This is a genomic window from Acidovorax sp. 56, assembly GCF_002749705.1.
Classification (GTDB): Bacteria; Pseudomonadota; Gammaproteobacteria; order Burkholderiales; family Burkholderiaceae_C; genus Acidovorax.
This window is the reverse complement of record NZ_PEEV01000001.1, coordinates 1395003-1450432: the sequence shown is the minus strand read 5'-3', so window position 1 is coordinate 1450432 and position 55430 is coordinate 1395003. Positions and strand designations below refer to the sequence as shown.

Genomic DNA, 55430 nt, shown 5'->3' with positions numbered 1-55430 from the left:
ATCAACGACATGCCCGGCGTAGCCGAAAGCGCCCTGGTCGGCGTGCCCCACCCCGACTTTGGCGAAGTGGGCGTGGCCGTGGTCATTGCCAAGCCCGGCGCCAAGCTGGATGCCGACGCCATCGTGGCCCAGCTCAAGTCGCAGCTGGCCAACTTTAAGATTCCCAAGAAGTGCTTTGTGGTGGCGGAACTGCCGCGCAATACGATGGGGAAGGTGCAGAAGAATCTGCTGCGGGATCAGTACAAGGGGTTGTTTGCTTGAATGCAAGGTCGGCATCCGGTCCCGCTTTGGCGGGGCTTGATCAGCGCAAACATCGGAATGCATCCATCCGCGAAATTTTAGGTTTGCCTAAAAGGTGGGGAGATGCATACGTTTGGCAAAAATTTCGTGTCGAAGTGCGTTATCAGACTTCTTTTGATTTTATTGTTGTCGTCTAAATCTAGTTAGACGTCACAGATGCTCCGTGCCCAAATCAGCTTCTTTCTCCCGCTTGCAGCCGCTGCGGTGATGCTGGCGTGGACCGCTGGAACCGCTCGGCCTTGGCTCTACACGTCCATTGCTGTTCTTTCGATCGCGCTTTCCGCTGCTCTCCTTTACGGCGCAATCGCGGTACTCACGCCCGGTGACGGGTTACTGCATGCATCTGCCTTGGTGGTTGCGTACGTCATGCCCGTGGCGTTCTTGGCCGCTGTACTCTGGCTTGTGCGCGGACGTGTGTCCTTGGCATCTCGCATCGGGTCTGCAGTCCTCTTGTCAGCCGCCCTCAGTTGGGTCGCGCCTATGTTTTTGCTGGTCGGCACGTGCATCGCACAAGGAAACTGTCTATGAGCGCGATGACGTCTAACAGGTCGCTGCAGCGGACGGCTTCGCCGGTCGCTGAGCTTATTCGTTAGCCAGCACATGAAAGCTCTGCCCCTGCCATGGTTTTGAATGAGTTTCTTGATTGGATGTGCGTTAACGTCAGGAAAGAAGATGAGAACGATACGTCATGCACGTATTCGTTCACTTGTCTCAAGTATCGCGAACTTGAGGCTGGACGGTCAGAGGCTGCTGGCGCTGTCACTGGGCAGCTCAGCATTCGCAAGTCTGATGGCAAGTTGAAGCTCCTCGTTCCCATGCCTGGTGATCACGAACAACGCGTAGTGGCCCGAGCCGCCCAAGTGATCATTCGCCATTGGCGCAATGGCGAGTACCCAAACAGCACAGCGCACATTGCAGGCTGAATCGGGCATGAGCGAATGACTGGGGTCAGGTCTTGCCTTTTGCCATATTTCCCAAGAGCGAATAATCCCGAGGGCTGTGGTCTGGCCTCAAGGCTGTTCAGTTGACCGATTTTCCGTTGTCGCCTTCCGTCAAAGATGACGGTAGAAAGCTGAGCGCATCGCCAGATGCGGTGTGCTATATACCGCTGTTGGCACTGTGAAATTGGTCTATTCCAGCCCCGTCAGATCTCAGTAATGAATCGCCGCATCCTAGCCATCCCCCTCGCAATCGCCTTGGTCGCGATCATTGGTGCATCCCTTGCTCCTGTCTTTCTGACTCCTCCAACGACTCCATGCACCTACCTCAGCACCCCGGTGCGCTTCCTCAAAATGGACAGCCGCCCAGTGCAAGTAGGCCGAGGCACTCGGCAGTTCACTGGCCAGTTTCCAGTGGTGGAATACAGCTATGTCGTTTCCGGCAAGAGCTACACCAGCACCCGAATGTTTTGCAGAGACAGCGAGAGCTTCAAGGTGGAATGGTCCAAGGTCGACCGCTTCTTTCACGATGCTGAAAACGGTGCCGAAGTGGTGGCGTGGTTTGCACCCTCATTACCCGAGTCGGCGTGCATCTCCATCGATGCGGAGTTCGATTACTCCTTGGTGTCGCACACTTCTTCTCAATGCCGAGCCAAGTGAGGCCTCTCTTGGCTGGTGGATGCAAGAGGTGATTGCTATTTAATTGATAGCTGCTTGCGCTTTATCTATAAGCGCTAGATCCATATTTCTATAAAACTGTTTGCGCAACGCCCGGCGCTGCCATCGCGCTTGCCTAGTCAACCCGCCATGGCTGCAGCCGTGGTGGTGGCATTGGCACTGTTCGCCCCTTGCTGCGGCGCGCAAAAAATGCAGCCCGCCCCAGCCTCCGCAGCCGCAGGTGCAGCCACCCCTTCCCCATGGTTGCAGCAATGCTCCAGCCATCCGGCCACCAGTCGGTACACCGACAAATTGGTACGGGCCGTGGGCGCGCACAGGTAGTAGCCCAGCGGGCTGTCAAAGCGGTCTTTCAGCGGCTCTACCAGCGTGCCTGCCTGCAGTTCGTCCTCCACCAAACAGGTGGGCACGATGCCCACGCCAAAGCCTGAGACGGCGGCGCGGATGATGAGTGAGTAGAGGTTGAAGCCCGGGCCGAAGCGGCTGGCGCTGGTGTCCAGGCCGTGGGCTTCCATCCAGTCTTGCCAGGCCAGGGGCACTTCGATGTGTTGCAGCAGCGTGGCGCGCATCAGGTCTTGCGGGGTGTGCAAGGGCAGGGTGTCGCGCAGTTGGGGGCTGCAGACGATGCTGGTTTCCTTGCCAATCAGGTAGCGCGCATTGGCGCTGGGCCAGTTGCCGTAGCCGTACTGGATGGCGGCGTCAAACTCGTGCGGCGTCGCAAAGTCGTGCGCGTGCTGGTAGCGCACAAAGTTCAGCGACACCTGTGGCAGCGTGCGCTTGAAGTGACCCAGGCGCGGAAACAGCCATTGCGCCGCAAACGTGGGCGGCACCGACAGGTTGAGTGAGCCGCCATCGCCCCCGTAGGACATGAGCTGTGCCGTGGCCGATTCGAGCGCGGCCATGGCGGGGCGGGTGGCGTTGAGGTAGGTGGCGCCCGCCTCGGTCAGCTCCAGCCCGGTGGCTTTGCGGATGAACAGCTTCTGGCCCAGGTAGTCCTCCAGCGCGGCAATGTGGCGGCTGATGGCGCTTTGCGTCACGCACAGCTCGCGCGCGGCCATGGTGAAGGCCTGGTGCTTGGCGGCGGAGTGAAAGGCGTTCAGCTCCGAAATAGTGGGGCAGAGGCGGCGCATAGGGTTATCCCTTGGTATGAGTGCTGCTCATGGGTGGGTGAGATTTTAGGCGTTGCGGCCAAGGGCAATTGGCCTGATAAATGCATCCTGTGACATATCGATGTCATGGATTTACCTCTGAGAGATGGTGCGCTGCACCAACTTGAGGCCGTGACATTCACCCCTGACGCCCGTGGCCTGCACTTTGCAAGCCATGAGTATTTCGGAAGTCCTCCATCACGCTTCTGCCACCTTCTTGACCTTGCTCATGACCACTTTGTTGATTGAAAACAGCCGCGTTCTGGATGTGCATGCCCTGACCTTGCGCACTGGCTTGTCCGTTTTGGTGCAGGACGGGCGCATTGCCGCCGTGGGGGCTGACTTGGTGGCCCCCGAAGGCGCCACGGTGCTGGACGCCCGCGGCATGACGCTCATGCCCGGCCTGATCGACTGCCACGTGCATGTGGTGGCGTCTTCGTTCAACCTGGGTGCCGTGGCCAAGATGCCCAATGTGTTCACCATGATGCGCTCGCTGCCCATCATGAAGGGCATGCTGGAGCGGGGCTTTACCACCGTGCGTGATGCGGGCGGCGCCGACTGGTCGCTGGCCGAGGCGGTGCGCACGGGGCTGGTGCAGGGGCCGCGCATCTTCCCTGCGGGCAAGGCGCTGTCGCAAACCGGCGGGCATGCGGATTTCCGCCAGCGCAACGACGACCTGGATGTGTGTTCGTGCGCCTACAAGCTGGGCAACATCGGCCGCGTGGTCGATGGCGTGGATGCTTGCCGCCTGGCGGTGCGTGAAGAAATCCTGAAGGGCGCCACGCAGATCAAGGTGATGGCTTCGGGCGGCGTGGCATCGCCCAACGACCCGATTGGCAACCTGGGCTACTCCGAAGCCGAGTTGCGCGCCATTGTGGAAGAGGCCTCCAACGCCAACACCTATGTGATGGCCCATGCCTACACACCGCGCGCCATTGCCCGCGCCGTGCGCTGCGGCGTGCGCACCATTGAACACGGCAACCTGGTGGATGCGCCCACGGCAGAGTTCATGGCCGAGATGGGCGCTTTCATGGTGCCCACGCTCATCACCTACGAGGGCCTGGCCAATGAGGGCGAGCGTTATGGCCTGCCTGCGGTGTCGATTGCCAAGATCGACTCGGTACGTGGGCAAGGCAAGCAGGCCATCGAGATTCTGGCCAAGGCGGGCGTGAAGATGGGCCTGGGCAGCGACTTGCTGGCCGAAACGCACTACCTGCAGTCTGACGAGCTGCGCCTGCGCGCCGAGATTCTGGGCAATGGCCCGGTGCTGCAGCAGGCCACGCTGATTGGCGCAGAGATCCTGGGCCAGCAAGGCCAGTTGGGCGAAGTGACGCCCGGTGCCGTGGCTGACCTGCTGCTGGTCGATGGCGACCCGCTGGCCGACATCGCCTGCCTGCTGGGCCAGGGCGAGCACATCCGCGCCATCGTCAAGGACGGCGCTTTCGTCAAGAACACCCTCTGAATTCCAACCCTGACCTGACCGGAGATCACCATGCAACGTAGAAATTTCGTCAAGCTCGGCGGCGCAGCAGCAGCTCTGCAGCTCCTTCCCTCCATCGGTTTCAGCCAGCAGGGCGATGTGTTCCGCATCGGCTCGCTCACGCCCATCACCGGCGCAGGCAGCCCTTACGGCCCTGGCATGCAGCAGGCCATCCGCATGGCGGTGGACGAGGTCAACGCCGCTGGCGGCGCAGGTGGCCGCAAGCTCGAACTCTTTACCGAAGACGACCAGACCAAGCCCGACGCCGCCGTGCTGGCCGCCAAGAAGCTGATCGAGGTGAACAAGGTGCAGGCGGTGCTGGGCACCTGGGCCTCGGGCGTGACGCTGGCGGTGATGCCGCTGACCGACGCGGCAGGCATCATCCAGATGAACGTGTCGGGTGCGCCCGCCATTTCCACGCTGGACACCAAGGACCTGGTATGGCGCTTTCAGGCCACCAACGACCGCTTTGGCGCGGCCTTTGCCGAGATTTGCACCAAGCGCGGCTTCAAGCGCCCGGCCACGATGGCGTTCAACAACGCATCCGGCCTGGGCAACGTGGAAGGCTTCACCAAGGCCTGGGAGAAACGCGGCGGCAAGGTGGCGGCCCATGTCACCTACGAACCCAGCCGCCCCAGCTACCGCAGCGAGCTGCAGAAGATTCTGGCGGCCAAGCCCGATGTGATCGTGATGGGCTCGTACCTGCCCGACACCACCATCATCCTGCGCGAGTGGTTCCAGTCCGGCGCCGATACCAAGTGGATCATCCCCGGCTGGGCGGCCAACCCCGACCTGGTGAAGGCCCTGGGCGCAGATGTGTGCGAGGGCATCATTTCGGTGGACACGGTGTCCAACGAAAAGAGCGCTTCGTATGCCCAGTTTGACGCGGCCTTCACCAAGGCCACGGGCAAGGCGGCCTCCACCAACATCTACGCCGCCATGGCGTACGACATGGTGATCTCGCTGGCGCTGGCCATGGAGGCCGCTGGCCCCAAGGCCACGGTAGAGCAGATCAACGCCAAGATGCGCGATGTCTCCAACGCGCCCGGCACCGCCGTGTTCACCTTCGCCGAAGGCAAGGCCCAACTGGCCAAGAAGGCCAAGGTGAACTATGAGGGCGCATCGAGCAAGCTGGACTTTGACAAGGCGGGTGATGTGACGCCGGACTTTGGCGTGTTCATCATCGAAAAGGGCCAATTGGTGCGGCGCGACGTGGTGTCCATCACGATGTGACGGACCGCGCCCGGTGCGCCTGCCAGGTGCAGGCCCCGGGCATTTTTTTGCGGCGCACAGCGCAGATGTGCATGGGATGACGGAATGACGCAATGACCTGGATCGACTTTGTAAACCTGCTGATCAATGGATTGATCGAAGGCCTGGTGGTGGCACTGCCTGCCCTGGCCATGACCCTGGTGATGGGCGTTAACCGCTTTCCCAACGCAGCCACGGGCGACATGCTCACCACCGGCGCCTACGCTGCCGTGGCGGTGCAATTGCTGGGGGGCTGGCCGCTGTGGGCGGCGGCGCTCATCAGCATGGTGGTCACGGCCGTGGTGTCGGCGGGCTCGTACACGCTGATCTTTCGCAAGCTGGCCGGGCGGCCCATGGTGTCGTCCATGCTCGCGGCCATTGGCCTCGGGTTTTTGCTGCGCAGCCTGATCGGTTTTTTTGCCGGGCATGACCAGCGCACGTTTGACCTGCCCCTGGTGCGCGCCTGGAACTTTGGTGGCATTCGCGTGTTGCCCACCGACCTGGCCATTGCGGCGGTGGCCGCCGTTTGCCTGCTGGTGGTGTTTGTGCTGATCTACCGCACCAGCTTTGGCCGCCAGCTGCGCGCCGTGGCCGACAGTGCGGACCTGGCGCGCGCCAGCGGCATCCGTGCCAATGGGTTGATGCTGAGCCTGTGGCTGTTGGTGGGCGCGTTGTCATCACTGGGCGGCGTACTGCTGGGCATGAAGGCCGTGGTCAGCCCCGAGATGGGGTGGGAGAGCCTGATCCCCGCGTTTGCCGCCATGGTGCTGGGCGGCATTGGCAGCCCGGTGGGCGCGGTGCTGGGTGCGCTGCTGCTGTGTGTGGCGCAAGAGCTGGCGGTGCCACTGATGGGGCCGTCGTACAAGCTGGTGCTGTCGTTTGTGGTGTTGGCCCTGGTGCTGCTGGTGCGCCCGGCGGGCATCATGGGCCGCGTGCAGCTGGTGCGGTAAGGAGTTCGACCGATGATTGCTTACCTCTGTGCCATTGGCATCGTTGCGCTGATCTACTGCCTGCTGGCGCTGGGCCTGAACCTGCAGTTCGGCCTGACCCGGCTGGTCAACTTTGGCGTCGTGGCGTTCTTTGCCGTGGGCGCCTACACCTCGGGCCTGCTGGCGCTGCAAGGCGTGCCGCTGGTGCTGTGTTTTGTGGCGGCGGCTGTGCTCTCGGGCTTGCTGGCGCTGCCCATTGGCCTGCTGTCGCTGCGACTGCGCGATGACTACCTGGCCATCGTGACGCTCGGCTTTTCGGAGGCGGTGCGCATCTCCATCCAGCAAGAGAGCTGGCTGACCAAGGGCGTGCAGGGCTTGCCCGGCTTGCCCAAGCTGTTTGCGTCCTGGGGCAGTGGTGTGTCGGACATGGCAATTTTTGCCACGCTGCTGGCGGTGGTTGCTGTGGTGGCCTGGGGCACGGTGCGCCTGGCGGCCAGCCCGTTTGGGCGGCTGCTCAAGGCCATTGGCGACGATGAGCCCGCGTTGTCGGCCCTGGGCAAGGACCCGGCCTGGTTCAAGGTGCAGGTGTTCATGCTGGGGGCGGCGCTGGCTGGCGTGGCGGGGGCGTTCTATGCGCACTTCATCACCTTCATCACGCCAGAGCAGTTCATCCCGCTCATCACGTTTTATGTGTGGATGGGACTGGTGATGGGCGGCTCGGGCACAGTGCGCGGTGCGGTGTTTGGTTCGCTGCTGCTCATGGTGTTTCTGGAGGGATCGCGCTTTGCCAAGGACTGGGTGCCGGGCGTGTCAGAAGTCGGTATGGCCAGCCTGCGTTTGGCTGCGGTGGGCCTGGCGCTGATTTTGGTCACCCTGTACAAGCCAAACGGCCTGTTTGGAGGCAAAAACCAATGACCGCAACAACGATGCTGAAGGTGGAGGCCGTCACGCGGCAGTTTGGCGGCTTCAAGGCGGTGGACGGTGTGTCGCTGCAACTGGGGGCGGGCGAGATTCTGGGCATTGCAGGCACCAACGGTGCGGGCAAAAGCACACTGTTTGCGGCCATTGCCGGGCAGCAGCCAGCGGATGCGGGGCAGATCGAGTTTGAGGGGCATGACATTACCCGTATGCCCCCCTACCGCCGCGCGCGGCTGGGGCTGGTGCGCACCTTCCAGATTCCGCGCGAGTTCAAGAGCCTCACGGTGCACGAGAACCTGATGGCGGCTGCCGCCAACCCGCAAGGGGAGCGGCTGGTGAATGCCTTCTTCCAGACGCGCAGCCTGCGCGAGCACGAGGCGCAGCTGTCTGCCAAGGCGGACCGCATCCTGCAGTTTTTGAACCTCGCGCGGGTGCGCGATGTGACGGCGGGGGGCCTCTCGGGCGGGCAGAAGAAGCTGGTGGAGCTGGGCCGGGTGCTGATGCTGGACCCGCGTTGCATCTTGCTGGACGAGCCGTTTGCCGGGGTGAACCCGGTGCTGATCGAAGAAATTTGCGACCGCGTGCGCGAGCTGAACGGGCAGGGCATCGCTTTCATCGTGATCGAGCACCACCTGCAGGCGCTCAAGTCACTGTCGCACCGCATGATCGTGATGGATCGGGGCGCGATTCTGGCCGAGGGCGACCCGCACACGGTGCTGGACGACCCGCGCGTGCAGGAAGCCTATATGGGAGGGGTGGTATGAGCGGCGCAGACAACTTGCTGCAGATCGCGCAATTGCGCGGCGGGTATTCCGAGGTGGACATCATCCACGGCATTGACCTGGCCGTGGCGCCGGGCGAGATCGTGACCATTGCGGGCACCAACGGTGCGGGCAAATCCACGTTGGTAAAGGCGCTGCTGGGCCTGTTGCCACGGGTGGCGGGCACCATCCACCTGGGCGGACGCGACATCACGGCCTTGTCGGCCGAAGACCGCTTTGACGCAGGGCTGGCCTACGTGCCGCAGGTGGCCAATGTGTTCCCGTCGCTCACCGTGCGCGAGAACCTGTTGGTGGTGCGCGGCGTGGCAAACATCAAGCGCCGCATGGACGAGGTGCTGGCCGACTTTCCGGCGCTGGTGGAACGTTTGCCTCAGCCCGCCAGCAACCTCTCGGGCGGCGAGCGCCAGCAGCTCGCCTTTGCGCGGGCCCTTATGCCATCGCCGCGCATCATGGTGCTGGACGAACCCACGGCAGCGCTGGCGCCCTCGCTGGTCGGCAAGGTGTTTGACATGGTGCAAAAGCTGCCCGCCGCAGGCGTGGCGGTGCTGATGGTGGAGCAGCGCGCGCGCCAGGCGCTGCAGATCAGCCAGCAGGGCTACATCCTGGACCAGGGGCGGTGCGTGTTGCAGGGCCCCGCACAGGGGCTGCTGGCCGATGAGCGCATGGCGCAGTTGTATTTGGGCAATCACTGAGCCGCCCGCAATCCAGTCGGCCATGAAAAAACCCCGCTAAGGCGTTGTGCCTTAGCGGTGGGGTGCTATTTATTTGATAGCTTGTAGCGCTTGATGGGTAAGCGCTAGCACCTGTTTTTATGCTTAACGCAGCACCAGCACAGGGATGTGCGAGTGTGTCAGCACATGCTGCGTTTCGCTGCCCAGCAGCAGGCGCTTGAGGCCCTTGCGGCCGTGCGATGCCATGACGATCAGGTCGCACTTGTGCTTTTTGGCGGCAGCAATCACGGCCTCGGCCACCAGGTCGGACTTGGCGGTCACGGCTTTCACGGTCACGCCCTGGGCTTCGCCTTGGGTTTTGACGGCGTCCACCATGGCCTGGGCGGCGTCACCCCACTGGCCTTCAATGCGCTTGACGTCGCCAGCATCCACCGGCATGCCACCTTCAAAGTAACTGCGTGGGTAGCGTGGGACGACCTTGAGAGCCACCACGGAGGCGCCCGTCAGTGCGGCGAGGGACAGGCCGCTTTCCACGGCCTTGTCGGACAAGGGCGAACCGTCAGTTGCGATCAGGATGCGTTTGTACATGATGGGCTCCTCAAAGTGATGGAACAAGCTTAGGATGCATCATCTTTTGTGACTTGATCCAGGTCAATAGACATGTCACGTTGCCCGGATAGGCTTGAACCATGTCAATGTTTCGCTCTGGCGCGCCTGAATCACCGGTGACGCCTGCTGCCGCTGTGCCTCTTGCCGAGGCTGCGGTTGCGCCTACACCGCCGGCTTCGCCGTCCCTGCTCGACGATCCGCAGGAATGGGCGGGCTTTGGCCGCCCCTGCACGGCAGCCGGTGCCGCACTGGACGTGCCAGCGGGCAGTGACCCGGCCAGCACGGCGTGGGATTCGCATGTGGTGCTGGACGGCATGCACTGCGCAGCGTGCGCCCTCACGATTGAAGATGCATTGAAGTCTGTGCCCGGTGTGTTGCAGGCGGACGTGAGTGCGGCCACCCGGCGTGCCCGGGTGGTGTGGCAGCCGGGCAGGGTGCTGCCATCGCAGTGGATGGGCGCGGTGCAGGCCGCAGGCTACAGGGCCATGCCTGCCATGGATGCGTTTGTGCGTGGGCAGCGCCAGGTGGAAAACCGCCGAGCGCTGTGGCGCTGGCTGGTGGCGGGCTTTTGCATGATGCAGGTGATGATGTATGCGTGGCCTGCCTACGTGGCGCAGCCGGGTGATCTGTCGCAAGAGATGGAGACGCTGCTGCGCTGGGCATCGTGGGTGATTTCGCTGCCCGTCATCTTTTTTGCCTGCGGGCCTTTCTTTACCAGCGCGTTGCGCGATGTGCGCCAGCGGCGGGTGAGCATGGATTTGCCGGTGGCCTTGGGCATGGGCATCACCTTTGCGGTGAGCACGGCGGGCACGTTTGACCCCAACGGCATTTTTGGGCGCGAGGTGTACTTTGACTCGCTCACCATGTTTGTCTTCTTCCTGCTGACGGGGCGCTGGCTGGAGCTGCGGCTGCGCGATCGCACGGCGGGAGCCTTGGAGGCGGTGTTCAACCGCTTGCCAGACAGCGTAGAGCGGCTGGGCGCTGATGGCGCATTCACCCGCGTGGCGGTGCGCCGCTTGGTGGTGGGCGACACGGTGCGGGTGCTGCCGGGCGAGGCTTTTCCGGCCGATGGCTCCATCACGCTGGGCAGCACGCAGGCCGATGAGGCGCTGCTGACGGGGGAATCGACCCCGGTGGATCGGCCCTTGGGCAGCACGGTGACGGCCGGCAGCTACAACCTGCAGGCGCCTGTGGAGGCGCGCGTGGAGTGTGTGGGGGCTCAAACCCGGTTTGCACAAATCGTGGCGCTGATGGAAAGCGCATCGTTGCAAAAGCCCCGCCTGGCCCAGCTTGCGGATCGCATTGCCCGGCCCTTTTTGGTGGCAGTGCTGCTGGCGGCCTTTTTGGCGGCGGCCTGGTGGTGGCCCAAAGACCCAGGCCATGCATTGATGGTGGCCGTGGCGGTGCTCATCGTGACTTGCCCTTGTGCGCTGTCGCTCGCCACCCCAGTGGCCATGCTGACGGCAGCGGGCACGTTGGCGCGGCAAGGGGTGTTGGTACGCAACCTGCAAGGGCTGGAGGCGCTGGCGCAGATCGATACCGTGGTGTTTGACAAGACAGGCACCCTGACGCGCGATGCGATGGCGCTGCAAGAGGTGCGCTTGGCGGCTTCGGCGCTGGACAAGGTGGCGGCCCTGTCGCTGGCCGCAGCGTTGGCGCGGCAATCGCTGCACCCCGCATCGCGTGCGCTGGTGGCGGCGGCCGCTGCTGACGATGGGCGCTGGTTGGTCACTGACTTGCAGGAGCAGGCAGGCTTGGGCTTGAGTGCCGATGTGTTTGACCGCACTGCGCAGCAGCCGCTGGGGCGTGTGCGCCTGGGGTCGGCTGTGCATGCCGGGGTGGCTGATGGGGCGGCCGATGCTGTGGGGGCAGCGCTTGCCGGGCCCCTGGATTCAACGGCTTTGTGGGTGGTGCTGGCGCAGGAAGGCGCACAGTCTGGCCAGGAATCATCCCTGGAACTGGCCCGCTTTGGGTTGGTCGAGGATGTGCGCGGCGAAGCGGCTGCCGTGGTGCAAGCGCTGGCCAAGGCGGGCTTGGCGGTGCAGATGCTGTCTGGCGACCGCCCTGGGGCGGTGCAGCGCGTGGCAGCACAGGCGGGCATTGAGCAAGCCCGTGGTGCGTGCACCCCCCAAGACAAGTTGCAAGCGTTGCAAGCGCTGCAAGCCCAAGGCCACCATGTGGCCATGGTGGGCGATGGGCTCAATGACGGCCCGGTGATGGCGGGCGCCCATGTGTCGTTTGCCTTTGGCCGATCGGTGCCGCTGGCGCGTTCGCGGGCGGATTTTGTGGTGCTGGGCGACAGCTTGGCGCTGGTGCCACAGGCAGTGCTGTTGGCGCGCAAGACGCTTTCTATCGTGCGCCAAAACCTGTGGTGGGCGGCTGGCTACAACGCGCTGTGCGTGCCGTTGGCTGTGGTGGGCTGGATGCCCGCGTGGCTGGCGGGGCTGGGCATGGCGCTCAGCTCGCTGTTGGTGGTGCTGAACGCGGCCCGCTTGTCCAGAGGCTTGCCCGCCGTTCTGTCGGCAGAGCAGGGCGGCCCTTCTTCTTTTACGGTTGCGGGTGTTTTGCCAGCAGCCTCTTCATTCAATGCTGTGGAGCCCGCCTGATGGACATCCTTTATTTGCTGATTCCTTTGTCTGTGGTGCTTGTGCTCATGATCCTGGCGGGCCTGTGGTGGGCGGTGTACCGGGGGCAGTTTGAGAGCGTGGAGCAAGAGGGGGAGCGCATTCTCCGGGACGGTTGACTTTCGTCAATAACCGCAATGCCAGTCTGGTTAAAACTTGTATCGCAATACAAAGAGGTGTCCGATGGATTTTCCAAAAACAAATGCTGCGCACTACAACGACACTGTCGTGCGGCAGTTCTCTATCATGGCCGTGGTCTGGGGGGTGGTCGGCATGCTGGTGGGCGTCATCATCGCCGCCCAGTTGGCTTGGCCTGAACTCAACCTCGGTATTCCGTGGCTCAGCTACGGTCGCTTGCGTCCGCTGCACACCAATGCAGTGATCTTCGCGTTTGGCGGCTGCGCGCTGTTTGCTACCAGCTACTACGTGGTGCAGCGCACCAGCCAGGTTCGGTTGTTTGCCCCCGCTCTGGCCTCGTTCACGTTCTGGGGCTGGCAACTGGTCATCCTGGCGGCGGCGATCAGCCTGCCGTTGGGCTACACGTCCGGCAAGGAATATGCAGAACTGGAATGGCCCATTGACATCCTGATCACGCTGGTCTGGGTGTCCTACGCCATCGTGTTCTTCGGCACGGTGGGCACCCGCAAGGTCAAGCACATCTATGTGGCCAACTGGTTCTTTGGTGCTTTCATTCTGGCTGTAGCCTTGCTGCACCTGGTGAACAGTGCCGCGGTGCCTGCAGGCTTCATGAAGAGCTACTCGGCCTATGCTGGCGTGCAAGATGCCATGGTGCAATGGTGGTACGGCCACAATGCGGTGGGCTTCTTCCTGACGGCAGGCTTCCTGGGCATGATGTATTACTTCATCCCCAAGCAAGCAGGTCGCCCTGTGTACTCGTATCGCCTGTCGATCGTGCACTTCTGGGCTCTGATCTTCACTTACATGTGGGCGGGCCCTCACCATCTGCACTACACCGCGCTGCCTGACTGGACGCAATCCGTCGGTATGGTGTTCTCCCTGATCCTGCTGGCCCCCAGCTGGGGCGGCATGATCAACGGCGTGATGACGCTGTCTGGCGCATGGCACAAGCTGCGCGACGATCCTATCTTGCGCTTCCTGATCGTGTCCTTGTCGTTCTACGGCATGTCCACATTCGAAGGTCCGATGATGTCCATCAAGACCGTCAACGCCCTGAGCCACTACACCGACTGGACCGTGGGCCACGTGCACTCGGGTGCCTTGGGCTGGGTGGGTTTGATCTCCATGGGCTCGCTGTACTACCTGGTGCCCCGTCTGTTTGGCCGTGAAAAGATGCACTCCATCAAGGCCATTGAACTGCACTTCTGGATGGCCACCATTGGCATCGTGCTGTACATCGCAGCGATGTGGATTGCCGGTGTGATGCAGGGCCTGATGTGGCGCGCCGTGAACCCTGATGGCACGCTGACCTATACCTTCGTTGAAAGCGTGAAGGCCACTTACCCCTTCTATGTGATCCGTGTAGCCGGTGGTCTGCTGTACCTGGGCGGCATGCTGGTGATGGCCTGGAACGTGTGGGCCACTGCAATCTCTGGCCGCTCGGTCAAGGTGGCGATTCCCGCCGTGAACGCAGCCCACGCTTGAGCCTTAAGGAGCCAATATGTCTCAAAACAATAAGCAAGCTTCTGCCGGTTTCAGCCACGAGAAGATTGAAACCAACAACTTCCTGATGATCGTGCTGATTCTGCTGGTGATCGCCATTGGCGGTCTGGTGGAAATCGTGCCCCTGTTCTTCCAGAAGTCCACCACTGAGGCTGTCAAGGGTGTAGAGCCCTACACCGCTGTGCAGCTCATGGGCCGCGATGTGTACATCCGCGAAGGTTGCTACAACTGCCACTCGCAGATGATCCGTCCCTTCCGTGCAGAAACTCTGCGCTATGGCCACTACTCGGTCGCTGGCGAGTTTGTGTACGACCACCCTTTCCAGTGGGGTAGCAAGCGCACAGGCCCTGATCTGCACCGCGTGGGCGGCAAGTACAGCGATGAATGGCATCGCATCCACTTGAACAACCCGCGTGATGTGGTGCCCGAGTCGAACATGCCTGCCTACCCTTGGCTGGAGAAGACCACCATTGATCCCACGGATGTCGCGCCCCGCATGAAGGCCTTGCGCACGGTGGGTGTGCCTTACACCGACGCGCAGATCACTGCCGCAGCGGATGAGGTCAAGGGCAAGACCGAGCTGGATGCGCTGATTGCCTACCTGCAAGTCATGGGCCGCGCGCTCAAGTAAAGGAGAGCAGCAATGGACATCACCACCATGCGCATCGTGGCCACACTGGCCTCGATGGTCTGCTTCATCGGCATCTGGGTGTGGGCCTACATGGGCCGCAATCGCGCCCAGTTCGACGAGGCCGCTCGCTTGCCGTTTGAGCAAGAATGAACTCCACCAGAATGAGAAAAACCCATGAGTGACTTCACCAGCAATTTCTGGTCGGTCTTTGTGACCGCGCTGACTTTGATCGGCATCTTTGGCTGCGCCTTGCTGCTTTGGATGGCCGGCCGCAAAAAGGTCGTGGCAACGGCCGACAACACCACAGGCCACGTCTGGGACGAAGACCTGGTTGAAATGAACAACCCCCTGCCACGCTGGTGGGTGTGGATGTTTGTTATCACCATCATCTTTGGCTTGGGCTACCTGGCGGCTTACCCAGGCCTGGGCACCTCGGCTGGCAAGCTGGGCTGGACCCAGAAGGGCGAGTACGAGGCTGAAGTGGCAAAGGCCAACAAGGAGCTGGAGCCTTTGTATGCACGCTTTGCCGCCATGACACCTGAAAGCATTGCGGTTGACCCGCAAGCCAAGGCGATTGGTGAGCGCTTGTTCATGAACAACTGCGCGCAATGCCACGGCTCAGATGCCCGCGGCAGCAAGGGTTTCCCGAATCTGGCGGATGGCGACTGGCTGCACGGCGGCACCCCAGACAAGATTCTGGAAACCTTGCAAAAGGGCCGTATTGGCAACATGCCTCCCATGGCTGCAGCAGTGGGCACGCCTGAAGATGTGCGCAACCTGTCGCACTACGTGTTGAGCCTGTCGGGCAGCCCCCATGATTCCTTGCGCGCCTCTTTGGGCAAGTCCAAGTTCACGGCATGTGCCGCCTGCCACGGCATGGACGGCAAAGGCAACCAGGCCCTGGGTGCCCCTAACCTGACCGATGACATCTGGCTGCATGGCTGGGGTGAGGCGGCTATCACTGCCATGATCAATAACGGCAAGGTCAACCAAATGCCTGCGCAGGCAGAAAAGTTGACGGAGGCCCAGATCAAGGTGCTGGCCTCGTATGTTTGGGGTTTGTCAAACAACAAGGCTCAGTAAGCTGGGTACGGGGCGGTATCGGGTGATACCGCCCTTTGTTGTTTGGGTTGAGAAGTTTTGAAGAATTAAAGAGCGCCACCATGAAGCAACCCAGCGAGTCTCCTCGCAAGGTCATTCCCATCGCTCCCGTTGCGGCTGATGCTTCCGATGCCTCCAGCAGCCAGGTTGAGATCGTCTCCCTGTATGAGGCGCAGAAGAAGATTTACCCGCGCTCGATCAGCGGCTTGTTTGCCCGGTGGCGCTGGGCCATGGTGTTCCTTACCCAGTTGGTGTTTTATGGCCTGCCCTGGCTGGAGTGGGGGCAGCGCCAAATGGTGCTGTTCGATCTGGGCGCGCGCCGCTTTTACATTTTTGGTCTGGTCCTGTACCCGCAGGATTTCATCTATCTCACGGGGCTGCTGATCATCTCAGCACTGTCTCTGTTCTTGTTCACTGCCGTGGCAGGGCGCTTGTGGTGTGGGTTTGCGTGTCCACAAACGGTGTACACCGAAATCTTCATGTGGATTGAGCACAAGATCGAAGGTGATCGCAGTGCCCGATTGCGCCTGGATGGCGGTCCATGGACCTTTGAGAAGGTTCGCAAAAAGTTTTTCAAGCAAGCCGTTTGGATTGCAGTAGCCCTGTGGACGGGGTTCACTTTCGTTGGCTACTTTGTGCCGATCCGCGAGCTGGGTGCTGAGCTGATCGCGTTGCAGGGCAGCTGGCAGATTTTCTGGGTGCTGTTTTACGGTTTTGCCACCTATGGCAATGCGGGCTTCATGCGTGAGCAAGTGTGCAAGTACATGTGTCCTTATGCACGCTTTCAGAGCGCCATGTTTGACAAGGACACGCTCATCGTCAGCTACGACGTAGCGCGTGGTGAGCCGCGTGGGCCCCGCAGCAAGACCGTGGATCACAAGGCCAAGGGCCTTGGGGATTGCATCGACTGCACGCTGTGTGTGCAGGTGTGCCCTGTGGGTATTGATATTCGCAAAGGGCTGCAGTACGAGTGCATTGGCTGCGGGTTGTGCGTGGATGCGTGCAACACCGTCATGGACAAGGTGAAGTACCCCCGTGGCTTGATTCGGTTTACTACCCAGAACGGCGTCGTGAAGCGTTGGTCGCAGTCCCAGATCCTGCGGCGTGTGTTGCGGCCCCGTGTGCTGATTTACAGCGCCGTGCTGGTGGCCTTGTGTGTGGCCATGCTTGCCAGCCTGATGACCAGAACGCCTTTGAAGGTCGACGTTGTACGGGATCGCGCCGCCTTGTCTCGCATCGTTGCGGGCGGTAAGCTGGAGAACATCTACCGTATCCAGATCATGAATGCGACGGAGTCGCCTCAGCGCTACCACGTAGCAGCCAAGGGGCTGGAAGGCTTGGAGGTTGTATCGGAGTCTGCTGTGGACATTGAGCCTGCGCAGTCACGTTGGGTGGCGGTGCGCTTGCAGGTGCCCTATGGGTCCGCAACGCCGGGTTCGCATCCTGTGACGTTTGAGATTGGGGCGGAAGGTGGTGGCGCCCATGTATCGGAAAAAACGGTCTTTTTGGTTCCTCGGTAAGCAGCCTCTGGTCTCGCTGTCTTACCCGTTTTGATGGAGTTTGCTATGTCTTCGATTTCCTCTTCAGCACCCGCACCCGTTCAGGCGGCCCCTTGGTGGAAGTTTGGCCATGTTTGGCTGGTGCTCTCTGGCCCCGCTATCGTCGTGGTAGCAGGCTTCGTCACCTTGTGGATTGCAGTGTCCAGCCCTGACCCCGTGGTGGCCGAAGACTACTACCAGCAAGGCATTGATATCAACAAGAGGCTGGAGAACCCGCAGCCTGGCATGGCACCTGCGCTCAAGGGCCGCAACCATGCCGTGACACCGCTCAAAGACCAGCCCCGCTAGTTGCGGGGCCAGGGCCTCCATGACGGTGCGGTAGGCCCAGGCATCGATGCCTTCTCAAAACCATACGGAGACACCACGATGTGGACACAGCGTTTGATGTGGATTGCTTGGCCGGCCTTTTTGGTCGCGGGGGCTTTGGAGGTGTTGGTGTTTGCCATGGTGGACCCCCAAGACCTGCACTGGTTTGGGCAGCCGCTGGCATTGTCTCGGCTGGGGGTGTACACGCTGGCCTTCTTTGCCTTCTGGGTGCTGACCATGGCGTCCGGCGCTTTGACCACGCTGCTGGCCATGTCACCGTTTGAACTCAACCGCTGTCCTGTGCCTGACCAAGATCGACCTGACGATTGCCGCAAGACACCGTCTTGCCCATGAGGCCGGATGGCATGCCTCCGTTAGTCGGCATGCCTCAAGACCCAACCGATCAGTGGCAGGCTTGTTGGTTGTTCACGATGCGGCGCAGTGCGTCGGTATCCAAAATTCGCACGTGGCGTTGTCGAACTTCGACGGTTCCATCCTCTACGAATTTGGAGAAGGTGCGGCTCACGGTTTCCAATTTGAGGCCCAGGTAGCTGCCAATTTCTTCCCGGGTCATGCGCAGCACCAACTCCGATTGAGAGAAGCCGCGGGCATGCAGGCGCTGTACCAGGTTGAGCAGGAAGGCAGCCAAACGCTCTTCAGCCCGCATGCTGCCCAAAAGGAGCATCACGCCGTGTTCGCGCACGATTTCGCGGCTCATGATTTTGTGCACATGGTGCTGCAGTGCAGTTACTTCGCGTGAGAGTTCTTCAATGCGATCAAACGGCATCACACAGACTTCGGCGTCTTCCAATGCCACGGCGTCGCAGGTATGGTGATCATTCACAATGCCATCGAGGCCGATGATCTCACCGGCCATTTGAAAGCCCGTGACTTGATCGCGACCATCTTCAGTGGCTACGCAGGTCTTGAAGAAACCCGTGCGAATGGCGTACAGCGAGGTGAAGGCTTCGCCATTGCGAAAGAGTGTGCCACCGCGCTTGACTTTGCGGCGCACGGCCACCACCTCGTCGATGCGCTGCAGCTGTTCGTCATTGAGGCCAACGGGCATGCATAGCTCGCGGAGGTTGCAGTTGGAGCAAGCGACTTTGATGGTGAGCGGATTCATGGCACAGAAACCTGGTTGATGTTCGGGCATATCGTGCACGACGAGGGAGGCCGGTATGCCTCGGTCTGCGAGTAGTAGCAGATGATATGCATCAAATTGTCGCTCTTGTGGAGATGACTTCACTTGATGCAGGTCAAGGACGCAAGAGGAGGGGTGCGGCACAGTAAGCTAGTACGCAAGGATATCCCCATGACCGCAGTTACCCCAGAACTCCTGACCCGCTTTGACGTGCCAGGTCCTCGATACACCTCCTACCCCACGGCAGACCGTTTCGTGGAGGCATTTGGCCAAGAGGAATATTCCTTGGCATTGGCGCAGAGGCATCTGGGGACAGGTGCCAAGGCAATGCCATTGTCACTGTACGTGCACATTCCATTTTGCGAGTCGCTATGCTACTACTGCGCTTGCAACAAGATCATCACCAAACACCATGACCGCGCCGATGTCTATTTGCGCTACCTGAGCCGTGAGATTGATCTGCACACGGCCCAGTGCGGTGCAGGGCAGGTGGTCAGTCAGCTGCATTTGGGGGGGGGGACTCCGACGTTTCTCTCGGATGAGGGCTTGCGCGAACTCATGTCTATGCTTAAGCGCAGCTTCACGCTGGCGCCTGGAGGGGAGTATTCGATCGAGGTGGACCCGCGGACCGTGGATGCCGAGCGCTTGGCCTTGCTGGCTGAGTTGGGTTTTAACCGGCTGAGCTTTGGTGTGCAAGACTTTGACACTGAGGTGCAAAAAGCCGTGCACCGGGTCCAGCCCGCTGAGCAGGTCTTTGCTTTGGTGGAGTCCGCCCGGTCCATTGGGTTTGATTCCATCAATGTGGATTTGATTTACGGCTTGCCACGCCAGACCCCTGAGTCATTTGACCGTACGCTGTCCCAGATTGCTCAGCTCCGCCCGGATAGGATTGCGCTGTACGCTTATGCCCATTTGCCAGACCGCTTCAAGCCCCAGCGCCGCATCATCTCCGCTGAACTGCCCACAGGGGGCGCGAAGGTGGCCATGTTGTCGCGTTCGCTCGATGCCTTTTTGGAGGCAGGCTACGTGTACGTTGGCATGGACCATTTTGCGCTGCCCACCGATGCCCTGGCCATCGCCAAGCGGCAAGGGCGCTTGCACCGCAATTTCCAGGGGTACAGCACGCAGCCTGACTGCGACCTGATTGGCTTGGGCGTATCGGCCATTGGGCGCATTGGCGCCACCTATAGCCAAAATGCCAAAACTCTGGATGAGTACTACGACCACCTCGACCAGGGGCGTCTGCCCGTGGTCCGTGGCTTGGCACTGAATCGGGACGATCTGGTGCGCCGTGCTGCCATCATGGCCTTGATGTGCCAAGGCGAGTTGCTTATTGAGCCCATGGAGCAAGCTTGGCTGATTGACTTCCGCCGCTACTTTGCTGCTGAGTTGGATCAGCTCCAGGACATGCAGACCCAAGGCCTGGTAGAGATCGGTGACGAGGGTGTGCGTGTGACGGCTATGGGGTGGTTCTTTGTGCGTGGCATTGCCATGGTGTTTGATCGCTACCTGCAAGCTGATCGCACGCGGGCCAAGTTCTCTCGCATCATCTGACCCTCGATATGACTGGTGCTGTGGCCTGGACGGCGTTGGTGATGGGGCTCCTGGGTGGGACCCACTGCGTTGCCATGTGTTCGGCACCTTGCGGTGCGGTGGTGGGGGCGGGCGCTTCAGCGGCAGAAACTCGTCCTGCAGAGCAGCCTGTGCACTGGATGCCGCGCAGCGCAGCACCTTCTTTTCTGCGCCAGTTGGCTTTTCACAGCGGCCGTGTGCTGGGCTACTCGCTGCTGGGGGCCTTGTCGGCCTGGGCGATGGACAGCCTGGCCTGGGTCACCCAGCAATCCATGGCGCTGCGGCCCGTGTGGACGCTCATGCACGTTGCTGTGCTGGGTTGGGGGCTGATGATGATGGTTCAGCTGCGCCAGCCTGCCTGGGTGGAGCAGGCCGGTCGCTCGGTGTGGGCGCGTGTCAGTCCCTTGGTGGGCACCCCTGCCGGGGTGGCGTCGGCCGGTGTGTTGTGGGCTCTGATGCCCTGTGGGCTGCTTTACTCTGCGCTGTTGGTGGCCGCACTCAGTGGCGGCCCTGTGCAAGGGGCATTGTCGATGGCGCTCTTCGCTGTGGGCAGCGGCCTGTGGTTGGTCGGTGGCCCGCTGGCATGGCATTGGGGGCGTAAGCACCTCCAAGCGTTGCGGGGTGATTGGGGGGCTCGTATCAGTGGCGCCCTATTGTGCGGCGTTGCGGTGTGGGCGCTGTGGATGGACTTGGTGTACAAGCCTTCACTGTGGTGCCGTTGAGCCAGGCGCTTGGCCTTGCTTGCTAAGAACCTGTTCAAAGAGTCGGCCGACTGCTTTGGCTTGCATGGCCCGCGATCAGTCGGTCGCTTTTTGACAATTTCACTACACTCTGCCAGCTTTTACATCTTGCTGGAGCTGCCGATCCACCTTTGCTAGGCAGCCATTTTTCTGCCTCTGGCGAACGGCGCGCTGAGAGGGCCCCGCTGGGCACATGGTTTTGCGGCTTTGGTGTCTGATTTCGACCTCTTTTCCAGAAAAGCACTGCTGGAAATAGGGGGTAAACGCCTTGCTCAGGCGGCCATCAGAACTGGTGATAATGGGCTTAACAATTGTCGCGGCATTGTTACATTTCCCCACTGTCACCTATTGCGCTGTGAATACCTCAGTTCTTATCGATATCAGCCAGTTGCGAATTGGCATGTATATCCAGCTGGATTTGAGTTGGATGCAGCATCCGTTTCCCGTCAGCAATTTCAGGGTGGGTTCCGCGGAGCAGATCGCAACCCTGCGCGAGTTGGGACTCACCCAAATCAAGGTGCTGCCCAAGAAAAGCGATCCAGAGTTTCGCCATGGCGTGATTCCGCCAGAACCCGAAACCCCGTCAGCATGCCCAGAGCCCGCATCGCCGGAGCCCGTTGTTGCCGATCAACCCTCTGCCTCATTGACCGCCGGGGCCGAGAATGCCCTGGCGTTGCGGCGCAGGCTGCTGCTGGCAGCCCAAAATGCTTCTTTGTTGGCCTGCGATCAGCGCTTTCGCTTGGCCACTCGCCAGTACATGGCGATGGAGAAACTGGTCAGTGACCAGCCCCAGGCTGCGCAAGCTGAGGGGACATCGCTGGTTTCAGAGTGTGTGGATGAGTTGCTCGAAAGCAGCGACTCGGTCATTCGCCTGCTCTCAGAAGGCGTTGGCGAGCCCGGCGCACTGCATCCCGTGAATGTCATGGTGCTCAGCCTTTTGCTGGGCAAAGCGCTGGGCATGAAAAGCGCCGAGTTGCATGACCTGGGTGTCGCCGCGTTGCTGCACGACATCGGAAAAATGGGCATGCCGCTGCAGCTGGCCCATGTCTCTTCTTCCATGACCCTCGCTGAACGCTCGCGCTACGAGGGGCATGTGGCCGCCTCGGTGGCGTTGGCTACGCGCATGGGTTGGGGCAAACCGGTGCTGGCCACCATCGCGCAGCACCATGAAATGGTCGATGGTTCGGGCTTTCCTTTGCGTCGTGGCGCGGCAGAGTTGAGTCGATCCAGCCAAGTGGTGGCGCTGGTCAATCACTATGACCGCATGTGCAGCCCCATCGGAGGAGGGGGCCTTACGCCCCACGAAACCTTGTCTGTGATCTTTGCACAGCACAAGGCGCGGTTTGATTCGGTGGTGCTGGGTGCCTTCATCCGCATGATGGGGGTGTACCCCCCAGGCTCCATCGTCCAGTTGGTCAACGACCGTTATGCCATCGTGGCATCGGTCAACTCTTCGCGGCCTCTGCGTCCTCGGGTGATCGTGCACGACTCGCGCATTCCCAAGGACGAAGCCCCGATCCTGGATTTGGAGACGGTGCCAGAACTGGGCATCCGGCGCAGCCTGAAACCTTCGCAGTTGCCTCGCGATGCGCTGGACTACCTTTCCCCGCGCAAGCGCATCTGCTACTTTTTTGAGCGTGCAGTCAGCCCAGACTCCGTCGAAGCAGAGGTTCAGGCGTTGTGACATACCCACTGCCGCAGCCTTGGCTGGATGCGATGCTGGAGGCTGTCTGCCTGGTGGATGAGAAGTCTCTGGCAGTTCTGGCAGCCAATGGGGCCGCAGCCAAGCTGTTGGGGCGTACCGTTCAGGAGCTGGTGGGGCAATCTGTGCTGGGTTTCGTTGCCACCCCGCAAGACCATGTATTTTGGGCACAGCCTGTGGATGCCATCGCGGACGGCATCCACTCTGAAACCAGTGTGCTGCATGCCAATGGCGCGCTGATTGCGGTGGAGCGGCAGTTGCGCCGCGTGCCATTGCCGGGGGGCGGCACGGCATTTTTGCTGGCGATGATGGACCGCAGCCAACAGCAAGCGACCGAGTTGGAGCTAGAGACTTTGCTGTCGGAGTTGAGGGCGACGCTGGACTCTGCGGCAGACGGGATGCTGGTATGTGCCATGGATGGCAGCATTCGGGCTTTCAACCAGCGTTTGGTCAAACTGTGGCGTATCCCGCCAGACATGTTGACCTGCCGTGATGACCCGGCCGTTTTTGCCCACATGGCAGATCAGGTGCGCGACCTGCAGGGCTACTCCGAGCGAATGGCGGCCATCATGGCCGACCCGATGCAAGAAAGCACCGATATTCTGGAGCTGAGCGCTGGCACGGTACTGGAGCGCCGGTCTGTCCCGCAGCTCAGCCGCGGCTTGCCTGTTGGGCGGGTCTATTCATTCCGTGACATCACGCGCCAGACAGAAGCCCAAGCCAGTCTTCGGTTGGCAGCCAGGGTGTTCGAGTCGAGTCTGGACGCTATCTTCATTGCCGATCGCCAGCATCGGATCTTGCGGATGAACCCGGGTTGCGAAAAACTCATGGGCTCTGCCGCCCCCTTTCATGAGGGGCAGTTGGCCGCCTCGCTGTTCAGGCCTCTGGAGGATGCACTGCTGATGGAGCGGGTGGGCGAGGGCTGGAAGACGTCGGGGTTTTGGGAGGGGGAGCTGTGGCTGCCGCGCCAGATGGGGAGCGACTGCGCTGTGCAGTTGTCCTGGGTGGCCCTGCACGACGAGAGCGGGCAAGTCATGCAGAGCATTGGCTTCATGCGCGATCTCACGGTGCAGCACGCCGCACAGAAACGCATTGAGGAACTCGCCTACAGCGATGTGTTGACGGGGTTGCCCAACCGCTTGTTGCTGGCGCAGCGCGCGGATGCGGCCATTGCCGCGGCGCAGCAACAAGGCGGCAGTTTTGCCATCTTGTTTTTGGACCTGGACCGCTTCAAGATCATCAATGACTCGCTGGGGCACCCGTTTGGCGATCGGGTCCTGCAGTTGGTGGCCGAACGTTTGCAAACCTGCCTTCGGCAAACAGACATGCTGTGCCGACTGGGGGGGGACGAGTTTGTCATCTACCTGCATAGCGGCGATGCCACCGTTGCAGAAGCGGTGTCGCGCCGCATTCTGGACGAGATGCTGCGCCCCTTTGGGCTGGATGGCATGGGGTTTTCTATCCAGTGCAGCATTGGCATTGCGTTGTTCCCGCACGATGGGCTTTCGCTGGACGACCTCATCAAGCAGGCCGACACGGCGATGTACCGCGTCAAGGAACGTGGCCGGGGCAGCTACGGCTTTTACCAGCCGCAGATGAATGCCAACCTGCTCTCCCGCATGAAGCTGGAGCATGCCATGCGCCAGGCCTTGGGCCTGAACCACATGTCGGTGCACTACCAGCCGCAGGTCAGCCTGACCACGGGGGCCATCACGGGAGCCGAGGCGCTGATCCGTTGGACGGATCCAGAAATGGGCCCTGTGTCACCGGGGGCGTTCATTCCGCTGGCTGAAGAATCTGGCTACATCGTCACGCTGGGGGCCTGGGTGATGGAGCAGGCGATACGGGAGGCTGCGGGCTGGATGCAGTCCGGAAACCCCATTGTTGTCTCGGTGAATGTGTCGGCATTGGAGTTTCTGCAGCCCGATTTCGTGAGCCGGCTGGTCTCTTTGCTGGCCGCCCACGGATTGCCACCGACCTTGCTGGAGCTGGAGCTGACGGAGAGCATTTTGCTGCAGGACGCGCAGGAGATGGCGCAGCGCCTGGGAGTGCTTGCCAAGCTGGGGGTCAGCCTGGCCATCGATGACTTTGGGACGGGCTACTCCAGCCTGGGCTATCTGAAGAAACTCCCCATCCACAAGCTCAAGGTGGACCAGTCTTTTGTGCGCGGCTTGCCCGACGATGATGGTGACCATGCCATCGTGAGTGCCGTGATCAGCATGGGACACGCGCTACGCATCGCTGTGGTGGCCGAAGGTGTTGAGACCGTGGCCCAGAAAGCCATGCTGCAGCAAATGCAGTGTGACCACTTCCAGGGGTTCCTGTGCGCGCCAGGGCTGCCTGCACAAGACTTTCGGCTGTTGCTGGCCGACCCCGGCAAGGTGGCGCAGCGCATGCAAGAGCAGGGCGTTGCGGCAGCGGCCTGATGCTTGTTGGGCGGCGTTGAAGTTGCCCACAACGCAGTGCCCTGGCGCGGTTCAAGACGCCAGCACACCTTTCCAGAACATATAGGCCGCCAGTGCAAAAAGCAGACTGGCAAACACGCGCTTGAGCTTTTTCACGGGCAAGTTGTGGGCTGCTTTCGCGCCCAATGGGGCGGTCAGCACGCTGCAGGTGGCAATCACGCCCAGTGCTGGCAGCCACACATAGCCCAGCGAGCCTGCAGGTAAATCGGCCACTGACTGGCCGCCCAGCACATAGCCAATCACGTTGGCCAAGGCAATCGGAAAGCCCAGCGCAGCGCTGGTGGCCACCGCGTTGTGGATGGGCACGTTGCACCAGGTCATGAACGGCACACTGACAAAGCCGCCGCCTGCGCCAACCAAGCCCGACAAAAATCCAATCACCCCGCCTGCACCCATCTGGCCCGCCGTGCCAGGCATTTGCCGTGTGGGGGCAGGTTTCTTGTCCAGAAACATCTGCGTGGCAGAAAAGCTGACGAACAGGCCAAAGAAGATGGCCAGAAAAGAGCCTTTGAGTAGCGCAAAGACCCCCAGGCTGGCGATTAAGCTGCCCAGCACAATGCCCGGCGCCAGCTTGGTCACGATGTCCCAGCGCACGGCTGCGCGCTTGTGGTGCGCACGCACGCTGGAAATGGAGGTAAACACAATGGTGGCCATCGATGTGGCAATGGCCATCTTCACGGCCAAATCTGGGCCCACCTGCTTGGTGCCCAGGATGTAGGTCAGAAATGGCACCAGCAGCATGCCGCCGCCAATGCCCAGCAGCCCGGCCAGAAAGCCGGTGCACAAACCCAGAACGCCCAACTCAACAATCAGCAGAGGATCCAGCATAAGGGAGGGGTACCGTAGGTGTTGGAGTGGGGCCCGAGCTGCTGCTCGGCAGCGCTTCGCACAGAGAGGGCCAAGCGTAAGAAGAAGGTGTCTGCGAATGCCACCGGACCGGCATCCTGAACCGGGGGTTCAGGGGGGCGAGGGCAGCCTGACGTTGGGTTCATCTGACGCGAGACGATCACGCTCACCAGGCAATTACCAAGCCCGAGCTTAGGGAGCATTGGTTCAAGGAAATATAAAGCCCGACAGCACCGCAGACCTCGCCATTGTAGGCCTTTGGCCTGGAGGTTGCAGGCAAAGCGGTGATGTATTTGGGGAGGGGTTGCTACGCTTGGGTCAAACGCGGTGGCCGATGTGCGCGCGCTCTGGTATGGCGGCTACGGGGCCCGCCATCTGGCCCGTGCAAATATGCCTAAAAGCCGAAACACACCGTGGGCAGCCTGCCCGGGGTGGCCGCAGCCAGCACCGTCAAAGCAGCTGGCCGTCTTGCTCCAGCGCCTGGTCCAGGCGGCCCAGCAAGCTTTGCAGGCGCTGGTTTTCTTCATCGCTGGGGGCTGAGGCCGCCAGGGTGGGGGCAGGGGTGTGCACTGGCTGTGCTGCTGCCTTGGCCGCCGCTGCATCGCGGTCGGCGATTTCAAAAGCGAGGTTCAGCGCAGCCAGCACGGCGATGCGCTCGCGGGCGCGGACTTTGCCGGCATCGCGGATGCGGGTCATGGCGGTGTCGACCCGCTCCACGGCATCCAACAGGCGCGATTCTTGCCCCTCGGGGCAGGCCAGCAGGTAACTTTGCTGCAGGATCTGCACCTCGATTTGCTTCATTCGATTTCCTTGGTGGGGGCGGGCGCGACGGGCGCGGTGTTGGCAGGCAGGCGCTCCAGCAAGGCATCGATTCTGCCGCGCGCTGCGTTCAGGCGGGATTTGAGTGAATCGCGCTCCTGGGTCAGGGCGCTGACTTGATCGGCCAGCAAGGCATTGGTGCGTTGCAACTCGGCGTGGCGTACCAAAAGGCGCTCAACACGCTCGGCGATCTGATCGGTGGTGGAGGGTTCTGCCATACAGCTCTCGATTGTAGGGTCGTCTGTTCCAGGCGGGGGATGCAGAGGCCCTAAAATCCGCGAGTTGGTGCTCGCTGCTTGGTTCACAGGCTGCAGTTCAACGGGAAGCAGGAAGGCGACCACCACGGTGGCATGCCCGGCCTGCGCTGCCCCCGCAACGGTCAGCGGACGGATCGCTTGATCCTCTCTCCATTCACACACGCCACTGGGGGCCTTGAACAAGCCCCTGGGAAGGCCTTGGAGAGTGTTCCGCCAGCCCGGATACCGGCCAACACGGTGGTTGTGCGCGACCCATGGTGTCGCTGCGCAGCCGTATCACCCACACGCTGGCGGGGAGGCCGGCACGGGTTGTTTGTTGATTGAGTTCCCCCACGATGAAGTACCCCACCCCCCACGCCCGCAAGCAGGCGCTGTTGTCGCTGCGCCCTGGCCTGATGGCCCTGGCCGCCACTGGGCTTTGCGCCTTGTCGGTGCCTGCCCATGCCCAAACCACAGGTACCACGGTGCTGGCGCAAAACCTGCGCGCACCTTCTTTGTCTGAAACCGTGGTGGCCGCCACGCGCACTGAGCAGCCGCTGTCCGATTTGGTGGCCGATGTGTCCATCGTGGACCGCGACAGCATTGAGCGCAGTGGCGCCACCGGCCTGGGCGATTTGCTGGCCCGCCTGCCAGGGGTGGAAATGTCGCGCAATGGCGGCCCTGGCACGCAGACCAGCCTGTTTCTGCGCGGTGCCGAATCACGTTTTACCGCGGTGTACATCGACGGGGTGCGCATGGATTCCCAGGCCACCGGTGGCGCCGCGTGGGAGGCCATTCCGCTCGGGCTCATTGACCGCATCGAAGTGCTGCGTGGACCTGCGGGCGCGGTGTACGGCTCTGACGCTCTGGGCGGTGTGGTCCAGATCTTTACCAAGCGCGGTGAAAAGGGCTTCGCGCCGTTCGTTTCTGTGGGCGTGGGCAACCGGGGCACCACCAAGCTCGAAGCCGGTGTGAGCGGCGCCAGTGGCACGGTCGATTACGCCCTGGGCCTGCTGCGCGATGAGAGCGACGGTTTCAACGCCCGCCCCATCGCCGGCCAGAACCCTGACAAGGATGGCTACCGCAATACCGCTGGCAATGCCCGCGTGGGCGTGCAGCTCAATGCAGTGCACCGCCTGGAAGGCACGCTGATGGTGGGCGACACCAACAGCGGCTACGACAGCGGCCTTGGCAATGACGACCGCAACCTGCACACCATGCACGCGCTGGGGCTGAACTGGCAGGCGCAGTGGAGCAGCGCTTACAAGACCAAGTTCAGCGTGACCGATTCGCGCGACGAATACGAAACCAAGCCCTCGGTGTACCGGTCGGACACGCGCCTGCGCGGCTACCTGTTCCAGAACGAATGGCGCCAGGGCGCCCACCAGCTCACGGCCGCGCTGGAGCGCCGTGAAGACCACCTGGAGAACAACCCCATCGACCGCGATCGCTCGCAAAACGGGGTGGCACTGGGCTATGGCTACAACGCGGGCGGGCACACGGTGCAGGTCAACGTGCGCCACGACGAGGACAGCGAGTTTGGTGGCAAGGGCACGGGCAGCGTGGCCTATGGTTACGCCATCACGCCGCAGTGGCGCGCCACGGCCTCGGTGGGCACCGCTTTCCGTGCGCCCACGCTGTACCAGCGCTTCAGCCAGTACGGCGTTGCCTCGCTGCGCCCTGAAACCGCACGCAACGCCGAGCTCGGCCTGCGCTATGCCCAGGGCAGCAGCACCTTCTCGGCCGTGGCGTTTCGCAACCGGGTGAGTGACCTGATTTCGTTTGCAGGTACAGGGCCATGCGCCTCCACGTTTGGCTGCTACGCCAACACCGCCCGTGCCGAATACAAGGGCGTGACGCTGGCCGCATCGCACCGCGTGGGCCCCGTGCAATTGCGCGGCTCGCTCGACCTGCAGCGCCCGCGTGACCTGGACACCGGCAAGCAACTGGCCCGCCGCGCCAAGCACCACGGCACCTTCGGGGCCGATACCGTGGTGGCTGGATGGACGCTGGGGGCAGAAGTGCAGGCCTCGGGCCGCCGCTACGACACCATTGCCAACACCAACGTGCTGGGCGGCTACACCCTCGTCAACTTGTACGCCAGCACCCGCATTGCGCGCGACTACACCCTGCTGGCCCGCGTGGACAACGTGGCCGACAAGGACTACCAGCTGGCCCGCACCTACGCCACCCCAGGCCGCACGCTGTTTGTGGGCCTGAAGTGGGCTCCGCAGTGACCCCATCGGCCCCCTTGCAGGCCATGGTGCAAGCCGCCGCCCGCTGCCCCGCCTTGTTGATTGCCGCCCCGGCCTCGGGGCAGGGCAAGACCACGGCGGTGGCGGCGCTGGCGCGGCTGCACACGCGCCGGGGCTTGCGCGTGCAGGTGTTCAAGTGCGGGCCGGATTTTCTGGACCCGCATTGGCACCAGCTCGCCAGCGGCCAGCCGGTGCACCAGCTGGACCTGTGGATGAACGGCGAGGCCGATTGCCGCCAGCGCCTGCATGCAGCGGCGCAAAGCAACGACCTCATCCTCATCGAGGGCGTAATGGGCCTGTTCGACGGCACACCCAGCGCGGCCGATCTGGCCCAGCACTTTGGCGTGCCCGTGCTGGCCGTGGTCGATGCATCGGCCATGGCGGGCACCTTTGGCGCGCTGGCCTTTGGCCTGCAACATTACCGCGCAGACATGCCCTGGGCCGGCGTGCTGGCCAACCGTGTGGGCAGCGAGCGGCATGCGCAGATGCTGCGCGATGGCCTGCGTGACAGCGCCGACTGGATGGGCGCGCTGATGCGCGTGAGCCATGGCGAAGAGCCTGCTGGCGCCAGCAAAAAAGGCGCGGCCTTGCTGCCCGAGCGCCACCTGGGCCTGGTGGCTGCGCACGAGCTGGCCGACAGCGCCCAGCGCCTGGACGCTGCGGCCGACGCACTGGCCGCCACCCCGCTGGGCCAGATGGCCGCGCAAGACTTGCAGCGCTGGGCGGTGGATTTCCCCGCACCGGACGATCTCCGGCCTGTGCCACCCTTGCTGGCGGGCCGCACCGTGGCCGTGGGGCGCGATGCGGCGTTTTGCTTTACCTATGCCGCCAACCTGCAAACGCTGGAGCAACTGGGCGCGCGCGTGGTGTGCTTCTCGCCGCTGGACGACGCCGCCTTGCCCGAATGCGACGCCCTATGGCTGCCCGGTGGCTACCCCGAGCTGCACACCGACCGCATCGCCGCCAACACCGGCATGAAGGCCAGCCTGATGGCCCATGTGCTGCAGCGCAAGCCCCTGTGGGCCGAGTGCGGCGGCATGATGGCGCTGTTTGAATCCATCACCCACACCGACGGAACCACGCACTCCGCTTGGGGCCTGCTGCCCGGACATGTCCGCATGCAAAAGCGCCTGGCTGCGCTGGGCCCGCAGCAACTGGTGGTGGATGGGCACACGCTGCGTGGGCACACCTTCCACTACTCCACCGCGCAAAGCGATGCGCCGGTGGTGTCGCGCACCTCGCGGCCCGATGAGCCGGTGGCGGCCGATGCGGGCGAGGCGCTGTACCGCCTGGGCAGCATCCACGCCAGCTACTTCCACGCGTGGTTCCCGTCCAGCCCCGTCGCTGTGGCGCACCTGCTGGGTGGAGTGACTGCGTGAGCCAATCCATGCCAAACAGCCGCTCCGAGCTGATCCTCGGCGGCCAGAAAAGCGGCAAGTCCCGCCGCGCCGAGCTGCTGGCGCGCGACTGGCTGGCCCAGTCGCCCGCACACAACGCCATGCTGATCGCCACCGCCCAGCCGTGGGACGGCGAGATGCGCGAGCGCATTGCCCGCCACCAGCGCGACCGGGCCGAGCGCGTGCCCGGCCTGCAAACGCTGGAAGAACCCCGCGACCTGGCAGCCGCCCTGGCAACGCACAGCACCGCGCACACGCTGGTGGTGGTGGACTGCCTTACGCTGTGGCTGACCAACTGGCTCATGCCCGCTGGCGACGAAGCTCTGGATTTGAAGCGAAAACAGGCTCTAACGCTTGAATGGAAAGCGCAAGCAGCTCATTTTTTGATAGCAATTGAAAAAGCCCCCGGCCCCGTGGTGCTGGTGGGCAATGAGATCGGCCTGGGCGTGATCCCCATGGGCCGCGAAGTGCGGGCCTTTGTGGATGCGCTGGGCGTGCTCAACCAGCAAGTAGCGCAGGTGTGCGAACGCGTCACGCTGATGGCGGCAGGCTTGCCGCTGACCTTGAAAGAACCTTTGCGATGAAACCCCCCCCCGTGCGCCGCATTCTGATGGTGCTGGCCATCGTGCTGTTGTTGCTGGTGCTCATGGTGTCGCTGGCTCGGGCACAAGGCGCTGTGGCCAGTGCATCGCCTGCCGCCACTGGCGTGCGCGTGACGGACGACCGGGGCCGCATCGTGGTCTTGGCCCAGGCGCCGCAGCGCATCGTCAGCCTGCTGCCTTCGCTCACCGAAACCATCTGCGCGCTCGACCAATGCCACCGTCTGGTGGGCGTGGACCGCTATTCCAACTACCCCGCCAGCGTGCAAAAGCTGCCCAAGGTGGGCGGTGGGCTGGACCCCAACATCGAGGCCATCGTGGCCCTGCGCCCCGATGTGGTGGTGATGTCCGTCTCGTCCCGCGCGGGCGAGCGGCTGGAGGCGCTGGGCGTCAAGGTCGTCACGCTGGAGCCCAAAACCCATGCCGACGTGCAGCGCGTGCTGGGCACCATGGCCCGCCTGCTGGGCCAGCCCGACGATGCCGCGCGCAAGGTGTGGCGCGTGATCGATGCCGCTGTGTCTGCCGCCGCCCAGAGCCTGGCGCCCGAGGCCCGCAACACCCGCGTGTACTTTGAAGTGAGCCGTGGCCCCTACGGTGCGGGCGAGTCGTCGTTCATTGGTGAGACGCTCACGCGCCTGGGCGTGAAGAACATCGTGCCCGCCTCGCTGGGGCCCTTTCCGCGCCTGAACCCCGAGTTTGTGGTGCGCGCCAACCCCGACCTCATCATGATGGGCAACCGCAGCATGCAGAACATGGTGCCGTACCCAGGGTGGGACACCATCAAGGCCGTGCGCGAGCAGCGCCTGTGCGTGTATGGGCCCGACGATTCGGACACCGTGGTGCGCCCCGGCCCCCGCATGGCTGAGGCCGCCCGGCTGATGGCCCAGTGCATCAACGACAAAATGGCCCGCAAACCCCAGGCGGCCAACTCCCCTGCCACCCGGCCATGAGCGATTCCACTCTGCCTCCCGCCGCCGCCCGCAGCACTGCGCCCCATGCGGGCGTGACCCCATCGCACCAACGGGCTGTGTGGCTGCTGCTGGTGCTGGCCGCGCTGTCGGTGCTGCTCACCGGCCTGGGTGCCAGCGTGGGCAGCACCGGGTTTGACAGCGTGCTGCGCCTGGCCGACGACCCCCTGGCTGCCCGCATCGTGTGGGACATTCGCCTGCCGCGCAGCCTGGGCGCGTGGCTGGCAGGTGCGCTGCTGGGCCTGGCGGGCGCCGTGGCGCAGGGGCTGTTTCGCAACCCATTGGCCGACCCGTTCTTGCTGGGCAGTGCCTCGGGCGCATCGCTGGGCGTGGCATTGGCCATGGCGCTGTTTGGCGTGGCGCCTGCCACCGTGTGGCTGGCCAAGCTGGGCCTCACGGGGGCGGCCTTTGTGGGCGCTGTGCTGGCCGTGCTGCTCACGCTGCAGCTGGCGCGTGGCGTGCAGCACACCCTGCGCCTGCTGCTGGCCGGGGTGATCGTGGGCGTGGTGCTGGGTGCTGTCAAAGACCTCATCACGCTGGCCGCGCCCGACATCATTCCGTCCATGCAGGGCTTTAACCTGGGCAGTGCGGGCTTCATCGGCTGGGCGTCTTGCGTGCTGATGGCCGCAGCTTGGTGTGTGTGCGCCGCAGCGGCCTGGGTGTTCAGCCGCGCACTCGATGGGTTGAGCCTGGGCGAGGCCACGGCCACCAGCCTGGGCCTGCCGCTGGCCCCTATGCGCCTGGCGCTGGTGGCAGTGCTGGCCCTGGCCACCGGCACCGCCGTGGCGCAGACGGGGCTCATCGCCTTTGTGGGGCTGGCTGCGCCGCACCTGGTGCGCTCCATGGCCAAGGTCACCCACGCCTGGCTGGTGCTGCTGGCCAGTCTGATGGGCGGCGTGCTGCTGATGGGCGCCGATGTGCTGGCCCGCTGGGTGATTGCCCCGCAAGAGCTGCCTGTGGGCGTGCTCACGGCCGTGCTGGGTGGTGGTTACCTGCTGTGGCTGATGCACCGGCGCACCGGACAAGGGGGTGTGCTGTGACCACATTGCATGCTCCTGAAATAATAGCTATCCACGCTCACCAGATGGGCGCTAGCGTGGGTAAATGCCCCATATTGCAAGACATTCACCTGCCGCTGCTGGCCGGGTGCTGGACGAGCATCGTCGGCCCCAACGGCGCAGGCAAATCCACCTTGCTGCGCGCACTGGCGGGGCTGATGCCGCACACCGGCACGGTGCACCTGCTGGGCCGCGCGCTGGCCGACTGGCCCCGGCGCGACAAGGCGCGGGCGCTGTCGTGGCTGGGGCAGAACGAAGCCGCAGCCGACGACCTCACCGTGTACGACGTGGCCATGCTGGGCCGCCTGCCGCACCAGCCCTGGCTGGCCCCGCCCAGCGCGGCCGACCACGCAGCGGTAGAGCAAGCCCTGCGCGCCACCCACGCGTGGGACTGGCGCCAGCGCACGCTGGGGGGCTTGTCGGGCGGCGAGCGCCAGCGTGTGCTGCTGGCCCGTGCCTTGGCTGTGCAGGCCCAGGTGCTGCTGATGGACGAACCCCTGGCCAACCTCGACCCCCCGCACCAGGCCGACTGGCTGCTGCTGGTGCGCGCGCTGGTGGCCGAAGGCAAGACCGTGGTCAGCGTGCTGCACGAGGTATCGATGGCGCTGCAGGCCGACCATGTGGCCGTGCTGGCGCGTGGCCGCGTGGTGCACCACGGCGCAGCGGCCGACCCTGCCACCCACCGCGCCGTAGAGCGCGTGTTTGACCACCGCATTGCCATCCACAGCGTGGCCGGGCAGTGGATGGCGCTGCCGCAGTTGCACGCCACGCCCGCGCGGCCTCCTAACCAACTGAACAAGAACCCAACCGATGCAAATTGAAGCCGCCCCCACCGAAAAGCGCTACGAAAAACCCGAGGGCGAACGCCGTGGCCTCGTCATCGTCAACACCGGCGACGGCAAGGGCAAAAGCACGGCCGCCTTTGGCCTGGCCCTGCGCGCCCACGGCCGGGGCAAGGCCGTCAAGATCTACCAGTTCATGAAAGTGCCCACGGCCCGCTTTGGCGAGCACCGCATGTTCGAGCAGATCGGCATCCCCATCGAAGGCCTGGGCGACGGCTTCAGCTGGAAGAGTCAGGACCTGGAGCACTCTGCCCAACTCGCCCGCGATGGCTGGGAAAAAGCCCGCGCCACCATCATGGCGGGCGAGCATTTTCTGATCGTTCTGGACGAAATCACCTACCCGCTGATTTACGGCTGGCTGCCGCTGGAAGGCGTGCTGCAAACCCTGCGCGACCGGCCCAAGGACGTGCACGTGGTGCTCACGGGCCGTCGTTGCCCTGAAGAGATCATCGAGGTGGCCGACACGGTGACCGAAATGAAGCTCATCAAACACGCGTTCAAGGCCGGGGTGCCTGCGCAGCGCGGCATTGAAGACTGAGCGCTCTGCTTGCACCCATGTCCGCAACAGAGCCCACCACGCCCACCGTTCCAGCCCAGCCCTACACCGAGGCCGAGCGCCGTGCGGTGTACCGCGCCATTGACGAGCGGCGCGACATGCGCCACTTTGCGGGCGGTGCGGTGGCGCCCGAGGTGCTGCAACGGCTGCTGCGGGCGGCACACCACGCGCCCAGCGTGGGCTTCATGCAGCCGTGGCGCTTCATCCGCATCACACGCCCTGCGCTGCGCCAGCAATTGCACGAGGTGGTAGAGGCCGAACGCCTGCTCACCGCCGATGCGCTGGGTGTGCGGCGCGAGGAGTTCATGCGGCTCAAAGTACAAGGGGTGCTCGACGCTGCCGAGCTGTTGGTGGTGGCCCTGGCCGATGGGCGCGAGGCCCACATCTTTGGCCGTCGCACGCTGCCGCGCATGGACTTGGCGTCTGCCGCCTGCGCCATCCAGAACCTGTGGCTGGCCGCCCGCGCCGAAGGGCTGGGCATGGGCTGGGTGTCGATTTTTGACCCGGCTGCCGTGGCCGCCCTGGTGGGCATGCCAGCAGGGGCCGAGCCCATTGCGCTGCTGTGCCTGGGGCCGGTGCATGGCTTTTACGAAGAGCCCATGCTGCAGCAAGAGCGCTGGGCACAGCGTGCACCGCTGGCCAGCGTGGTGTTTGACGATGCGTGGGGCGTTGCGTCGTCCGTGGTTTCGCCAGAATAGGACGGGCCCTTGTAGCCCAGCCCTGTCTCGGGGCTGGGTAGCGGTGGCGCTCAGAGTTGGTAGAACGCCTTGATGTAGTCCCAGGCTTCCTGCGGGTCGTCGGTGTAGTGGAAGAGCTTGAGGTCTTGCGCCGAGATGGTGCCTTCTTCGACCAGCGCCTCGAAGTTGATGAGCTTCTTCCAGAACGCGGTGCCGCACAGCACGATGGGCACAGGCTTGGCCTTGCCGGTTTGCACCAGCGTCATCACTTCAAACAGCTCGTCCAGCGTGCCAAAGCCGCCGGGGAAGGCGACCAGGGCCTTGGCGCGCATCATGAAGTGCATCTTGCGCAGCGCGAAGTAGTGGAACTTGAAGCACAGCGAGGGCGTGATGTAGGGGTTGCCGCTTTGCTCGTGGGGCAGGGCAATGTTCAGGCCCACGTTCAGCGCGCCTTCGTCGTGCGCGCCGCGGTTGGCGGCTTCCATGATGCCGGGGCCGCCGCCGGTGCAGATGTACAGGCGCTCGGACTCGGGCTTGCCATTGCTGTATTGGGCGACCAGGCGCGAGAACTGGCGGGCCAGGTCGTAGTGCTGGGCATTGCGCACGGCCTGCTTGGCGCGGGCAATCAGCGCGGTGTCGCCATTGGCCTGGGCATCGGCCAGTTGTTTTTGCGCGGCTTCGGGGTCGACAAAGCGGGCGCTGCCAAACACCACCACGGTGTTTTCAATGCCCTGGTCGGCCTGGCCCAGGTCGGGCTTGAGCATTTCAAGCTGAAAGCGGATGCCGCGTGTTTCGCGGCGGAAGAGGAACTCAGGATCGGCAAAAGCCATGCGGTATGCGTCAGAGTGCAGTGGGTTGCCGTTGGTGGCGTGTGTGTGCAGATCAGCCCAGGCATCGGCCAGGCGGCGTTCGTTGAGTTGGGTGTTGGCTTCCATGGTCTGTGTCGTCAAGGTGATCGGTCTTGCGGGCGCGGCCGCATGCAGTAGGGAGTATGAGAAGGTTTGAGTTAAATGGGGCTCTAGCGCACAAATATCAAGCGCGAGAAGCTATAAAAAATGTAGCGCTTTGCATGCCCAGCACCGTGAGCAACAGTGAGCCCAGCAGGTGCACTGTCGTGGTGCCCAGGGCCAGCAGGTAGCGCTGTTGTTGCAGCATGCCGACCACCTCAGCAGAGAAGCTGGAAAAAGTGGTGAGCGCCCCTAAAAAGCCAGTGACCAAGGCCAGGCGCCAGGCTGGGTCCAGTTGGGGCAGGGCCTGGAACACCGCCACGCACACACCGATGAGGTAGCCGCCGACCAGATTGGCGGCCAGCGTGCCCCAGGGAATCAACCCCCCCGGGTTCAGCCACAACCCCAGGCCCCAACGGGCCAGGGCCCCCAGGCAGGCACCCACGCAGATCGAGAAAACTTGCAACATGCCGCGACTGTAGCAGCGCGGCATGTCACCCATTGCATGCGCCTGAGGCGTTCTTGCGTACTGCCTCAGCGCACGGACATCTGCTGCGGAAGCCAGGTCACGATGCCGGGGAAAACGTAGATCAAGGTCACAGCGCCGCACATGAGCAAGAACATGGGAAGTGCTACCTTGGCGATCCACGGCAGCTGGCGGCCCGTCATGCCTTGCAGCACAAACAGGTTGAAGCCAACGGGCGGTGTGATCTGTGCCATTTCGACCACCAACACGATGAAGATGCCGAACCAGATGGTGTCGATGCCCGCCGCTTGCACGGTGGGCATCAGCACGCCCATGGTCAGCACGACCATCGAGATGCCGTCCAGGAAGCACCCCAGGATGATGTAGAAAATGGCCAGAGCCACGATGAGCTGGGCTTGGTTCAGCCCCAGCGATGCAATCCACTCGGCCAAGTGGCGGGGCAGTCCGATGTAGCCCATGGCCAGGGTCAGGAAGGCGGCCCCCGCCAGGATGAGCGCAATCATGCAGTACAGGCGCGTGGCGCCCATCAGCGATTCCTTGAATGTGCCCCAGCTCATCGAGCCCTGCACCGCAGACAGCACCAGCGAGCCGACTACCCCTACGGCGGCCGCCTCGGTGGCCGTGGCAAAGCCGGTGTAGATGCTGCCCAGCACAGCGGCAATCAGCAGCACCACCGGGATCAGGCTGCGCGACTCAGAGAGTTTTTGCATGAAGGTCATGCGCACATCGGCAGCGGGTACCTGCTCGGGGTGGCGCAGCGCCCACACGATGATGTAGCCTGAGAACAGCGCCGCCAGCAGGATGCCCGGCAGCACGCCTGCGATGAACAACTGCGAGATCGACACCTCGGCCGATACGCCGTACACGATCATGATGATGGAGGGAGGTATCAACAGCCCCAGCGTGCTGGCCCCCGCCAGCGTGCCCACCACCATGTGCTCGGGGTAGCCACGGCGTGTCAGCTCAGGCAGCGTCATCTTGCCGATGGTTGCGCAGGTGGCGGCGCTAGAGCCCGACACGGCCGCAAAGATGGTGCAGCCCACCACGTTGGTGTGCAGCAGGCGGCCCGGTAGGGCCTGCACCCAGGGGGCCAGGCCCTTGAACATGTCTTGCGACAGGCGGGTGCGAAACAGAATTTCCCCCATCCAGATGAACAAGGGCAGGGCTGTGAGCGTCCAACTGGAGGCGCTGCCCCAGATGGTGACGGCCATGGCATCGCCCGCAGGGCGGGCGGAGAAGAGCTGCATGCCAATCCAGGCAACGCCTGACAAGGTCAGCCCGATCCATACGCCGCTGCCCAAAATCAGAAACAACGAGAGCACCAGCAGGCCGGTAATGGCGATATCACTCATGGTGTGTCCCGGGGTTATTCGTTGCGCAGGGCTTCGCCAGACGAGGTGTCTGCGCGTCGGCCCAAAATTTCCAGCACCAGCTCATCCAAGAAGGCGATGGCCAGAACCACGGTGCCCAGGCCCATGGCGATCTGCGGAATCCACAGGGGCGTGGCGTCGCTGCCGGTAGAGATGTCGTTGAACTCGTACGACTGCCAGGCGAGCTTGCAGCTGTACACCGCAAACAGCATGGCCAGCAGTGTGGCAATGGCCAAAGCCCAGACTTCAAACGCCTTCTTGGCCTTGCCTTTGAGGACGTTGAGCAGCAGCGTGACGCGGATGTGTTCGCCGCGCTTGAGTGTGTGCGCCAGGGCCAGAAAGCCCGCGGCAGCCATCAGGTAGCCCGCATAGGCGTCGGTGCCTGGCACATGGAAGTGCATTTGCCGGCTGATGATGGACAGCAAGACCATGCCCAGCAAGCCCACCATGAAAAGCGCCGCCAGGGCGGCGGCGCTGTTGTAGATGAAATCCAGTAAGCGGCGCATGGTGCAGACTTATTTGCGGTACGCGTCCACCAGGGCCTTGCCATCCGGCCCGGCTTTTTCCAGCCATTCCTTGAGCATGGCATCGCCCACCTTGGCCATGTCGGCTTTCAGAGCGGCGGGGGGCGCTTCAATGCTCATGCCGTTGGCCTTGAGCTTGGCAATGGTGTCGGTGTTGACTTTGGCGCTTTGGGCCCAGCCACGGGTTTCGGCGTCCGCTGCGGCCTTGAGCAGTGCGTCCTGCGATGCCTTGTCCAGCGCATCAAAGGCCTTCTTGTTCACCATCACCGCGTTCTTGGGGAGCCAGGCCTGCGTGTCGTAGTAGTACTTGAGGCTTTCGTACAGCTTGCTGTCCACGCCAGTGGCACCAGAGGTCATGGTGGCTTCCACCACGCCGGTGGCCAGGGCTTGCGACAGCTCGGCTTGCTGCACCGTGACGGGTTGAGCGCCCACCAGCTCAGCAATGCGCGCTGTGGCAGGGCTGTAGGCACGCCACTTGATGCCCTTGAGGTCTGCCGCACTGGCCAGCGGCTTCTTGGTGAAGATGCCCTGGGGTGGCCATGGCACCGAGTACAGCAGCTTCATGCCTTGCTCACCCAGTTTCTTGTCGAGGAAGGGCTTTTGCGCGTTGTAGAGCTTCTTGGAGGCGTCGTAGCTGTCGGCCAGGAAGGGCAGGCCATCGGCGCCAAAAAGTTGCCATTCGTTTTGGAAGTTGGCCAGCAGGATTTCGCCCATCTGCGCTTGTCCGCCTTGCACGGCACGCTTAATTTCGGGGGCCTTGAACAGTGCCGCGTTGGCATGCAGCGTGATCTTGAACTTGCCCCCGGTGGCCTTGTCCACATCGCTGACCAGCTGGGCCAGATTTTCTGTGTGGAAATTGGTGGCGGGGTAAGCCGTCGCGAGATCCCACTTGGTCTGAGCAAAGGCCGTGGTGGCCGACATGCCGCAAGCCAGGGCCAGGCCCAGCGTGGTGATAGAAAAGGTTCGACGCTTCATGGGAGATCTCCGCGAGGTTGAGGTCAATGAAAAGTGACGTGCCACTGTATCGGATGCCTGTGGTGGCGTGCTAGGTGTTTGCCTGAACGTCAACAAAATGGCATCAAATTATTGTCAACGTGCCTACAATGAAACGGCATGCACATCTTGTGCCAGATGAAGTTTGAGAGGGTTTTCATGCCAGCCAAGCCAGCCGCCGTTGCCAAATCCAAGACGCCGCAAGCCCTCAAGACCCAGCGCAGGGCAGAGTCTGGCCCCATTGTTTCGTCGGCCCATCTGGTGTCGGCCCGCAGTGCCGAGATGAGCGAGTTTGAGTTTGGGCTGATCGTCTCGGGCAACGCCTTTCACCGCTGGGTGGTGCATTGCATGGCGGCCGCTGGCCTCAAGGACCTTACGCCGCTGGATGTGTTGGTGCTGCACCACGTCACGCACCGCGCGCGCGACAAGCGCCTGGCAGACATCTGTTTCATCATGAATGTGGAAGACACGCACTTGGTGAATTACGCCCTCAAAAAGCTGCAAGGCCTGGGCGTGGTGGCCTCGCACAAAAGCGGTAAAGAAGTGACCTATGCTGCCACCGACCTGGGGCGATCGCATGTGCAGCGCTACCGCGATATCCGCGAGTCGTGCCTGATCGATGCGCTCAAGGCCGACGACGCACTGAACAAAGACATTGGGGAGCTGGCCCGATTGCTGCGTGTGCTCTCGGGCATGTACGACCAGGCCGCACGCTCGGCCGCGTCTTTGTGAGATAGGGCCGAAGCAAGGCAGGTTCGATTTTGATTCGTTAATTGGGAGCTATGGGATGCAACGACGTGAGATGCTGGGTACGGTGATGGGTGCCCTGGGGGCTGTGGGTGTGATGGGCGTGGGTGTGGGGGATGCGAGGGCTGCGACCCAGTGGAAGCTGGCCACGGGCTACAAGCCAGAGACGCTGCACACGCAGAACATTGAGCAGTTTGCGCGCGATGTGGAGAAAGCCACGGCAGGGGATTTGAAGATTGCGGTGCACCCCAACAACAGCCTGGTCAAGCTGCCAGAAATCCTGGGTGCGGTGCAGTCGGGCAAGGCCGAGGCGGGTGAGATGCTGATGTCGGCCATGGTCAAGGATGTGCCGTTGGCGGGGGCTGACTCGGTGCCTTTCATCGTGTCCTCCTACAAAGACGCCCATCGCCTGTGGCAGTACCAATCCCCCTTGCTTGAAAAGCACCTGATCGATGAAAAGGGCGTGGTGCCGCTGTATGCCGTGCCTTGGCCTCCGCAGGGGCTGTTTACTGTGAAGCCTGTGCGCACCAAGGCAGATTTTCAGGGCCTGAAAATGCGCACCTACAACGCCACCACGGTGCGCATTGCCGAGCTGTTGGGTGCGCAAGCGGTGGATGTGCCCACGGCAGACATCCCCAAGGCCCTGGCGTCCGGGCAGATTGACTCCATGATCACCTCGTCGCTCACGGGCGTGGAAAGCCAGATCTGGACGCACACCAAGTACTACTACGAGCTCAACGCCTGGATTCCGAAGAACCTGGTGTTTGTGCAGAAGAAGGCGCTGGATGCTCTGTCGCCCGCCACGCGCAAGGCCGTGCTGGAGGCCGCAAAGGCCGCCGAAGAGCGCGGCTGGGCCTTGAGCGAGGCGGCACTGCGGGCGTCGGTGAACGAGCTGCGCAGCCACGGCATGACGATTGACCGCATCTCGCCCGAGCTGAGCAAAGACATCAACCGCTTTGGTGAAAAATTTTCGCGCGAGTGGGTGCGCACCGTGGGCAACGACGCCACGCGCTTGTTTGTTCCCTTCTACACACAGGCACCCTGAGCATGTCGTCTTCTGCACCCTTGATGCCTTTGCGCTGGCAGTTCTGGATCGACCGTGGCGGCACCTTCACCGACGTGGTGGGCCGACGCCCCAACCCGGATGGATCGTTCACGCTGGTCACGCACAAGCTGCTGTCCGAGAACCCCGAGCAATACAAGGACGCCGCTGTGGCGGGCATTCGCCACCTGCTGGGTTTGAAGCCCGGCGAGGCGGTGACGCCCGAGCTGGTGGAGTGCGTGAAGATGGGCACCACCGTGGCCACCAACGCGCTCTTGGAGCGCAAGGGCGAGCCCACGCTGCTCATCACCACCAAGGGCTTCAAGGATGCGCTGCGCATCGCCTACCAGAACCGCCCCCGTTTGTTTGACCGGCGCATCGTGCTGCCCGAGTTGTTGTACGAGCGCGTGATCGAGGCGCAGGAGCGCATGGGTGCTCAGGGCGAAGTGATCGAGCCGCTGGACGAAGCCCACCTGAAGGAACGCCTGTGGGCCGCCTACGACGCGGGCCTGCGCAGCGCGGCCATCGTGTTCATGCACGGCTACCGCTACGCCGCACACGAAGAGGCTGCAGCCCGCATCGCGCGCGAAATCGGCTTTACGCAGGTGAGCGCATCGCACGCCACCAGCCCCATGATGAAGCTGGTGAGCCGGGGTGACACCACGGTGGTGGATGCGTACCTGTCGCCCATCCTGCGCCGCTATGTGGACCAGGTGGCGAGCGAGATGCCGGGCGTGAAGCTGTTCTTCATGCAATCGTCGGGTGGCCTCACCGATGCGCAGGTGTTCCAGGGCAAGGACGCGATCCTCTCGGGCCCTGCAGGCGGCATCGTCGGCATGGCCCGCACCGCCGGGCTCGCGGGCCATGACAAGGTCATCGGCTTCGACATGGGGGGCACCAGCACCGACGTGAGTCACTACGCAGGCGAGTTCGAGCGCGAGTTCGAGACCCAGGTGGCGGGCGTGCGCATGCGCGCCCCAATGATGAGCATCCACACCGTCGCGGCCGGTGGCGGCTCCATCCTCGGTTTTGACGGCGCACGCTTCCGCGTCGGCCCCGAAAGCGCGGGCGCCAACCCCGGCCCCGCCAGCTACCGCCGGGGCGGCCCGCTGGCCGTGACGGATGCGAACGTGATGGTGGGCAAGATCCAGCCCGCGCATTTCCCACAGGTGTTTGGCCACGGCGCCAATGAGGCGCTGGACGGCGATGCCGTGGCGCAGAAGTTTGACGGCCTTGCCACGCAGACCGGGCGCAAGGCCGAGGATGTGGCCCACGGCTTTATCCAGATCGCTGTGCAGCAGATGGCCAACGCCATCAAGAAGATCAGCGTGGCACGCGGCTACGACGTGACGCGCTACACGCTGCAGTGCTTTGGCGGCGCGGGCGGCCAGCATGCTTGTTTGGTGGCCGATGCCCTGGGCATGACACGCGTGTTTGTGCACCCGCTGGCGGGTGTGCTTAGTGCCTACGGCATGGGCCTGGCCGACCAGAACGTGATCCGCGAACAGGCCGTGGAAACCAAGCTCGTACCCGAGGCGCTGGCAGGCATTGAGGCCACGCTGGAGCAACTGGCCACCACCGCCCGCACCGAGCTGGAGCGCCAGCAGTCGGGCAGTGGCACGGCTGTGGTGCACCGGCGGGTGCATGTGCGGTATGAGGGCAGTGACTCGGCACTCATCGTGCCGCTGGGTTCCTTGGCCGAGATCACGGCAGCGTTTGAACAGGCGTACCGCCAGCGTTTCGCCTTTTTGATGCAAGGCAAGGGGCTGGTGGTAGAGGCTGTGTCGGTCGAGGCCGTGGTGCCCGGCGACGCGCCCGTGGAGCCGCGCCACGCACTGCAGCCCGCGCGCGAGGTGCCGCGCCGCAGCGCCGTGCGCATGTACACCGGTGGCGTGGATGGCATTGCAGCCTGGCACGACGCCGCCCTGGTGGTGCGCGAGGATTTGCACCCTGGCGACGTGATCCCCGGCCCGGCCATCATTGCCGAGAAGAACGCCACCACCATCGTGGAGCCCGGCTGGGAGGCCGCGCTGACCGACCTGGACCACCTGCTGCTAACGCGCCGCGTGGCGCGCGCCGTGCAGCATGCCGTGGGCACCACGGTGGACCCGGTGCTGCTGGAGGTGTTTAACAACCTGTTCATGAACATTGCCGAGCAGATGGGGCTGCAGCTGCAGAACACGGCGTACTCGGTGAACATCAAGGAGCGCCTGGACTTCAGCTGCGCGCTGTTCGATGCCCAGGGCAATCTGATTGCCAACGCTCCGCACATGCCCGTGCACCTGGGCTCGATGGGTGAGAGCATCAAGACCGTGATCCGCGAGAACACCGGCAAGATGCAGCCGGGCGATGTGTTCGTGCTCAACGACCCGTACCACGGTGGCACGCACCTGCCAGACATCACGGTGATCACGCCGGTCTACCTTGCCGACGAGGCCGCGCCCACGTTCTATGTGGGCAGCCGAGGGCACCATGCGGATGTGGGGGGAGTTACGCCGGGATCCATGCCTCCGTTCTCCACGCGCATCGAGGAAGAGGGCGTGCAGATCAACAACGTGAAGCTGGTCGAGCGCGGCGTGCTGCGCGAGGCGGAGATGATTGCGCTGCTGCAAAGCGGCGAGTACCCGAGCCGCAACCCCCAGCAGAACATGGCCGACCTGCGGGCGCAGATCGCCGCCAACGAAAAAGGCCAGCAGGAGCTGCGCCGCATGGTGGCCGAGTTTGGCCTCGATGTGGTGCAGGCTTACATGCGCCATGTGCAGGACAACGCCGAAGAGTCCGTGCGCCGCGTCATCACGCGCCTGAAGGATGGTGCGTTCACGCTGCCGCTGGACAACGGCGCGCAGATCAGCGTGGCCGTGAAGGTGGATGCAGCGAGCCGCAGCGCCACCATCGATTTCACCGGCACCAGCGCGCAGCAGACGAACAACTTCAACGCGCCCACGGCGGTGTGCATGGCGGCGGTGCTGTATGTGTTCCGCACGCTGGTTCATGATGACATTCCTCTCAATGCCGGGTGCCTCAAGCCGCTCAACGTGATCATTCCGCCGGGCAGCATGCTCAACCCCAACCCGCCAGCCTCGGTGGTGGCGGGCAATGTGGAGACTTCGACCTGCATCACCAATGCGCTGTATGGCGCCTTGGGCCTGATGGCGGCGGGGCAGTGCACCATGAACAACTTCACGTTTGGCAGCACGCGCTACCAGTACTACGAGACCATCTCGGGCGGCAGCGGCGCGGGTGGCGTGTGGGATGCCAGCGGGCAGCTCACTGGCGGTTTTGCAGGCACCAGCGTCGTGCAATGCCACATGACCAACTCGCGCCTGACGGACCCCGAGGTGCTGGAGTTCCGCTTCCCGGTGCGGCTGGAGGGCTACGAGATCCGCAAGGGCTCGGGCGGCGCCGGGCAGTACAAGGGCGGCGATGGTGGCATTCGCCGTGTGCGCTTTTTGGAACCTATGACGGCCAGCATTCTGTCCAACGGCCGCCACCATGGCGCGTTTGGCATGGCGGGCGGCCAGCCGGGGGCTGTGGGCATCAACAAGGTGGTGCGCAGCGATGGCCGGGTGGAGCTGCTCGACCACATCGGCCAGGTGCAGATGCAGCCGGGCGATGTGTTTGAAGTCCACACGCCGGGTGGCGGCGGCTTTGGCACGCCTCGGTGATTTTGGAGCGGCTCACACAACGCCCCTGGCGTCGTTGTCCCGTCTGGTCGTACCCTTGTACTGCCTGCGACGGAACGCCTAGCCAGGGCCGCTTCGCTGGGTTGTGTTAGCCGCTCTTGATGAAAATGGCTGCTAGCGCTTGCCAATAAAGCGCTAGAAGCTATTGAATTGATAGCAATTGCCCGAGGGCCTCGGCCTCAAGCGCTTTTCTTGGGGCTGCCAGGCGGGGCGCTCAGGCTGGGGGGCACGTTCTTGCCAGCCTGGCGCGCCCTGAACAGGGCCGCACGCATCAGGAAGATGGTGGTCACCGGCACGGTGATGGCCACAAACACGGCGATCAGGATGGCGTGCAGGGCCAGCTCGCCATCGTCCACCGAGAAGTACAGCACCGTGCCGTGCACGATGCACCAGCAGCCCATGGTGGCAATGATGGAGGGCGTGTGCACGCGCTCAAAAAACGTGGGCAGCCGCAGCAGCCCCAGCGAGCCCAGCAAGGCCAGCCCCGCGCCCAGCAGCACCAGCGCGGCCACCAGCACCTCCAGCCACAGCGGCAGGGCGTGGGCGTTCATTCGATCACCTCGCCGCGCAGCAGAAACTTGGCCATGGCCATGGCGCCCACAAAGCTCAACACCGCCAGCAGCAGGGCGGCCTCAAAGTAGTTTTTGCTGCTGTAGTGCAGGCCCAGCACCAGCATCAGCAGCATGCCGTTCAGCGCCATGCAATCGAGCGCCAGCACCCGGTCTTGCGCCGAGGGGCCTTTGAGCACGCGGGCCAGTGCGCAGCCCATGGCCAGCACCAGCATGATGAGGGCCACTGGCAGGGCCCATTGCAGCACGGGGTTCATTCAAAAATCTCCATCAGGGGGCGTTCGTAGCGCTGTTGGATGTGGGCGGTGATGGCAGCGGCGTCGTCCAGCTCCAGCACATGCAGCAGCAGGGCACTGCGGTCCAGCGCCAGCTCGGCCCAGGCGGTGCCAGGGGTGATGCACACGATCATGGCCAGGGCGGCCAGGGCGTTGGGGTCGCGCAGCTCCAGTGGAATGCGCACAAACCCGGCCGGGTGGCGACGCCGCCCGGGCGCCAGCAGCAGCCGGGCGACGGCCAGGTTGGATTGCACGGTGTCGGCCATCACCGTGAGCATGAGCCGCAGCACGGCCCCAGGGCGGCGAATGCGCACGGGCGTGGGCCGCAGGCCTGCGGTAAGCACCGGGATGGCCAGCGCCAGCAGGCCGCCCAGTAACACATGCCCGGCGCTGAGCGAGCGGTTGAGCAGCAACCACATGCCCAGCAGCGCCAGGGACAGCAGTGGGGCAGGGAGCAGTTTGTGGAGCCAGTGCTTCATGGCTGGCCCCCTGGCACTGAACCTTGGCGCCCAGCGCTGGCCGGTGCGGCTTTTTGGGCAGGGGCCGGGTTGGGCTTGGGCTGGGCCGACATGACGGCCTGGATGTAGCCCGCCGGGGTGTGCAGGGCGTCGGCCGTGGCCTGGGTGTAGCGCAGCACGGCACCCGCCTGCCAGGCCAGTGCACCGCACACCACCAGCAGCGCGGCCACGGGCAGGCCCTCCAGCACCAGCAGCTTGGGGGCGGCGCGGTCATGGGCGGCCCAGAAGTGCAGGATGCCGACCCGTGTCAGCGCCACCAGCGCTAGCAGGCCCGAGCCCACCATCAACGCCACGATGACCCAGGTGAGCGCCCCCGCCGTTGTGGGTAAGCCTGCCCCCAGCCCCAGGGGGTTCAGCAGCGCATGGATCATGGCGAATTTGCCCACGAACCCGGGCAGGGGGGGCAGGCCCGCAATGACGAGCGTGCAGGCGATGAACGCCAGCCCCAAGAACGCGGCCGCTGCGGGAATTACCTCGCCGATCAGGGCTTCCTCCTTGTCGTCCAGGTTCAGCCCCTCACTGGGCACAAGGTCGGCCGAGAGGAAGGGGGCATCGTCCGTGCGCTCGTAGGGGGCGAGGCTGTAGCCGTCGTTGCGCCAGCGGTCGATCAGGTCGGTCAGCAAGAACAGGGCACTCACGGCCAGGGTGGAGCTGAGCAGGTAGTACAACAAGCCGCCGGTGAGCGGGCTTTGGCCCAGGCCCACCGCCGCCAGCAGCGTGCCCGATGACACGATGGCGCTGAAGCCCGCCAGGTGCCCCAGGCGCTGTGAGCCCAGCATGCCGATGGCGGCAAACACCAGCGTGACCATGCCGCCGCCCACCAGCCAGGCGCTGCCAAACTGGGCCGAGGCCCCTGCGTCCGGGCTGAACAGCAGGGTCCACAGCCGCAAGATCACGTACACCCCCACTTTGGTCATGAGCGCAAACAGAGCGCCCACCGGGGCCGTGGCGGCACTGTAGGCGGGCACCAGCCAGAAATTGAGCGGCCACACGGCGGCCTTGATAAGGAAGGCCACGCCCAGGATGGCGCAGGCTGCGTGCAGCAGGCCACGGTCGCTGTCGGCCACACCGGCCATGCTGCGCGCCAGGTCGGCCATGTTGAGCGTGCCGGTGATGCCGTAGAGCATGGACACGCCAATCAGGAACAGCGACGACGCGGCCAGGTTGATGGCGATGTAGTGCAGGCCGGAGGCCACGCGCGGGCGCCCCGAGCCGTGCAGCAGCAGCCCGTAGGAGGCGGCCAGCATGATCTCGAAGAACACAAACAGGTTGAACAGATCGGCCGTGAGGAAGGCCCCGGCCAGTCCCATGAGCTGGAACTGAAACAGCGGGTGAAAGTGCACCCCGGCCCGGTGCCAGCGGGCACTGGCGTACAGCGCCGCAGCCAGGCCCACGGTGCTGCACAGCACCAGCATCATGGCCGAGAGCCTGTCGAGCGCCAGCACGATGCCAAAGGGCGCGGGCCAGTTGCCGGGCAGGTAGATGCCCAGGGTGCCTGGCATGCCGGGTTGCTTGGCTTGTGACAGCAGCAAGATGGCAATCACCAGCCCCAGCAGGGTGGAGCCCACGTTCAACAGGATCTTGGTGCGCTGCTGCTCTTCGCGCAGCAGCAGCATGAGCCCGGCGGTGAGCAGGGGCAGCACGATGGGGGCGAGGATGAGGTGCGGCATCCACTGCGCCGCCACCCAGGTGGTGATGGTGTTCATGGCAGCTCCTGGTGCGAGTCTTGCCAGTCAGGCGCGTCCTTAGCGTGGGCGCCGTCCACATGGTCGGTGCCTGCCATGCCGCGCGATGCCAGCAGCACCACCAGGAACAGCGCCGTCATGGCAAAGCCGATGACGATGGCGGTGAGGGTGAGAGCCTGGGGCATGGGGTCGGCATAGTGGGCCAGGTCTTGCGGCAGGCCGGGTTGCAGCACGGGTTCCTTGTCGATCGACAGGCCTAGGCGGCCCATGCTGAAGATGAACAGATTGACGGCATACGACAGCAGCGACAGGCCCATGATGACCTGGAAGGTGCGCGGGCGCAGCAGCAGCCACACGCCGGAGCCGGTGAGCACGCCGATGGCCAAGGCCAGAACCATTTCCATCAGCGGTCTCCTTGGTGGGTTGTGGGGGATGGGGTGGGGGGCTGCGCGGCATCGTCGTCGGCTGCGCGGGCATGAAAGCGGTGGCTGCGCACCGACTGGTGGGCAATGGCCGTGAGGATCAGCAAGGTGGAGCCGACGACCAGGGTGAACACGCCGATGTCGAAAAACAGGGCGCTGGCGATGTGCAGCTCACCCACCACCGGCAGGTGCAAATGCGCTGTGTGGCTGGTGAGGAAGGGGTAGCCAAACCACAGCGAACCCAGGCCGGTGGCCAGCGCAGCCAGCATGCCCAGACCGATCCAGCGGCGCGGGTACAGGGGCAAGTGCGCCTCGACCCAGGTGGTGCCCGAGACGATGTATTGCAGCAGCAGTGCCACCGAGAACACCAGCCCCGCCACAAAGCCGCCGCCGGGCTCGTTGTGCCCGCGCATGAAGAGGTACACGGCCACCATGGTGGCAAATGGCAGCAGCAGCCGCACCAGCACGGCGGGCACGGTGAGGTAGCCGATGGCGGTGTCCACCGTCTGGCGTGGGTTGGCCAGGTCGGTGGCCACGTCTGGGGGCAGTGCGCGTTGCTGCGGGGGCAGGTCCATCACCTCGCGCGCAGGGCGAAAGCGCCGCAGCAGCGCATACACCGTGAGGGCCACGATGCCCAGCACCACAATCTCGCCAAAGGTGTCAAAGCCCCGGAAGTCCACCAGCATCACGTTGACCACGTTGGTGCCGCCGCCTTCGGTCAGCGCGCGTTCCAGGAAGAAGGTCGAGGTGCTTTCGGGGAAGGGGCGGCTCATCATGGCCAGCGAAAGCACGGCCATGCCGCCCCCGGCGATCACTGCCACGCTCAGGTCGCGCCAGCGGCGCAGCTGGGTGCGGCGCTCTTGCGCCAGGGTGGGCACGCGCAGGCTCTCGTCCCGCTTGGGCAGCCAGCGCAGGCCCAGCAGGATGAGGATGGTGGTCACCACCTCCACCACGATCTGGGTGAGGGCGAGGTCGGGCGCAGAGAACCACAGGAAGGTAATGCACACGCACAGCCCTGCAGCGCCCAGCAGCGTGAGTGCGGCCAGGCGGTGGTATTTGGCCTGCCAGGCGGCCGCCAGGGCGCACACCCCGCCGATGGCCCACAGCAGGGCAAAAATGGGCGACAGGGGCAGGCCCGCACGCTCGCCAATGTGCAAGCCGCGCAGCCACAGGGGCCAGGTGCTGGCCACCAGGGCGGCCAACACCAGCCACAGCATTTGCCATTGCAGCCGGCGCGTGCCCAGCAGGCGCTTGCCTGCGCGGCCCGCCATGCTGGCGCGGGCCAGGGCGGCTTCAAACAGGCGTTGGCCGTTCAGGCGGTGCATCAGCGGTGGTGCGTCGATGGTGCCGCGCGTGCGCTGTTGGCGCAGCAGCAGGTACAGCGCGATGCCCCCGCCCAGGGCCACCAGGCTCATGATGAGCGGCATGTTGACCCCGTGCCAGATGGCCAGGCTGTACTCGGGCAGCTCACCGCCCACCACAGGCCGGGCTGCAGCCGCCAGATAGGCGCCCACCGACCAAGCGGGCAAGGTGCCCACCACCACGCAGGCCAGCACCAGCAGCTCCACCGGCACGCGCATCCAGTGCGGGGGCTCGTGCGGGGTCCGGGGCAGATCGGTGGCGCGGGGGCCCCAGAACACATCCACCGTGAAGCGCAGGGAGTACGCCACGCTGAACATGCCCGCCACGGTGGCGGCGATGGGCAGCAGCCACTGCAGCCAGGGGGTGGCGTCGACCAGCACGGCTTCGGCAAAGAACATTTCCTTGGACAGGAAACCATTGAGCAGCGGCACACCGGCCATGGCTGCACTGGCCACCATGGCCAGCGTGGCGGTGATGGGCATCATGCGCCGCAGGCCCGACAGGCGGCGGATGTCGCGCGTGCCGCTTTCATGGTCCACAATGCCGGCCGCCATGAAGAGCGATGCCTTGAAGGTGGCGTGGTTCATGATGTGGAACACGGCGGCCACGGCGGCCAGCGGGCTGTTGAGGCCCAGCAGCAGCGTGATGAGGCCCAGGTGCGAGGTGGTCGAGTAGGCCAGCAGCCCCTTGAGATCGTGCTGGAACATGGCGGCATAGCCCCCCACCAGCAGCGTGCACAGCCCGGCCCCGCCCACCAGCCAGAACCAGGGCTCGGTGCCGCTGAGCACGGGCCACAGCCGGGCCAGCAGAAACACCCCGGCCTTCACCATGGTGGCCGAGTGCAGGTAGGCCGACACCGGCGTGGGGGCCGCCATGGCGTGCGGCAGCCAGAAGTGGAAGGGGAACTGCGCGCTCTTGGTGAGGGCGCCCAAGAGAATCAGCACCAGCGCCGTGAGGTACAGCGGGTGCGCCTGGACTTGGGCGGCCGAGGCCAGCACCTGGTCCAGCTCGTAGCTGCCCACGATGTGCCCCAGCACCAGCATGCCCGCCAGCATGCACAGCCCGCCGGTGCCCGTCACCGTGAGCGCCATGCGCGCTCCGCGCCGCGCATCTTTGCGGTGGTGCCAGTAGCCAATCAGCAAAAACGAGAACAGGCTGGTCAGCTCCCAGAACAGGGCGATCTGGACGAGGTTGCCCGACAGCACCACGCCCACCATGGCCCCCATGAAGGCGAGAAAGAATGAGAAGAAGCGGGGTACCGGGTCGGCCGCTGACATGTAGTAGCGCGCATACAGCACCACCAGGCTGCCCACGCCCAGCACCAGCATGCAGAACATCCACGCAAAGCCGTCCATGCGCAGCACCAGGTTCAGCCCCAGCTGCGGTATCCATTCGATGCTTTGGTGCAGCACGCCGCCATGGGCGATGTCCGGGAAATACAGTGCGGCCTGCACGGTGCAAAACACGGCGATCAGGCCTGCCAGGGTGGACTCGGTGTTGCGTGCGTTGGCGGGCAGCACTGCCGCCAGCAGGCTACCCAGAAAGGGAAGGAGTAAGAGTGTGATCAGGGGCATGCCCGGCCCATTCTAGGAGGTGCATGGGCGCACCTGTGCAAAAGGGCGGTGTGGGCTTGGGCTTTTTGGGGAGGCGGAACAGCGCCTGGCACACCTGCCAGCGCCCATCCATGGGCGAATATGGGGCGAGCCCCACTCTGCCTTCTCGGCGTGCGGGCCGCCGCCTGGGTCAAGGCTTGGGCGGCATGCTGGGGCTTGGTGGCTGGCTGGGAGGGGTGCCTTCTGCCTGTTTGGAACGGGCGGCACCATGGCTGCTGCCGTCTGCTTTGGCTTTTGCCTTGGCCTGTGCTCTGGCCCAGGCTGTGGCATTGAATCGCTTGCCCTGCACCGTCATGCCGCCCGAAGAGAACTTGGTGGCGGTTTTTTCGCCAATGCCTTTCACGCGCCCAATCAGGTCGGCCCAGTCTTTGAACTCGCCCTTGTCGCGCTCTGCCAGGATGCGCTCTGACAATCCGGGGCCAATGCCGTGGATGCCGTTGAGCTCGGCCTCGGAGGCCTGGTTCACATCGACCGCCGCAAACGCTGCCGATGCAAAAAGCAGGGCGATGGAGATCAGCAGTTTCTTCAGCATGGTGGCTCCTGGATGGCTTGGCTCAGCTTGAGGGCAGGTTGCTGGGCGGTCAGAGTTCTTCCACGCGCCGCGCTGGGTAACTGTCCCAGGTCTGGCAGCCGGGGCACTGCCAAAAATGCTGGCGCGCTTCAAAGCCACAGGCCGCGCAGCGGTAGCGCGTAAGGGGCTTCACTGCGTGGTCCAGCGCACGCTGGATCTGGGGGTGGAACTCGTCATGCTCCAGCTTTTCACCGGCCAGCCACTTGGCGGCAGCCACCAGCGATCGCTCTTTGTCCAGGTGCTGCACGTAGCGTTGGCGTGCCGTGCTTTGGGTGGCCTCGTCGGCCGTTTCCATGGCCACGATGCTTTCGAGCACGTCCAGGCTGGGGGCTTGCGCGTAGTGCGCCAGCAGGCGTTGGTGCACCTCGGCCTGGCGTGCGGTGGCGTTGCCTGCTTCCACCATCAGCGGGGCGGCCAGGGGCAGGGCGGCCGGTGTGCGCTCGCCCAGCGTTTGCAAGGTGTCGAGCACGGCATGGGGCTGGCCCATGAGCTGCAACAGGCGGGCCATTTCCACCCGGGGGCGGGCGGCATCGGGTGCAGCGGCAATGGCTTGCTCCAGCAGCGCCTGGGCGCCGGGGCGGTCGCCTTGGGCGCTCAGGGCCAAGGCCTGCTCGCACAGGTAGTGGGCCTGGCGCGTGCTGAAGTCGCCCTGGTCGGCTTCGTGCATCTTGCGGGCAATGCTGGCGGCATGTGGCCAGTCGCGTGAACGCTCGTAAATGGCCAGCAGCGCCAGACGGGCCTGGGCTTCAAACGGTGTGCCTTCCAGCCGGTTCAGTGCGTCTTCGGCGCGGTCCAGCAGCCCGGCTTTCAAAAAGTCGAGTGCCAGGGCGTGTTGGGCCCGTTCACGGTCGGCGGCAATCAAGTCGCCGCGCGAGAGCAGGTGCTCGTGCACGCGCACGGCGCGGTCGTACTCGCCCCGGCGGCGAAACAGGTTGCCCAGGGCAAAGTGCAGCTCCGAGGTGTCGGGGTCGTTCTGCACGGCCTCGATGAAGGCGTCGATGGCCTGGTCTTGCTGCTCGTTGAGCAGAAAGTTCAGTCCCTTGAAGTAAGCCTTGGGGGCGCGGCGGTTTTCGGCGCGCAGCTGGCGCAAGTCAAAGCGCGATGCCAGCCAGCCCAAGACAAAGGCCACTGGCAGGCCCAGCAGCATCCAGGTGACATCAAATTCCATGGACAGGCGGGTAGTCGTTAGGGGTGGAAGCGGATGCAGTGGCTGCAGGGGCCGTGGCTTGTGTGGGTGACGGGGTTGCCGCTGCCTGCTGGGCTTGGGCCTTCAAGGCGATGTTGCGGTGCCGCCACCAGCGCGGCACCATGCCCAGCACGCCGGTTGCCAAGCCTGCGGCAAAGGCCGTGAGCACCACCAGCACCAGTGGGGCACGCCACTGCGTGCCAAAAAAGAAATGGACCGTGGCGTCTTGCTGGTTGTTCAGCGCAAACGCAAACAGGGTAAAGAAAATGGCTGCCTTGAGCAGCCACAGGAGGTATTTCATGGTGTCCCCGGTGGTGGGGCGATTCTAAGAGCTTGCCCGAGGGGTTTTCGCCGGGTGCTCTGAGGTGTGTCTGTTTGGGCAACGGTGCGCAGTCGGGCACGTTGGGCGCTGAATATTCAGCAAAAATAGGCTCTAGCGCTTGATATATAAGCGCAAGCAGCTATCAATTTTGATGTGCCTGAGGCGCTGTAGCCTGTGCCGGGTGTGGGCACGGTGTGCCGTTCGGGCTTAGCCCACTCGGCGTACAGGTGCTTCGGGCAATGCTTCTGCGGCCTCTGTGCGTTGGTCTACCGCTTCTCGCAGTGCCTTGCCTGGCTTGAAATGGGGCACGCGCTTTTCAGGAATGTGAACGGCTTCGCCGCTGCGCGGGTTGCGGCCCATGCGCGGGGGACGGTGGTTGACCGAGAAACTGCCAAAACCCCGAATCTCAATGCGGTGTCCTTTGACCAAGGCATCGCCCACCGCGTCCAGAATGGTTTTGACGGCGTATTCGGCGTCCTTGTGGGTGAGCTGGCCAAAGCGGGCGGCCAGTTCTTCAACAAGGTCAGATCGGGTCATGGAGTCTTGTGGCATGTGCGTAGTGCAAGTGCGTGTGAAACAAGTGCTGGTGGAATAAGAACGGGCGCATAAGTGACCCGCTGCACAGAGACATTCAACAATCTCCTGTGCAACGGGCGCTCATGCGCCCGGTGCCATCCGACCGGTTACCCGGTCAGCGCAGTTTTACTTTTCCGAGTTGTCCAGCTTGGCGCGCAGCAGGGCGCCCAGGCTGGTCGTGCCGGCGCTTTCGCGGGCCGATTGCTGCGACAGGCTTTGCATGGCTTCTTGTTGGTCAACCATGTCCTTTTGCTTGATCGACAGCTGGATGTTGCGGGTCTTGCGATCCACATTGACCACCACAGCAGTGACTTCGTCGCCTTCCTTGAGCACGTTGCGGGCATCTTCCACGCGGTCGCGGGAGATTTCCGAAGCGCGCAGGTAGCCCACGATGTCTTCGCCGAGGTCGATTTCAGCGCCACGGGCGTCCACGGTCTTGACCTTGCCGGTCACCGTCTGGCCCTTGTCGTTCACGGTCACGAAGGTCGTGAATGGGTCGCCGTCGAGCTGCTTGATGCCCAGGGAGATGCGTTCGCGGTCCACGTCCACAGCCAACACGATGGCTTCGACTTCTTGGCCCTTCTTGTAGTTACGAACAGCGGCTTCGCCGGTTTCGTTCCACGACAGGTCGGACAGGTGCACCAGGCCGTCGATGCCGGCAGCCAGGCCCACGAACACGCCGAAGTCGGTGATCGACTTGATAGGACCCTTGACGCGGTCGCCGCGCTTGGTGTCCTGGGCGAATTCTTGCCATGGGTTGGCCTTGCATTGCTTCATGCCCAGGCTGATGCGGCGCTTGTCTTCGTCGATTTCCAGAACCATGACTTCGACTTCGTCGCCCAGCGAAACCAGCTTGGCGGGAGCGATGTTCTTGTTGGTCCAGTCCATTTCAGACACGTGCACCAGGCCTTCGATGCCGGGTTCGAGTTCGACGAACGCGCCGTAGTCGGCAATGTTCGTGATCTTGCCGAACAGGCGGGTCGATTGTGGGTAGCGGCGGTTCACGCCCATCCATGGGTCGTCGCCCATTTGCTTCAGACCCAGCGAGACACGGTTCTTTTCGGTGTCGAACTTCAGGATCTTGGCGGTGATTTCTTGG

54 protein-coding genes and 1 riboswitch (2 of these 55 cut by a window edge) are annotated in these 55430 nt (G+C 63.7%); of the genes, 32 read left to right on the top strand and 22 right to left on the bottom strand.

The features are described 5' to 3' along the window. Both CLU88_RS06345 and CLU88_RS06335 read left to right on the top strand, forming a co-directional pair. Positions 1 to 261: the 3' end of a malonyl-CoA synthase gene (locus CLU88_RS06345; RefSeq protein WP_099655868.1), read on the top strand. Its footprint begins 1293 nt before the window's first position; only the last 261 of its 1554 coding nucleotides appear in the window; the start codon falls outside the window, past its left edge; its stop codon occupies positions 259 to 261. Between the two features lie 1331 nt (positions 262 to 1592). Further along, entirely contained in the window at positions 1593 to 1898 is a 306-nt protein-coding gene (locus CLU88_RS06335) for a hypothetical protein (protein ID WP_143225953.1), read from the top strand. 137 nt (positions 1899 to 2035) lie between these two features. Here the strand turns inward: CLU88_RS06335 and CLU88_RS06330 are convergent, their stop codons facing one another. Further along, a complete protein-coding gene (locus tag CLU88_RS06330) occupies positions 2036 to 3043 on the bottom strand; it encodes a LysR substrate-binding domain-containing protein (RefSeq protein WP_099655865.1) in 1008 nt (335 codons plus the stop codon). A 247-nt stretch (positions 3044 to 3290) separates the two neighbouring features. On the opposite strand from CLU88_RS06330, the gene CLU88_RS06325 reads away from it, so the two are divergent. From CLU88_RS06325 to CLU88_RS06300, 6 genes are all read left to right on the top strand, one after another. Further along, the gene (locus CLU88_RS06325; RefSeq protein ID WP_099658688.1) at positions 3291 to 4523 is read left to right on the top strand and encodes an amidohydrolase family protein; all 1233 of its coding nucleotides are present in this window, start codon (positions 3291 to 3293) and stop codon (positions 4521 to 4523) included. Positions 4524 to 4553: 30 nt separating this feature from the next. Then, positions 4554 to 5774: an ABC transporter substrate-binding protein gene (locus tag CLU88_RS06320; RefSeq protein WP_099655864.1), complete on the top strand. Its 1221-nt coding sequence runs from the start codon at positions 4554 to 4556 to the stop codon at positions 5772 to 5774. A gap of 92 nt (positions 5775 to 5866) precedes the next feature. Further along, entirely contained in the window at positions 5867 to 6742 is an 876-nt protein-coding gene (locus CLU88_RS06315; RefSeq protein WP_057223312.1) for a branched-chain amino acid ABC transporter permease, read from the top strand. Between the two features lie 12 nt (positions 6743 to 6754). Further along, positions 6755 to 7636, top strand: a complete 882-nt coding sequence (locus tag CLU88_RS06310; protein ID WP_099655863.1) for a branched-chain amino acid ABC transporter permease — start codon at positions 6755 to 6757, stop codon at positions 7634 to 7636. Beyond that, positions 7633 to 8403: an ABC transporter ATP-binding protein gene (locus CLU88_RS06305; protein WP_099655862.1), complete on the top strand. Its 771-nt coding sequence runs from the start codon at positions 7633 to 7635 to the stop codon at positions 8401 to 8403. Before CLU88_RS06310 ends, CLU88_RS06305 begins: the two co-directional genes overlap by 4 nt. Beyond that, complete coding sequence (locus tag CLU88_RS06300; RefSeq protein ID WP_056064401.1) at positions 8400 to 9113, top strand: ABC transporter ATP-binding protein; 714 nt, start codon at positions 8400 to 8402, stop codon at positions 9111 to 9113. Before CLU88_RS06305 ends, CLU88_RS06300 begins: the two co-directional genes overlap by 4 nt. 123 nt (positions 9114 to 9236) lie before the next feature. On the opposite strand, the gene CLU88_RS06295 is transcribed toward CLU88_RS06300, so the two are convergent. Next, on the bottom strand, positions 9237 to 9680 hold the full coding sequence (locus tag CLU88_RS06295) for a universal stress protein (protein ID WP_099655861.1): 444 nt from the start codon (positions 9678 to 9680) through the stop codon (positions 9237 to 9239). A gap of 107 nt (positions 9681 to 9787) precedes the next feature. On the opposite strand from CLU88_RS06295, the gene CLU88_RS06290 reads away from it, so the two are divergent. The 9 genes from CLU88_RS06290 (at position 9788) to CLU88_RS06250 (ending at position 17917) form a co-directional block, all read left to right on the top strand. After that, the gene (locus tag CLU88_RS06290) at positions 9788 to 12307 is read left to right on the top strand and encodes a cation-translocating P-type ATPase (protein ID WP_099655860.1); all 2520 of its coding nucleotides are present in this window, start codon (positions 9788 to 9790) and stop codon (positions 12305 to 12307) included. Beyond that, positions 12307 to 12444 (top strand): cbb3-type cytochrome oxidase assembly protein CcoS, encoded by a 138-nt coding sequence (ccoS, locus tag CLU88_RS06285; protein ID WP_044398643.1) that lies wholly within the window; start codon positions 12307 to 12309, stop codon positions 12442 to 12444. The genes CLU88_RS06290 and ccoS overlap by 1 nt, the downstream gene beginning before the upstream one ends. Before the next feature lie 64 nt (positions 12445 to 12508). Continuing rightward, positions 12509 to 13948, top strand: a complete 1440-nt coding sequence (gene ccoN, locus CLU88_RS06280; RefSeq protein WP_099655859.1) for a cytochrome-c oxidase, cbb3-type subunit I — start codon at positions 12509 to 12511, stop codon at positions 13946 to 13948. A 16-nt stretch (positions 13949 to 13964) separates the two neighbouring features. After that, positions 13965 to 14597 carry a cytochrome-c oxidase, cbb3-type subunit II gene (gene ccoO, locus CLU88_RS06275; RefSeq protein ID WP_099655858.1) on the top strand — a complete coding sequence of 211 codons (633 nt, stop codon included), beginning with the start codon at positions 13965 to 13967 and terminating at the stop codon, positions 14595 to 14597. Between the two features lie 12 nt (positions 14598 to 14609). Further along, positions 14610 to 14747 (top strand): cbb3-type cytochrome c oxidase subunit 3, encoded by a 138-nt coding sequence (locus CLU88_RS06270; protein WP_099655857.1) that lies wholly within the window; start codon positions 14610 to 14612, stop codon positions 14745 to 14747. Positions 14748 to 14771: 24 nt separating this feature from the next. Then, positions 14772 to 15680, top strand: coding sequence for a cytochrome-c oxidase, cbb3-type subunit III (gene ccoP / locus CLU88_RS06265; protein ID WP_099655856.1), 909 nt, complete (start codon positions 14772 to 14774; stop codon positions 15678 to 15680). A gap of 80 nt (positions 15681 to 15760) precedes the next feature. Next, positions 15761 to 17218: a cytochrome c oxidase accessory protein CcoG gene (ccoG, locus tag CLU88_RS06260; protein WP_099655855.1), complete on the top strand. Its 1458-nt coding sequence runs from the start codon at positions 15761 to 15763 to the stop codon at positions 17216 to 17218. A 45-nt stretch (positions 17219 to 17263) separates the two neighbouring features. Beyond that, positions 17264 to 17545: a FixH family protein gene (locus CLU88_RS06255; protein WP_099655854.1), complete on the top strand. Its 282-nt coding sequence runs from the start codon at positions 17264 to 17266 to the stop codon at positions 17543 to 17545. A 78-nt stretch (positions 17546 to 17623) separates the two neighbouring features. Next, complete coding sequence (locus CLU88_RS06250; RefSeq protein ID WP_099655853.1) at positions 17624 to 17917, top strand: hypothetical protein; 294 nt, start codon at positions 17624 to 17626, stop codon at positions 17915 to 17917. A 49-nt stretch (positions 17918 to 17966) separates the two neighbouring features. Here the strand turns inward: CLU88_RS06250 and fnr are convergent, their stop codons facing one another. Next, the gene (fnr, locus tag CLU88_RS06245; RefSeq protein WP_099655852.1) at positions 17967 to 18689 is read right to left on the bottom strand and encodes a fumarate/nitrate reduction transcriptional regulator Fnr; all 723 of its coding nucleotides are present in this window, start codon (positions 18687 to 18689) and stop codon (positions 17967 to 17969) included. 189 nt (positions 18690 to 18878) lie between these two features. Between fnr and hemN the strand changes: the two genes are divergently transcribed. From hemN to CLU88_RS06225, 4 genes are all read left to right on the top strand, one after another. Next, positions 18879 to 20261: an oxygen-independent coproporphyrinogen III oxidase gene (gene hemN, locus CLU88_RS06240; protein ID WP_099655851.1), complete on the top strand. Its 1383-nt coding sequence runs from the start codon at positions 18879 to 18881 to the stop codon at positions 20259 to 20261. 8 nt (positions 20262 to 20269) lie between these two features. Continuing rightward, complete coding sequence (locus CLU88_RS06235; RefSeq protein ID WP_099655850.1) at positions 20270 to 21001, top strand: sulfite exporter TauE/SafE family protein; 732 nt, start codon at positions 20270 to 20272, stop codon at positions 20999 to 21001. A 418-nt stretch (positions 21002 to 21419) separates the two neighbouring features. Beyond that, a complete protein-coding gene (locus CLU88_RS06230) occupies positions 21420 to 22703 on the top strand; it encodes an HD-GYP domain-containing protein (protein WP_233205386.1) in 1284 nt (427 codons plus the stop codon). Between the two features lie 32 nt (positions 22704 to 22735). Next, the gene (locus tag CLU88_RS06225) at positions 22736 to 25147 is read left to right on the top strand and encodes a bifunctional diguanylate cyclase/phosphodiesterase (protein ID WP_099655848.1); all 2412 of its coding nucleotides are present in this window, start codon (positions 22736 to 22738) and stop codon (positions 25145 to 25147) included. A gap of 51 nt (positions 25148 to 25198) precedes the next feature. On the opposite strand, the gene CLU88_RS06220 is transcribed toward CLU88_RS06225, so the two are convergent. The 3 genes from CLU88_RS06220 to CLU88_RS06210 all read right to left on the bottom strand — a co-directional run bounded on the left by CLU88_RS06220 (position 25199) and on the right by CLU88_RS06210 (position 27069). Next, positions 25199 to 26014: a sulfite exporter TauE/SafE family protein gene (locus tag CLU88_RS06220; protein WP_099655847.1), complete on the bottom strand. Its 816-nt coding sequence runs from the start codon at positions 26012 to 26014 to the stop codon at positions 25199 to 25201. Positions 26015 to 26482: 468 nt separating this feature from the next. Then, entirely contained in the window at positions 26483 to 26833 is a 351-nt protein-coding gene (locus tag CLU88_RS06215) for a cell division protein ZapA (RefSeq protein ID WP_099655846.1), read from the bottom strand. Continuing rightward, complete coding sequence (locus CLU88_RS06210; protein ID WP_099655845.1) at positions 26830 to 27069, bottom strand: DUF904 domain-containing protein; 240 nt, start codon at positions 27067 to 27069, stop codon at positions 26830 to 26832. Before CLU88_RS06210 ends, CLU88_RS06215 begins: the two co-directional genes overlap by 4 nt. A 48-nt stretch (positions 27070 to 27117) precedes the next feature. Beyond that, a riboswitch (cobalamin riboswitch) is annotated at positions 27118 to 27357 on the top strand. 86 nt (positions 27358 to 27443) lie between these two features. On the opposite strand from CLU88_RS06210, the gene CLU88_RS06205 reads away from it, so the two are divergent. Genes CLU88_RS06205 through bluB form a run of 8 tightly spaced genes read left to right on the top strand, consistent with a single transcriptional unit; the run spans position 27444 to position 35460 of the window. Then, positions 27444 to 29324: a TonB-dependent receptor domain-containing protein gene (locus tag CLU88_RS06205; protein ID WP_099655844.1), complete on the top strand. Its 1881-nt coding sequence runs from the start codon at positions 27444 to 27446 to the stop codon at positions 29322 to 29324. 23 nt (positions 29325 to 29347) lie between these two features. After that, positions 29348 to 30721: a cobyrinate a,c-diamide synthase gene (locus tag CLU88_RS06200; RefSeq protein ID WP_099658687.1), complete on the top strand. Its 1374-nt coding sequence runs from the start codon at positions 29348 to 29350 to the stop codon at positions 30719 to 30721. An 8-nt stretch (positions 30722 to 30729) separates the two neighbouring features. Then, positions 30730 to 31323, top strand: a complete 594-nt coding sequence (cobU, locus tag CLU88_RS06195) for a bifunctional adenosylcobinamide kinase/adenosylcobinamide-phosphate guanylyltransferase (protein ID WP_099655843.1) — start codon at positions 30730 to 30732, stop codon at positions 31321 to 31323. Continuing rightward, positions 31320 to 32288, top strand: a complete 969-nt coding sequence (locus CLU88_RS06190; RefSeq protein WP_099655842.1) for an ABC transporter substrate-binding protein — start codon at positions 31320 to 31322, stop codon at positions 32286 to 32288. The genes cobU and CLU88_RS06190 overlap by 4 nt, the downstream gene beginning before the upstream one ends. Further along, a complete protein-coding gene (locus CLU88_RS06185; RefSeq protein ID WP_099655841.1) occupies positions 32285 to 33346 on the top strand; it encodes an iron ABC transporter permease in 1062 nt (353 codons plus the stop codon). The genes CLU88_RS06190 and CLU88_RS06185 overlap by 4 nt, the downstream gene beginning before the upstream one ends. Before the next feature lie 44 nt (positions 33347 to 33390). Continuing rightward, positions 33391 to 34185: an ABC transporter ATP-binding protein gene (locus CLU88_RS06180; RefSeq protein WP_099655840.1), complete on the top strand. Its 795-nt coding sequence runs from the start codon at positions 33391 to 33393 to the stop codon at positions 34183 to 34185. After that, positions 34175 to 34744 carry a cob(I)yrinic acid a,c-diamide adenosyltransferase gene (gene cobO, locus CLU88_RS06175; protein ID WP_099655839.1) on the top strand — a complete coding sequence of 190 codons (570 nt, stop codon included), beginning with the start codon at positions 34175 to 34177 and terminating at the stop codon, positions 34742 to 34744. The genes CLU88_RS06180 and cobO overlap by 11 nt, the downstream gene beginning before the upstream one ends. Positions 34745 to 34761: 17 nt before the next feature. Beyond that, positions 34762 to 35460, top strand: a complete 699-nt coding sequence (gene bluB, locus CLU88_RS06170) for a 5,6-dimethylbenzimidazole synthase (protein WP_099655838.1) — start codon at positions 34762 to 34764, stop codon at positions 35458 to 35460. A 50-nt stretch (positions 35461 to 35510) separates the two neighbouring features. Here bluB and CLU88_RS06165 read toward each other — a convergent pair whose 3' ends face one another. The 5 genes from CLU88_RS06165 to CLU88_RS06145 all read right to left on the bottom strand — a co-directional run bounded on the left by CLU88_RS06165 (position 35511) and on the right by CLU88_RS06145 (position 39742). After that, positions 35511 to 36374 carry a TIGR00730 family Rossman fold protein gene (locus CLU88_RS06165; protein ID WP_099655837.1) on the bottom strand — a complete coding sequence of 288 codons (864 nt, stop codon included), beginning with the start codon at positions 36372 to 36374 and terminating at the stop codon, positions 35511 to 35513. Between the two features lie 97 nt (positions 36375 to 36471). Continuing rightward, positions 36472 to 36855 carry a fluoride efflux transporter CrcB gene (crcB, locus tag CLU88_RS06160; protein WP_099658686.1) on the bottom strand — a complete coding sequence of 128 codons (384 nt, stop codon included), beginning with the start codon at positions 36853 to 36855 and terminating at the stop codon, positions 36472 to 36474. Positions 36856 to 36920: 65 nt separating this feature from the next. After that, the gene (locus tag CLU88_RS06155; RefSeq protein ID WP_099655836.1) at positions 36921 to 38225 is read right to left on the bottom strand and encodes a TRAP transporter large permease; all 1305 of its coding nucleotides are present in this window, start codon (positions 38223 to 38225) and stop codon (positions 36921 to 36923) included. A gap of 14 nt (positions 38226 to 38239) precedes the next feature. Then, positions 38240 to 38749 (bottom strand): TRAP transporter small permease, encoded by a 510-nt coding sequence (locus CLU88_RS06150; protein ID WP_099655835.1) that lies wholly within the window; start codon positions 38747 to 38749, stop codon positions 38240 to 38242. 9 nt (positions 38750 to 38758) lie between these two features. Next, positions 38759 to 39742 carry a TRAP transporter substrate-binding protein gene (locus CLU88_RS06145; RefSeq protein WP_099655834.1) on the bottom strand — a complete coding sequence of 328 codons (984 nt, stop codon included), beginning with the start codon at positions 39740 to 39742 and terminating at the stop codon, positions 38759 to 38761. A gap of 177 nt (positions 39743 to 39919) precedes the next feature. On the opposite strand from CLU88_RS06145, the gene CLU88_RS06140 reads away from it, so the two are divergent. From CLU88_RS06140 to CLU88_RS06130, 3 genes are read left to right on the top strand one after another with little or no spacing between them, the layout of a single operon-like run. Beyond that, complete coding sequence (locus CLU88_RS06140) at positions 39920 to 40492, top strand: winged helix DNA-binding protein (protein WP_099658685.1); 573 nt, start codon at positions 39920 to 39922, stop codon at positions 40490 to 40492. Positions 40493 to 40547: 55 nt separating this feature from the next. Then, entirely contained in the window at positions 40548 to 41552 is a 1005-nt protein-coding gene (locus CLU88_RS06135) for a TRAP transporter substrate-binding protein (protein WP_233205385.1), read from the top strand. Between the two features lie 2 nt (positions 41553 to 41554). Further along, positions 41555 to 45214, top strand: a complete 3660-nt coding sequence (locus tag CLU88_RS06130) for a hydantoinase B/oxoprolinase family protein (RefSeq protein WP_099655833.1) — start codon at positions 41555 to 41557, stop codon at positions 45212 to 45214. Between the two features lie 197 nt (positions 45215 to 45411). On the opposite strand, the gene mnhG is transcribed toward CLU88_RS06130, so the two are convergent. The 11 genes from mnhG to rpsA form a co-directional block, all read right to left on the bottom strand. Then, positions 45412 to 45783 carry a monovalent cation/H(+) antiporter subunit G gene (gene mnhG / locus CLU88_RS06125; protein WP_099655832.1) on the bottom strand — a complete coding sequence of 124 codons (372 nt, stop codon included), beginning with the start codon at positions 45781 to 45783 and terminating at the stop codon, positions 45412 to 45414. Beyond that, positions 45780 to 46058, bottom strand: a complete 279-nt coding sequence (locus tag CLU88_RS06120) for a K+/H+ antiporter subunit F (RefSeq protein WP_099655831.1) — start codon at positions 46056 to 46058, stop codon at positions 45780 to 45782. Before CLU88_RS06120 ends, mnhG begins: the two co-directional genes overlap by 4 nt. Then, complete coding sequence (locus CLU88_RS06115) at positions 46055 to 46555, bottom strand: Na+/H+ antiporter subunit E (protein WP_099655830.1); 501 nt, start codon at positions 46553 to 46555, stop codon at positions 46055 to 46057. The genes CLU88_RS06120 and CLU88_RS06115 overlap by 4 nt, the downstream gene beginning before the upstream one ends. Continuing rightward, positions 46552 to 48300 carry a monovalent cation/H+ antiporter subunit D gene (locus CLU88_RS06110; RefSeq protein WP_099655829.1) on the bottom strand — a complete coding sequence of 583 codons (1749 nt, stop codon included), beginning with the start codon at positions 48298 to 48300 and terminating at the stop codon, positions 46552 to 46554. Before CLU88_RS06110 ends, CLU88_RS06115 begins: the two co-directional genes overlap by 4 nt. Beyond that, positions 48297 to 48683 carry a Na+/H+ antiporter subunit C gene (locus CLU88_RS06105; protein WP_099655828.1) on the bottom strand — a complete coding sequence of 129 codons (387 nt, stop codon included), beginning with the start codon at positions 48681 to 48683 and terminating at the stop codon, positions 48297 to 48299. Before CLU88_RS06105 ends, CLU88_RS06110 begins: the two co-directional genes overlap by 4 nt. Continuing rightward, positions 48683 to 51637, bottom strand: coding sequence for a monovalent cation/H+ antiporter subunit A (locus CLU88_RS06100; RefSeq protein ID WP_099655827.1), 2955 nt, complete (start codon positions 51635 to 51637; stop codon positions 48683 to 48685). The genes CLU88_RS06105 and CLU88_RS06100 overlap by 1 nt, the downstream gene beginning before the upstream one ends. A 169-nt stretch (positions 51638 to 51806) precedes the next feature. Next, on the bottom strand, positions 51807 to 52208 hold the full coding sequence (locus CLU88_RS06095) for a helix-hairpin-helix domain-containing protein (protein ID WP_099655826.1): 402 nt from the start codon (positions 52206 to 52208) through the stop codon (positions 51807 to 51809). A 49-nt stretch (positions 52209 to 52257) separates the two neighbouring features. Next, positions 52258 to 53415, bottom strand: a complete 1158-nt coding sequence (gene lapB, locus CLU88_RS06090) for a lipopolysaccharide assembly protein LapB (RefSeq protein ID WP_099655825.1) — start codon at positions 53413 to 53415, stop codon at positions 52258 to 52260. Beyond that, entirely contained in the window at positions 53405 to 53734 is a 330-nt protein-coding gene (locus CLU88_RS06085) for a lipopolysaccharide assembly LapA domain-containing protein (protein WP_099655824.1), read from the bottom strand. The genes lapB and CLU88_RS06085 overlap by 11 nt, the downstream gene beginning before the upstream one ends. A 228-nt stretch (positions 53735 to 53962) precedes the next feature. Further along, entirely contained in the window at positions 53963 to 54292 is a 330-nt protein-coding gene (locus tag CLU88_RS06080) for an integration host factor subunit beta (RefSeq protein ID WP_099658683.1), read from the bottom strand. A 165-nt stretch (positions 54293 to 54457) separates the two neighbouring features. Further along, positions 54458 to 55430, bottom strand: partial view of a 30S ribosomal protein S1 gene (gene rpsA / locus CLU88_RS06075; RefSeq protein WP_255408839.1) — the 3' portion only. 854 nt of this gene lie beyond the right edge of the window; 973 of the gene's 1827 nt are visible here — the last part of the coding sequence; the start codon falls outside the window, past its right edge — the gene reads right to left on this strand; it ends in the stop codon at positions 54458 to 54460.

Bases quoted from the DNA above. Each gene is read 5' to 3' on its own strand.
- cobU (WP_099655843.1), top strand. From the start codon at position 30,730: ATGCCAAACAGCCGCTCCGAGCTGATCCTCGGCGGCCAGAAAAGCGGC.
- CLU88_RS06220 (WP_099655847.1), bottom strand. From the start codon at position 26,014: ATGCTGGATCCTCTGCTGATTGTTGAGTTGGGCGTTCTGGGTTTGTGC.
- ccoN (WP_099655859.1), top strand. From the start codon at position 12,509: ATGGATTTTCCAAAAACAAATGCTGCGCACTACAACGACACTGTCGTG.
- CLU88_RS06300 (WP_056064401.1), top strand. From the start codon at position 8,400: ATGAGCGGCGCAGACAACTTGCTGCAGATCGCGCAATTGCGCGGCGGG.
- ccoP (WP_099655856.1), top strand. From the start codon at position 14,772: ATGAGTGACTTCACCAGCAATTTCTGGTCGGTCTTTGTGACCGCGCTG.
- CLU88_RS06305 (WP_099655862.1), top strand. From the start codon at position 7,633: ATGACCGCAACAACGATGCTGAAGGTGGAGGCCGTCACGCGGCAGTTT.
- CLU88_RS06330 (WP_099655865.1), bottom strand. From the start codon at position 3,043: ATGCGCCGCCTCTGCCCCACTATTTCGGAGCTGAACGCCTTTCACTCC.
- hemN (WP_099655851.1), top strand. From the start codon at position 18,879: ATGACCGCAGTTACCCCAGAACTCCTGACCCGCTTTGACGTGCCAGGT.
- CLU88_RS06190 (WP_099655842.1), top strand. From the start codon at position 31,320: ATGAAACCCCCCCCCGTGCGCCGCATTCTGATGGTGCTGGCCATCGTG.
- CLU88_RS06085 (WP_099655824.1), bottom strand. From the start codon at position 53,734: ATGAAATACCTCCTGTGGCTGCTCAAGGCAGCCATTTTCTTTACCCTG.
- CLU88_RS06295 (WP_099655861.1), bottom strand. From the start codon at position 9,680: ATGTACAAACGCATCCTGATCGCAACTGACGGTTCGCCCTTGTCCGAC.
- CLU88_RS06210 (WP_099655845.1), bottom strand. From the start codon at position 27,069: ATGGCAGAACCCTCCACCACCGATCAGATCGCCGAGCGTGTTGAGCGC.
- CLU88_RS06120 (WP_099655831.1), bottom strand. From the start codon at position 46,058: ATGAACCCCGTGCTGCAATGGGCCCTGCCAGTGGCCCTCATCATGCTG.
- CLU88_RS06155 (WP_099655836.1), bottom strand. From the start codon at position 38,225: ATGAGTGATATCGCCATTACCGGCCTGCTGGTGCTCTCGTTGTTTCTG.
- CLU88_RS06180 (WP_099655840.1), top strand. From the start codon at position 33,391: ATGGGCGCTAGCGTGGGTAAATGCCCCATATTGCAAGACATTCACCTG.
- fnr (WP_099655852.1), bottom strand. From the start codon at position 18,689: ATGAATCCGCTCACCATCAAAGTCGCTTGCTCCAACTGCAACCTCCGC.
- CLU88_RS06310 (WP_099655863.1), top strand. From the start codon at position 6,755: ATGATTGCTTACCTCTGTGCCATTGGCATCGTTGCGCTGATCTACTGC.
- CLU88_RS06255 (WP_099655854.1), top strand. From the start codon at position 17,264: ATGTCTTCGATTTCCTCTTCAGCACCCGCACCCGTTCAGGCGGCCCCT.
- CLU88_RS06130 (WP_099655833.1), top strand. From the start codon at position 41,555: ATGTCGTCTTCTGCACCCTTGATGCCTTTGCGCTGGCAGTTCTGGATC.
- CLU88_RS06105 (WP_099655828.1), bottom strand. From the start codon at position 48,683: ATGGAAATGGTTCTGGCCTTGGCCATCGGCGTGCTCACCGGCTCCGGC.
- CLU88_RS06095 (WP_099655826.1), bottom strand. From the start codon at position 52,208: ATGCTGAAGAAACTGCTGATCTCCATCGCCCTGCTTTTTGCATCGGCA.
- cobO (WP_099655839.1), top strand. From the start codon at position 34,175: ATGCAAATTGAAGCCGCCCCCACCGAAAAGCGCTACGAAAAACCCGAG.
- bluB (WP_099655838.1), top strand. From the start codon at position 34,762: ATGTCCGCAACAGAGCCCACCACGCCCACCGTTCCAGCCCAGCCCTAC.
- CLU88_RS06315 (WP_057223312.1), top strand. From the start codon at position 5,867: ATGACCTGGATCGACTTTGTAAACCTGCTGATCAATGGATTGATCGAA.
- crcB (WP_099658686.1), bottom strand. From the start codon at position 36,855: ATGTTGCAAGTTTTCTCGATCTGCGTGGGTGCCTGCCTGGGGGCCCTG.
- CLU88_RS06215 (WP_099655846.1), bottom strand. From the start codon at position 26,833: ATGAAGCAAATCGAGGTGCAGATCCTGCAGCAAAGTTACCTGCTGGCC.
- CLU88_RS06325 (WP_099658688.1), top strand. From the start codon at position 3,291: ATGACCACTTTGTTGATTGAAAACAGCCGCGTTCTGGATGTGCATGCC.
- ccoS (WP_044398643.1), top strand. From the start codon at position 12,307: ATGGACATCCTTTATTTGCTGATTCCTTTGTCTGTGGTGCTTGTGCTC.
- lapB (WP_099655825.1), bottom strand. From the start codon at position 53,415: ATGGAATTTGATGTCACCTGGATGCTGCTGGGCCTGCCAGTGGCCTTT.
- CLU88_RS06100 (WP_099655827.1), bottom strand. From the start codon at position 51,637: ATGCCCCTGATCACACTCTTACTCCTTCCCTTTCTGGGTAGCCTGCTG.
- CLU88_RS06165 (WP_099655837.1), bottom strand. From the start codon at position 36,374: ATGGAAGCCAACACCCAACTCAACGAACGCCGCCTGGCCGATGCCTGG.
- CLU88_RS06140 (WP_099658685.1), top strand. From the start codon at position 39,920: ATGCCAGCCAAGCCAGCCGCCGTTGCCAAATCCAAGACGCCGCAAGCC.
- CLU88_RS06230 (WP_233205386.1), top strand. From the start codon at position 21,420: ATGTATATCCAGCTGGATTTGAGTTGGATGCAGCATCCGTTTCCCGTC.
- CLU88_RS06115 (WP_099655830.1), bottom strand. From the start codon at position 46,555: ATGAAGCACTGGCTCCACAAACTGCTCCCTGCCCCACTGCTGTCCCTG.
- CLU88_RS06135 (WP_233205385.1), top strand. From the start codon at position 40,548: ATGCAACGACGTGAGATGCTGGGTACGGTGATGGGTGCCCTGGGGGCT.
- CLU88_RS06080 (WP_099658683.1), bottom strand. From the start codon at position 54,292: ATGACCCGATCTGACCTTGTTGAAGAACTGGCCGCCCGCTTTGGCCAG.
- CLU88_RS06200 (WP_099658687.1), top strand. From the start codon at position 29,348: ATGGTGCAAGCCGCCGCCCGCTGCCCCGCCTTGTTGATTGCCGCCCCG.
- CLU88_RS06205 (WP_099655844.1), top strand. From the start codon at position 27,444: ATGAAGTACCCCACCCCCCACGCCCGCAAGCAGGCGCTGTTGTCGCTG.
- CLU88_RS06320 (WP_099655864.1), top strand. From the start codon at position 4,554: ATGCAACGTAGAAATTTCGTCAAGCTCGGCGGCGCAGCAGCAGCTCTG.
- ccoO (WP_099655858.1), top strand. From the start codon at position 13,965: ATGTCTCAAAACAATAAGCAAGCTTCTGCCGGTTTCAGCCACGAGAAG.
- CLU88_RS06110 (WP_099655829.1), bottom strand. From the start codon at position 48,300: ATGAACACCATCACCACCTGGGTGGCGGCGCAGTGGATGCCGCACCTC.
- CLU88_RS06235 (WP_099655850.1), top strand. From the start codon at position 20,270: ATGACTGGTGCTGTGGCCTGGACGGCGTTGGTGATGGGGCTCCTGGGT.
- CLU88_RS06225 (WP_099655848.1), top strand. From the start codon at position 22,736: ATGCTGGAGGCTGTCTGCCTGGTGGATGAGAAGTCTCTGGCAGTTCTG.
- CLU88_RS06290 (WP_099655860.1), top strand. From the start codon at position 9,788: ATGTTTCGCTCTGGCGCGCCTGAATCACCGGTGACGCCTGCTGCCGCT.
- CLU88_RS06250 (WP_099655853.1), top strand. From the start codon at position 17,624: ATGTGGACACAGCGTTTGATGTGGATTGCTTGGCCGGCCTTTTTGGTC.
- CLU88_RS06185 (WP_099655841.1), top strand. From the start codon at position 32,285: ATGAGCGATTCCACTCTGCCTCCCGCCGCCGCCCGCAGCACTGCGCCC.
- CLU88_RS06270 (WP_099655857.1), top strand. From the start codon at position 14,610: ATGGACATCACCACCATGCGCATCGTGGCCACACTGGCCTCGATGGTC.
- ccoG (WP_099655855.1), top strand. From the start codon at position 15,761: ATGAAGCAACCCAGCGAGTCTCCTCGCAAGGTCATTCCCATCGCTCCC.
- CLU88_RS06145 (WP_099655834.1), bottom strand. From the start codon at position 39,742: ATGAAGCGTCGAACCTTTTCTATCACCACGCTGGGCCTGGCCCTGGCT.
- mnhG (WP_099655832.1), bottom strand. From the start codon at position 45,783: ATGAACGCCCACGCCCTGCCGCTGTGGCTGGAGGTGCTGGTGGCCGCG.
- CLU88_RS06150 (WP_099655835.1), bottom strand. From the start codon at position 38,749: ATGCGCCGCTTACTGGATTTCATCTACAACAGCGCCGCCGCCCTGGCG.
- CLU88_RS06335 (WP_143225953.1), top strand. From the start codon at position 1,593: ATGGACAGCCGCCCAGTGCAAGTAGGCCGAGGCACTCGGCAGTTCACT.